This is a genomic window from Phenylobacterium sp., assembly GCF_004799515.1.
Lineage (GTDB): Bacteria > Pseudomonadota > Alphaproteobacteria > Caulobacterales > Caulobacteraceae > Phenylobacterium.
Window position 1 is genome coordinate 54,894 of the sequence record NZ_SSMX01000003.1, and the last position, 55,423, is coordinate 110,316.

Genomic DNA, 55,423 nt, shown 5'->3' on the forward strand with positions numbered 1-55,423 from the left:
CGATCACCACGATGTCGAGGCCGCGGGCATAGAGGATGCGGGCTAGCTCGCCGTACTTCTCCACCGGCCAGCGTTTCTCCGGGCGGTGCGCCGAGCCGCCGGGCACGAACAGGGCGTAGGGCTTGCCGGTCGTGCCCCCAGGCAGCGGCCGGCCGCTGGCGGCGTCCTTCAGCACCCAGGAAAGGTCCGGCGGCGGGGCGGTCCCGGCTTCGGTCGGGGCGTCCGGCCAGATCCCGGCGTACATCAGCTGATCGGCCTGGCGCTCCAGGGTGTGCATCTGGTTGCGGAGCGCGTTCTTGTGCGGCAGCGAACAGCCGAAGGCGATCCCCGACCAGGCCGGCGGATGCGGCCGGAGCACCTGGAAGATGCGCCCTGAATGGCTGGAGGTCTGCAGGTCGTAGACCCGCGAATAGCCGGCCGCGCGCAGACGGCGGCGCAGCGCCATCCACTGGGCGAAGCCCTCGGGCCGCCCGTCGGTGTCGACGGCATTGAAATAGGGCGAGGCCTTGGCCAGGGCCTCGAACGGCGGGGTGGTCAGAAGGGTGATGTGCGCCTTGGGGTGCGCCTGGCGGATCTTTTTCATCGCCGCCAGCGCCAGGACGAAGTCACCCAGCGCCGAGAGCTTGATCACCAGGATCTTCTCGATGGCGCGCGGCATCAGGCGCGCTCCGCGGCCGCCGCGGCCCGGGCGGCCAACACGCGCTCGTAGGCGGCCAGCGTCGCGGCGCACATGACGTCGACCCGGTAGAGCTGACGGGTGCGGTTCATGCCGGCCAGGCCCATCTCGCCGCGCTTGCCGGGACCTAGGTCCATGGCCCGCAGCATGGCCTGCGCCCAGGCCGCGGGCGCGGCCGGCGGGACCAGCCAGCCGGTCAGGCCCTCGGACACCGTCTCGGTGGTGCCGCCGTGGTTGGAAGCGATCACCGGGCGGCCCATGGCCTGCGGCTCGACGGCGGCGCGGCCGAAGCTTTCGGGCACGGTGGTGGGCAGGATGGCGGCATCGGCCAGCAGGTAGGCGGCCGGCATATCGTCGCAGTGGCCGACGATGCGGACCTGCTCGCCGAGACCCGCCGCGGCGATCGCCGCCGCCAGCTCGGCGCTGTACTCCGTGCGGCCCTGATCGTCGCCGGCGAACAGCATCAGGAAATCGGCGCGGCCCTGGGCCTTCATCTGCTTGGCCGACTCGATCACCGTCAGGTGGCCCTTGATCCGCGTCAGCCGCCCGGCCAGCAGGAAGCGGGTGCGCCGGTCGCCTTCGGCTATGCCCCAGGCCTGGCGCAGGGCCTCGACCCGGTCGGCGGTCACCCAGGCGGGGTTGAAGCGGTCGAGGTCGATGCCGCGCGGGATCGACACCACCTTGGCCGGATCGACCTCGTGCTCGGCCAGGACGTGGTCGCGGGTGTAGTCGGAGTTGGCGATCACCAGGTCGCCGCGGGTCATCACGGCGTTGTACCAACGCTTCAGCGCGCTCTGGGCCTTGTAGACCCCGTGATAGGTGGCGACGAAGGGTGTGCGCGTGGTGCGCGCGGCCCAGAGCGCGGCGAAGGCCGGGGCGCGGCTGCGGGCGTGGACCAGGCTGACGTCCTCGCTGCGGATCAGGTCCACCAGCCGCGCGGCGTTGCCCAGCATGACCAGCGGGTTCTTCGACTGCACCGGCATCTGGGCCAGGCGCGCGCCGTCGGACTCCAGCCGCGCGGTCATCCGTCCGCCGCGGGTGGCCACGAGCGCCCGCCCGCCGGCCGCGATCACCGCGCGCGCCACGTCCAGCGTCGTCTGCTCGGCGCCGCCGGTCTCCAGCTCGGGGACGACCTGCAACAGGGTGAAATCAGCGGGTAGGGCCACGACGCCTCTCTACGCCGAAACGCCATTGCGTAAAGGGCGGCCCGCGCTATCCGTCGGAGGATGAGCGAACAGACCGGAAAACTCGACCGCGGCGACGGCGAACACCTGGCCTGGCGCAAGGTGGAGGGCCGCGGCCCGGCGGTGGTCTGGCTGGGCGGTTTCCGCTCCGACATGACGGGGACGAAGGCCGAGGCTCTGGCCGACTGGGCGGCGGCGTCGGGCCGTTCTTACGTCCGCTTCGACTACCTGGGTCACGGCGCATCGAGCGGCGACTTCCAGGCCAAGGGGACCATCACCCGCTGGCGGGAGGACGCCCTGGCGGTGCTGGACGCGCTGACCGAGGGGGCGGCGGTGCTGGTGGGTTCCTCCATGGGCGGCTGGATCGCCTGCCTGGTCGCCATGGCGCGGCCGCGGCAGGTGAAGGCGCTGGCCCTGATCGCGCCGGCGCCCGACTTCACCGAAAAGCTGATGGCGCCGGAGATCCCGCCGGAGGGCCACGAGGCCCTGGCCCGCGACGGCGTCTGGCTGCGCCCCTCGCTCTACGGCGAGCCCTATCCGATCACCCGGACCCTGCTGGAGGACGGCGCGCGCTGGTCGATCCTGGGCTCGCAGCCCGTGCCGATCGAGGTCCCGGTGCGCATCCTGCAGGGCGGCGCCGACCCCGACGTGCCCTGGCGCCACGCGCTGGAACTCGCTCAGCAGATCAAGGGCGAGGACGTGGTCTTCAGCCTGATCAAGGACGGCGACCACCGCCTGTCCCGGCCACAGGACATCGCGCGGTTGGTCGCGATGGTGGAAGAGTTCTAGCCCTCAAAATCTCGTCATCCTCCGGTCGCCCGAAGAGGCGATCCGGGGGACCCAAGCGGCCTCGCCATCTCGTGCACTTCAGCTTGGGTCCCCCGGATCAGCCTAGGGCTGACCGGAGGATGACGGTTGGATGGGTGAATGCTCCCCCGCCAGGATCGCGGTCAGGCCTTCGCGGTAACTCGGATAGGCCGGGCGCCAGCCGAGTTCGGCCTTGGCGCGGGCGTTGGAGACGCGCTTGCTCTCCGCGTAGAAGCGCATCCCCTGAGGCGAAAGATTGGCCTCGGCGAGCGGGACCTCCGGCGGGATCGGCAGGCCCAGCAGCCCCGCCGCATAGGCGATGACCTCGCCGCTCGGGCAGGGCTCGTCGTCGCAGAGGTTGTAGATCCCGCCCGCCCTCGGCCGGGCGACGGAGGCTTCCAAACCCGCGGCCGCGTCGTCTACGTGGAGGCGCGAGAACACCTGGCCGGGGCTGGCGATGCGCCGGGCCTCGCCGGCGCGCAGGCGGTCGAGCGCCGAGCGGCCGGGGCCGTAGAGGCCGGGCAGGCGGAACACCGTCACGGTCAGCCCCATGCCGTGGCCGACCTCAAGCCAGTCGCGCTCGGCGCCGACGCGGCGCGCGCCCTCCAGCGACTGGGCGGCCAGCCGGCTCTGCTCGGTGACCCAGCCGCCGCGGCGGTCGCCATAGACGCCGGTGGTCGAGAGATAGCCGATCCAGTCGGGGAAGGCGCCGGCGCGGGCCAGGGCCGGGACCAGGGCGCGCAGGCCCGGACAGCCCTCGGCGTCCGGCGCGGCGGTGACCAGGATCGCCTGGGTGTCCTTCAGCGCCGCGGTCAGGGCGTGGGAGTCGGTGAGGGCCACAGGCTCGACGCCGGCCGCGCGCAACCGTTCGGCGTCCTCGGGCCTTCGGGCGCTGGCGGCCACCGCCCAGCCCTTCGCCTGCAACCGCCTAGCGAAGGCTCGGCCGACGTAGCCCAGGCCGAAGACGAACAGCCGCAACCGCTACTCCGCGGCCTGCAGGGCGCCGCCGGCCGGGCCGAGCGGCGCCTGGGCCGTGGCCGCCGCGCGCTCGGCGTTCCAGCAGGAGACGCACGGGATCTTCGTGAGGTCCGCGCGGTGCGCGTAGCGCCGGGCGATCTCGGCGATCTCCAGCAACAGGCCGTCCTCCAGGGTGATCGGGTCGAGGCCCAGCGCCAGCAGGCGGCGGTTCTCCACCTCCAGCTCGTTCTCGTCGGCTTCCTGGCGCGGGTTGGGCAGGTGGGCGATCTCCGCGCCAGTCAGGCGGGCGACCATCGCGGCCAGGTCGCGCACCCGCCAGCACTCGGTCATCTGGTTCATCACCTTCACCCGCTCGCCACGCTGCGGCGGGTTCTCCAGCGCGAGTTCGACGCAGCGCACGGTGTCCTGGATATTGATGAAGGCCCGGGTCTGGCCGCCGGAGCCGTGCACGCTCAGAGGATAACCGACGGCGGCCTGCATCAGGAAGCGGTTCAGGACGGTGCCGTAGTCGCCGTCGTAGTCGAAACGGTTGATCAGCCGGGGGTCCAACCGGGTCTCGGCGGTCTGCGCGCCCCAGACGATGCCCTGGTGCAGGTCGGTGATCCGTACACGGTCGTTGCGCGCGTAGAACTGGAAGGCGAGCGCGTCCTGGGTCTTGGTCAGGTGGTAGATCGAGCCCGGGCTCGCCGGATACAGGATTTCGCGCGAGGCCCAGCCGTCCGACGTCTCGACCTTGACGGTGAGATAGCCCTCCGGGATCGCCGCGCCCGCCGCGCCATAGCCGTAGACGCCCATGGTGCCCAGGTGCGCCAGGTGGATGTCGAGGCCGCTCTCGACGATGGCCGCCAGGATGTCGTGGGTCGCCCCGACGTTGCCGGAGACGGTGTAGCGTTTGTGCGCCGCCGACTTCATGGAATAGGGCGCGGCGCGCTGTTCGGCGAAATGGACGACGGCGTCCGGCCGCCAGGTCTCCAGCAGCGCCAGCAGGGCCTCGAAGTCGCGGCCGACGGTCAGGTCGTGAACCGCGATCTGGCGGCCGGAGACCTCGCGCCAGGCGGCGACCCGGGCTTCCAGGGTCTCGATGGGGGTCAGCGAACCCGCGCCCAGCTCGCGGTCGATGCGCCGGCGCGAGCCATTGTCGACGATAGCCACGTCGTGGCCGCGCGCGGAGAGGTGCAGCGTGGTGGGCCAGCCGCAGAAGCCGTCGCCGCCGAGGATCAGAACGCGCATGGCCGCTCCGTTCGAATTCCCCCGCGTCCAAGGGCTAGCGCAGGGAACGCCGGTCCGCCAATCGAATCTGTGTCAGCCGACCGCAGCCCTTGGGCTAGGCGCCCTTTGCGACAGTCGGGTGAAGGTCGGTCCGCGGACGGCGGCTAGAGCAGGGCCCGGATCGCCGCTCGGGCGTCGTCGGCGAGGTCGGGCCGGGCGAGGGCGAAGGCCACGTTGGCGCGCAGCAGCCCGATCTTGTCGCCGCAGTCGTAGGTGATCCCCTCGTACTCCAGGGCGTGGAAATCCTGGGCCTTCATCAGGTTGAACATGCCGTCGGTGAGCTGGATCTCGCCGCCCGCGCCGCGCGGCTGGGTCTCCAGGATCTGGAAGATCTCCGGCTGCAGGATGTAGCGGCCCGAGATGAACAGGTTCGAGGGCTCGGTCCCGAGCGGCGGCTTCTCCACCATGCCGGTCATGCGGTTCAGCCGGCCCTCGCGCCCATCGAGCGCCACGATGCCATACTTGTTCGTCTCGCCTTGCGGCGCGGGCTCCACCACCACGATATTGCCGCCGACCTGCTCATAGGCGGCGACCGCCTGGGCCAGGGCGGCGGGGGCGGCGGCCATCAGCATGTCGGGCAACATCACCGCGAAGGGCTCGTCGCCGATCACGTCGCGGGCGCACCAGACGGCGTGGCCGAGGCCCAGCGGGGCCATCTGGCGGATGAAGCTCATCTGGCCGGGCTGCGGCAGGTCGCGGCGCACGTCGGCCAGGATGTCGGTCTTGCCCTTGGCCTCCAGGGCGGCCTCGATCTCCGGCGAGGAGTCGAAATAGTCCTCGATGGCGCCCTGGCCGCGCCCGACGATGAAGACGATATGCTCGATGCCGGCGGCGCGGGCCTCCTCGACCACATAGGACAGGATCGGCCGGTCGACGACGTTCAGGAGGTTCTTGGGCGTGGTCTTGGCCCCGGGCAGCACCCGGGTCCCGAGCCCCGCCACCGGCAGCACCGCCTTGCGCACGCGCTTGTTCATCGTCCTTCAGCCCCTTCGCCCATGGCCGTCCCGACCAGCCTCCGCCGACCCCGGCGCAGGAACGCCGGGCCGGCGCGGAGGCTCCCGCCGACGCGCAGGTCGGACTAGATGAGGTAGGGCTTGAAATCCACCGCGAGTGCGACGAAAAAGCACGGCGGGCGCACGATCACGATTTCGGGAATTCACGAAGCCGTGTATGAGTCGTCCTTTGTCGGGGGATAGTCCTCCAGGGGAGCAATCCATGAAACTGCGTATCATCACTACGGTCGCTGCCACCGCGGCCCTGGCCCTGAGCCTGTCCGCCTGCCAAAAGAAGGCTGACGACGCGGCCACCACCACCACGACCACCGCGACCGACTCGGCCGCGGCTCCGGCCGCCGCGGCGACCCCGCCGGCCGCCGACGCCTCGGCGACCGCTCCGGCCGCTGCTCCGGCTGCTGACGCTTCGGCCGCTCCGGCCGCCGGCGCTGCTCCGGCCGCCACGCCGCCGGCCACCGGCGCGATGACGTCGACCACGACCACGACCAAGAAGTAAGTTTACGACCCTCTGGGTCTGGACTAGGCGCGGCCGCCCCTCACGGGGCGGCCGTTGTCGTTTGGGGGCTCGCTTTTTTGGGCGTCGTCCGCGGCCCTATTCCACCGTCACCGACTTGGCGAGGTTGCGTGGCTGGTCGACGTCGGCGCCCTTCTGGACGGCGACATAGTAGGCCAGGAGCTGGATCGGCGCGGCCATCACCAGGGGCGCGATCAGCGGATCGCTCTTCGGCGCGGTCACCACCACCCGCGCGCCCTTCGGCGCATGCCGCTCGCCCTCGGGGTCGGTGATGAACACGACCTGGCCGCCGCGCGCCATGACCTCGCTCATGTTCGAGGCCGACTTCTCGAAATAGCTGTCGAATGGCGCCAGGATGACGATGGGCGTCTGCTCGTCGACGAGGGCGATCGGCCCGTGCTTCAGCTCGCCGGCGGCGTAGCCCTCGGCGTGGATGTAGCTGATCTCCTTCAGCTTCAGCGCGCCTTCGAGCGCCAGCGGGTACATCGGCCCCCGGCCCAGGAACAGGACGTCGCGGGCCTTGGCGATCTCCTGGGCGATGGCCTTCACCGCGTCTTCCAGGTTGATCGACTCGGCGATCAGCCGAGGCGCGCCCAGCAGCACGCGCACCAGCCGCTGTTCTTCGGCCTCATCGATCTTTCCGCGCGCCCGGGCCGCGGCCACGGCCAGCGCCGTCAGCACGCTGATCTGGGCGGTGAAGGCCTTGGTGGAGGCGACCCCGATCTCCGGTCCGCAGTGGATCGGCCAGACCACCTCGGCCTCGCGGGCCATGGTGGATTCCTGGGCGTTGACCACGGCGGCGATCTGCAGCCCCTTGGCCTGGCAATAGCGCAGGGCCGCCAGCGTGTCGGCGGTCTCGCCCGACTGCGACATGGCGATGGCCAGCGCGCCGGGCCGGAGCGCCGGCTCGCGGTAGCGGAACTCCGAGGCGATCTCGACGTCCACCGGCAGGTCGGCGAGCTGTTCGATCAGGTACTTGCCCAAGAGGCCCGCGATATAGGACGTGCCGCAGGCGACGATCTGGATGCGCTCCAGGGCTGCGAAATCGATGCCGCCGGGCATGGCGGTGCGGTCGGTGAGCGTGTCCACATAGGCCGCGATGGTCCGTTGGCAGCCCTCCGGCTGGTCGTGGATTTCCTTCTCCATGAAGTGCCGGTAGTTGCCCTTTTCCACCAGGGCGGCCGACGCGGCGACGGTGCGCACCTCGCGGGTCACGGCCTGGCCACGGGCGTCGAAGATCCTCGCCTTGTCGTGGTCGATGGCCACGTAGTCGCCCTCGTCGAGGTAGGCGATGCGGTTGGTGAAGGGCCCGACCGCCAGCGCATCGGAGCCTAAGAACATCTCGCCGTCGCCATAGCCCACCACCAGCGGGCTGCCCTTGCGCGCGCCCATGATCAGGGCGTCCTCGCCGTCGATCAGCACGCCGATGGCGTAGGCGCCGTGCAGTTGGTCCAGCGCCGCCTTCAGGGCGTCGAGCGGCGTCTTGCCCGACGACAGCTCCGAATCGATCAGGGCGGCGATCACCTCGGTGTCGGTGTCGCTCTCGAACCTCACGCCCCTGGCCTTCAGGGCCTCCTTCAGCTCGGCGTAGTTCTCGATGATGCCGTTGTGCACCAGGGTGACGCGGCCCGACTGCTGCGGGTGGGCGTTCTTGGTGGTGGGGCCGCCGTGGGTGGCCCAGCGGGTGTGGCCGATGCCGACGGTGGCGTTCAGCGGATCGGCGGCCAGCACCTCCTCCAGCGCCTTGATCTTGCCGGCGGCCCGGCGGCGCTCGACGTGTCCGTCGACCACGCCCGCGATCCCGGCGGAGTCGTAGCCGCGGTATTCCAGGCGCTTGAGGCTGTCGATCAGTCGTTCCTGTACGGAACGTCGCCCGACGATGCCGATGATGCCGCACATGGGGTAAGGCGTCCTTTTGTGGTAGTGCGTCGCAGGTTGGACCGCGCGGGTGCGGCTTTACCATCCGCCATGCGCACGTCGACTAAATCTGGGTTTCGGATCGTTTCGCGGGAATTCGATGAGCAAACGCGCCTACTTCGGCACTGACGGCATTCGCGGCCAGGCCAACCGCTTTCCGATGACCGCCGAGGTCGCCCTGCGGGTCGGCATGGCGGCGGGCAAGCTGTTCATGTCCAAGGACGACCGCCGGCATCTGGTGGTGATCGGCAAGGACACCCGGCTTTCCGGCTACATGATCGAGGCGGCCCTGGTGGCGGGCTTCGCCAGTGTCGGCATGGACGTGCGCCTGTTCGGCCCGCTGCCGACCCCGGGCGTGGCCATGATGACCCGCTCGCTGCGCGCCGACCTGGGCGTGATGATCTCGGCCTCGCACAACGCCTTCTCCGACAACGGCATCAAGCTGTTCGGCGCCGACGGCTTCAAGCTCTCCGACGAACAGGAGATCGAGATCGAGGCCCTGATGGAGCAGGGGCTGCAGGAGAACCTCGCCGCGCCCACGGCGCTGGGCCGGGTGCAGCGTATCGACGACTGCCAGGCGCGCTACGTGGAGATCGCCAAGGCGACCTTCCCGCGCCGCCTCAGCCTGTCTGGTATGCGCATCGTCATCGATTGCGCCAACGGCGCCTCCTACAAGGTCGCCCCCGAGGCGCTCTACGAACTGGGCGCCGAGGTGATCCGCATCGGCGTCGCCCCCGACGGCTTCAACATCAACGACGAGGTCGGCTCAACCGCGCCGGCGGCCATGCAGAAGGCGGTGAAGGACTACCGCGCCGACATAGGCATCGCGCTCGACGGCGACGCCGACCGGCTGGTTATCTGCGACGAGAAGGGCCAGGTCGTCGACGGCGACCAGATCATGGCCCTGATCGCCGCCGACTGGGCCAAGCGCGGCAAGCTGCGCGGCGGCGGGGTGGTGGCGACAGTGATGTCCAACCTCGGCCTCGAGCGGTTCCTGAAGGAGCGCAAACTCAACCTGGAGCGCACGCCGGTGGGCGACCGCTCGGTGATGATGCGGATGCGCGAGGGCGGCTTCAACCTGGGCGGCGAGCAGTCCGGCCACATCATCCTGTCGGACTTCTCCACCACCGGCGACGGCCTGCTGGCCGCCCTGCAGGTGCTGGCGGTGCTGAAGGAGGGCGACGCCCCGATGAGCGCACTGGCCCGCCAGTTCGAGCCCGTGCCGCAGAAGCTGGAGAACGTCCGCTTCGCCGGCGGAAAGCCGCTGGAGAGCGACGAGGTCAAGGCGGCCATGGCCAGCGCCGAACAGCGCCTGAACGGCTCCGGCCGCATCCTGGTGCGCGCCTCGGGCACCGAGCCGCTCATCCGCATCATGGCCGAGGGCGACGACGAGAAGCTGGTGAGCCAGGTGGTGAAGGACATCGCCGGCGCCGTGAAGAAGGCCGCCGTCCCGGCCTAACGGCCCCGTTAACCGATCCTCACAGAACCCTACCCAAGCCGTAAGCTTTATGACAAATTGTCCATGTTGCGCCGCTCGACCGGTGTGACGTGAAAGAAGAGCTTGGGAGAAAACATGGCACGACACCTCGCTATCGGGGGTGCGTCGCGCGGGATGGGACGGGGCGTCAGCTCCGTGGCCTGCCTCGCCTTCGTCGCTCTGCTCGCCGTCGCCTTCTGGGCCGGAGCCGTCTGGATCGGCCAGGCCATGCTGAGCTGGGGCGCCCCGGGGTTATAGGGCTAACCCGTCGACGCCCGTCAGACCGTCGCGCGGCCCACGCTCGCATAGGCGAAGCCCATCGCCCGCATGTCGGCGGGTTTGTAGATGTTGCGCAGGTCCACCAGCACCGGCGCATTCATCAGGAGCTTGATCCGGTCGAGGTCGAGCGCCCGGAACTGATCCCATTCCGTGACGATCACCAGCACGTCGGCGCCCATGGCGACGTCGTAGGGGTCGTCCTTGAAATCCACATCGTGCAGCAGCTGGCGCGCCTCGTGGCCGCCCTCGGGGTCGAAGGCCTGCACCTTGGCGCCCCGGTCCTGCAGGGCCGGGATGATCGCCAGCGAGGGCGCGTCGCGCATGTCGTCGGTGTTGGGCTTGAAGGTCAGGCCCAGGATGCCGACGGTCTTGCCCTTCGGCTCGCCGCCCATGGCCTTGATGACCTTGCGCGCCATGGCCCGCTTGCGCTCGTCGTTGACCTTCACCGTGGTCTCGACCAGCTCCACCGGCGCGCCGGCGTCGCGGGCCGTGCGGACGAGCGCGATGGTGTCCTTCGGGAAGCAGGAGCCGCCGTAGCCGGGGCCGGCGTTCAGGAACTTGCCGCCGATTCGCCCATCCAGGCCGATGCCGCGGGCCACCTGCTGCACGTCGGCGCCGACGGCTTCGCAGAGGTCGGCCATCTCGTTGATGTAGGTGATCTTCAACGCCAGGAAGGCGTTGGCGGCGTACTTGATCAGCTCGCTGGTGCGCCGGCTGGTGAACAGGATCGGCGTCTCGTTGAGGTAGAGCGGCCGGTAGAGCTCGCGCATCACCGCCTGGGCGCGCGGGTCCTCGGTCCCCACCACCACCCGGTCGGGCCGCTTGAAGTCCTCGATGGCCGCGCCCTCGCGCAGGAACTCCGGGTTGGAGACCACCGCGTATTCGGCGTCGGGACGCACCCGGCGCAGGATGGCCTCGATCTCGTCGCCGGTGCCCACCGGCACGGTGGACTTGGTGACCACCACGGTGAAGCCGTCGATCAGGCCGGCGATCTCCTCGGCGGCGGCGTAGACGTAGGAGAGGTCCGCATAGCCGTCGCCGCGCCGCGACGGCGTGCCCACGCCGATGAACACCGCGTCCGCCCCGCGCACCGCCTCGGTGGCGTCGGTGGAAAAGAACAGGCGGCCGGCCTTGACGTTCTGGGCCACCAGCACGTCCAGGCCGGGCTCATAGATCGGGATGCCGCCGGCCTGCAGGCGCTCGATCTTGCCGGCGTCCTTGTCGATGCAGGTCACCGTGTGCCCGAAGTCGGCGAAACAGGCGCCGCTGACGAGGCCCACATAGCCCGTCCCGATCATCGCCACATGCATGGAAGAGGTCCCTCGGTCCGCTCGCGGGCGCTTTCAGCATGGGCGCGCGCGATCCGCTAGCCGTCCTAGGCCGCAAAGGTGAATTTTGTCCGCGCCGGGCGCTTCGCCCCTGCCGGAGGGGCAAGCTATGCCGCAATCTTGCCGGGAGTCTGACACCCCCTCGTCCAACGTCGGTCATCGATCCGCGCCCAGTAGGGCGTAAAAGGGGTGTTGTGAGGCCCGTCGGGGCCTCGGAAAAGGTCAACCCACGAGATGCAAACGAACAGATCGTTCCTGAAATTCGGCGTGGCCGCGGCCGCGCTCAGCCTGTCGGCCGCCGGCGGCTACGCTGTCCACGCCGCCGCCGGCCCTGGCGGGGCGGTGAACGCCCAGCCCGTCGCCCCGGTGACCGGCGCGGCGCCCGCCTCCTTCGCCGACATCGTCCAGCGCGTGGCGCCGGCGGTGGTCTCCATCGAGGTCGAGGGCAAGGCTGGCCCGCACCGGATCGTCGAGGGCCTGGGTGGCGGCGACGGCGACGACGACGACGCCCCGCAAGGCCTGCCGCCGGAACTGCGGCGCTTCTTCCAGCAGGGCCCGAGCGGCGGCCAGGCCCCGGCCCAGCCTATGCGCGCGGCCGGCTCCGGCTTCTTCATCGCCGCCGACGGCTACCTGGTGACCAACAACCACGTGGTCGAGAACGCCGACAAGATCACCGTCCACACCTCCGACGACCGAACCTTCAAGGCCCGCATCGTCGGCCGCGATCCGGCCACGGACCTGGCGGTGTTGAAGGTCGAGGGGACGAACCTGCCCTTCGTCAGCTTCGAGGACCGCGCCAAGCCGCGGGTCGGCGACTGGGTGGTGGCGGTCGGCAACCCCTTCAACCTGGGCGGCACGGCCACGGCCGGCATCGTCTCGGCCCTGGGCCGCAAGAACCTCTCGGAGTCCAGCTACGTCGACTACATGCAGATCGACGCGCCGATCAACCGCGGCAACTCCGGTGGGCCGACCTTCGACCTGTCCGGCCGGGTGGTGGGCGTCAACACCATGATCTTCTCGCCCACGGGCGGGTCGGTGGGCATCGGCTTCGACATCCCCGCCGACGTGGTGGCCCAGGTCTCCAAGCAGCTGATCTCCACGGGCAAGGTCTCCCGCGGCTTCATAGGCGCCTCGGTGCAGGACGTCACCTCCGACATCGCCGAGAGCCTGGGCGTCAAAGACAAGGGCGCCTTGGTGGCCGAGGTCACGCCGGACGGCCCGTCGGCCATGGCCGGCCTCAAGCCCGGCGACATGATCCTGAAGGTCAACGGCCAGCCGATCGCCAGCGCCTCGGACCTGACCCGCGCCGTGGGCATGGCCAAAGCCGGCGACACCATCCACCTGGAGGTGCGCCGCGACGGCCAGGTGCGCGATATCGCCGTCCGCTCGGGTCTGCGCCCCTCGGAAGAGGCGATCGCCCTCAACGGCCGCGGCGCGGGCCCCGGCGGCGGGGATGCGGAAGCCGACGGGCGCACCCTGGGCGCGCTCGGCCTGCAGATCGCTCCCGATCTGCAGCAGGGCGGCGGCGTGCGGGTGGCCGGCGTCGACGGCGGCTCGGACGCGGCCCAGAAGGGCCTGAAGCGCGGCGACCTGATCCTGCGGGTCGGTGACCGGGCGACCAACACGCCCGCCGACCTGAAGGCCGCCGTGGCCGACGCCAAGAAGTCCGGCAAGAAGTCGGTGCTGCTGTTCGTCGCCCGTGGCGGCGTGCACACCTTCATCCCGGTGGAGATCGGCGAAGGCTGAACGCCGGCTCAAGGTTGACCGAAGAAGCCCGCCCGGCGCCAGCCGCGGCGGGCTTTTTTCGCGCCGCCCTCCGAGCGGCCGTCAGCCCTCGATGCGCATGGCGTGGCGCACGCAGGTGACGCCGTCGACGCCGGCGGCGGTCTCCAGGGCCTCGACGGCCTCGCTTTCGGAGAACACCCGGCCTTCCAGCCGCACCGCGCCGGCTTCGACGCTGACGGCGATGTCGCAGGGGGCTCGGCCGTGGGCCTTGAAGAGCCGGTCCTGCACCTCCACGCGGATCCGCAGGTCGGCGATCGGATAGGTGTTGAGGTCGTGCATCGCCTCGTCCCCTAATCTTTGAGTTTGGCGAACCTTGGCTAGGCCCCAGAAGGATACACCTGCCGGCCGCCGGCCGCAGCCGGGGCGGCGATCAAATCTCCTGGTTGTAGGCGCCCACCTGCGGGCGTTTCGCCAGCCTGGGCTTCACCTCTTCGCGGAACAGGGCGCGCATGTCGTCCTCGCTGCGGGTGCTCTCCACCACCACCACGATCTCCGGCTTGTTGGAGGAGGCGCGCACCAGGACCCAGGAGCCGTCCTCCAGCGCCACGCGGACGCCGTTGACGGTGATCAGGTCGGCGATCTTGCGCCCCAGGATGGTCCCGCCAGCGTCGCGCAGGGCGGTGTATTCGGCGACCACGTCGTCGACCAGGCCGTACTTCACCTCGTCGGCCACGTGCGGGCTCATGGTCAGCGAGGTCCAGGCCACCGGCAGGCCCTTCTTCAGGTCGGAGAGCTTCTGGCCGGGGTTGCGGTCCAGCATGGAAAGCACGGCGGCGGCGGCCACGATGCCGTCGTCATAGCCGCGCCCGATCGGCGGATTGAAGAAGAAGTGGCCGGACTTCTCGAAGCCCGCCAGCGCGCCCAGCTCGGCGGTCTTGCGCTTGATGTAGGAGTGGCCGGTCTTCCAATAGACGGTCTTGGCGCCATTGGCCTTCAGCACCTCGTCGGTGGCGAACAGGCCGGTGGACTTCACGTCGACCACGAAGGTCGCGTTCTTGTGCAGGCCGGACAGGTCGCGGGCCAGCATCAGGCCGATCTTGTCGGCGAAGATCTCCTCGCCCTCGTCGTCCACCACGCCGCAGCGGTCGCCGTCGCCGTCGAAGCCCAGCGCCAGGTCCGCGCCGTGGGCGCGCACCTGCTCGGCCATGGCGTGCAGCATGACGTGGTCTTCCGGGTTCGGATTGTACTTCGGGAAGGTCCAGTCGAGCTCGCAGTCCATCTCGATGACCTCGGCCACGCCCATGCGGCGCAGGGCTTCAGGCGCGAAGGCGCCGGCCGTGCCGTTGCCGCAGGCGCAGACCACCCGCAGCTTGCGCGTCAGGCTGGCGCGGCTGGCGGCGTCGGCGATGTAGCGCTCGGCCACCTCGCCCACATGCGCCAGGCTGCCCTCCGGCCGCTGCTTCCAGGTCCCGGAGAGCACGATCTCCTTCAGCCGGCCCATCTCGTCGGGGCCGAAGGTCAGCGGGCGTTGCGCGCCCATCTTCACGCCGGTCCAGCCGTTCTCGTTGTGGCTGGCGGTGACCATGGCCACGCAGGGGGCGTCGAGGTCGAACTGGGCGAAATAGGCCATGGGCGACGTCGCCAGGCCGATGTCGATCACCTCGCATCCGGCGGCCACCAGGCCGATGGTTAGCGCCTGCTTGATGCTGAGCGAATAGGAGCGGAAGTCGTGGCCGACCACGATCCGCTTCTGGCCCAGTTCGTGGATATAGGTGCCGAGGCCCAGGCCCAGCGCCTGGACGCCCAACAGGTTGATCTCCGGCCCGAACAGCCAGCGCGCGTCGTATTCGCGGAAGCCCGTGGCCTTCACCAGCGGCTGGTTCTCGAAGTCGAAGGTATTGGCGACAAGGTCGGCGCGGGGGGCTGGCAGCATTTGGGCTCCGAAGGAATGCGGGGCGTCGGACGGGCGACAGGCTTAGCGCCCGTATCCTTCGCCTTTGTGTACGTCTGTCTTCCCTGTACGGCGCGCGCCGGGTTTTGGCTCTACATCACCCCGGCGCGCAACAGGTCGTGGATGTGCAGTATGCCCACCGGCCGCGCGTCTTCGACCACGAAGAGGACGGTGACCGCGGGCGGCGGGTCGCTCATCAGGGCCAGGGCCTCCGAGGCCAGCATGCCGGGCGGCACGGTCTTCTTCGGCCCCGGCGTCATCACCTCGCCGGCGGTATGGTCCATCAGGCCGGTGATGTGGCGGCGCAGGTCGCCATCGGTGATCGCCCCGGTCAGGCCGCCGTCCGGACCGGTCACGCCGACAATCCCCCAACGCTTTTCGGTCATCACCAGCAGGGCTTCGTGCATCGGCGTCTCGGCGCCGACCAGTGGCAATTCGCCGAAACCGTGCATCAGATCGCCGACCGTGCGCAGCATTGCGCCGAGTTTGCCGCCGGGATGGAAGACCCGGAAGTCCTGCGGCTTGAACCCCCGCCGCTCCAGCAACGCCACGGCGAGCGCATCGCCCAGGGCCAGCTGCAGGGTGGTGGAGGTGGTCGGCGCATTCAGCTCGTCGGCGGCCTCGGGGGCGTCGGGGATGGCCAGCACAATGTCGGCGGCGCGGCCCAGCGCGCTCTGCGGCTGGGCGGTGATGGCGATCAGCGGGATGGCGAAGCGCTTGGCGTAGGCGATAACGTCGGCCAGCTCGCGGGTCTCGCCGGTCTTGGAAAGCGCCAGGATCACATCGTCGGCGCCGATCATGCCGAGGTCGCCGTGGCTGGCCTCGGTGGCGTGGACGAACATGGCCACCGAGCCGGTGGAGGCGAGGGTGGCGGCGATCTTGCGGGCGATGTGGCCGGACTTGCCGATGCCGGTGGCGACGATCCGGCCCTTCGCGGCGAACAGGGTCTCCACGGCCTGGACGAAGGCTTCGTCGAGGGCGGCGGCCAGTTGCTGCAGCCCCTCGGCTTCGGCGGCCAGCACCCGGCGGCCGACGGCGATGGCGTCGAAGCCGGTCACCGCCGGATCGCGCCGCGCCGGATCACTGGCCTGGGCCAAGCGCCTGGACCTGCATGTCGCGCATGGCGCCGCGCTGCTGGTTGATGCGCCGCTGGTTGGCGGCGGCCTCGCGCGCCATGGCCGCCTGCATCTCCGGCGTCCGCTGGATCGGCGTGTGGCCAAAGGGCTTGTGCGAGCGGTCGCCCCAGCCCTGCGGCCAGTCGTTGGCGAGGGCGATGGCCGCGGCGGCCAGCAGGACGAGCGCCGGCAGGTAGAAACGATCCAACATGGCATTGGTCTATAGCCGCAACGCGGTGGCCGGACCAAGGCGTTGCGTCGCGGGACCCAAGGTCTAGAAAGCGCCAGCCCGCCATTCTCAAGGAGTCTCCCGCCTTGCCGACCCTGATCCTGCTGCGCCACGGCCAGAGCCAGTGGAACCTCGAGGACCGCTTCACCGGCTGGGTGGATGTCGACCTGACGCCGGAAGGCGAGGCCCAGGCGAAGAAGGGCGGCGAACTGATCGCACAGGCCGGCATCGCCATCGACCGCTGCTTCACCTCGGTGCTGACCCGGGCGATCCGGACGTCCTGGCTGGCGCTGGCGGCGGCGAAGCAGGCCTTCGTGCCAGAGGTGAAGCACTGGCGGCTGAACGAGCGCCACTACGGCGGCCTGACCGGGCTCAACAAGACCGAGACCGCCGCGGAGCACGGCGAGGCGCAGGTCAGGATCTGGCGCCGCTCGTACGACATCCCGCCGCCGCCGCTGGCGCCCGGCGGCGAATACGACTTCAGCCGGGACCGCCGCTATCACGGCGCCCACCTGCCCGATACCGAGAGCCTGGCCACCACCCTGGAGCGGGTGCAGCCCTACTGGGCGTCGAACATCGTGCCCTGCCTGAAGGCCGGTGAGACCCTGCTGGTCGCCGCGCACGGCAACTCCCTGCGCGCCATCGTCAAGCTGCTCTTCGATGTCTCCGGCGAGGCCATCGTCGGCGTCGAGATCCCCACCGGCAACCCCCTGCTGATCGAGCTCGACGAGGCGCTGAAGCCGACCAGCGCCCGTTACCTCGACGAGGCGCGCGCCCAGCCGCTGCCGGCGCTCTAGGCCGGCGATGGCCGAACCCGGCGACCAGGCATGGATGCGCCGCGCCATCGCCCTGGCGCAGGTCCATCTCGGCCGGACCGGCGATAACCCCTCGGTGGGCTGCGTGATCGTGGCGGACGGCGTCGCGGTCGGCGAGGGCGCCACCGGCGTCGGCGGCCGTCCGCACGCCGAGGAGGTCGCGCTGGACCAGGCCGGCGCCGCGGCCAAGGGCGCCACCGCCTACGTGACCCTGGAGCCCTGCGCTGAACGCTCCTCCGGAGCGGCCTCGTGCAGCGAACTCTTGGCGCGGGCCGGCGTGGCGCGGGTGGTCGTCGCCTGCAAGGACGCCTCGGTCCTGGCCGCCGGTCGCGGGACCGAACGCCTGCGCGCCGCCGGCGTCACGGTCGAGCTTGGTGTGGCCGCCCAGGAGGCCGCTCAGCTTTACGGCGCCTATAAACCAAAGGCCTGACGCCCAAGCCCCTGGAAATGGGCCGTTAATCACCGGGGTCTAGGATTCGGGTAACCATCCTGCCCGCCCTCCGGGAAACCATGTCCGAAGCCAACCACATCACCCGCCGGATCACCCAGGCCGAGGCCGACCAGATCTGTGCGCGGCACGACCGGCTGTGGAGCTCGAAACCGGGCGGCGCGCGGGCCGTCTTCGCCTGGGCGGACCTCTCGGGGCTGGACCTGACCGGGCGCAACCTCTGCGACGCAGACTTCTCCGGCGCGGTGCTGGCCGGCTGCAAGCTGCAGGGCGCGCGGCTCGACCACGCGATCATGTTCGGCGCCGACCTGCAGGACGCCGACATGCGCGCCGCCTCCCTGCGCCGGGCCGACCTGCGCGGCGCCTGCCTGCGCAACGCCGACCTGACCGGCGCCGACATGTTCGAGGCCGACCTGCGCGAGGGCGTGCTGGCCGCGGCCGACCCCAAGGTGGGCTTCCGCCGCATCGAGGCCGGCGGCTCGGCCCGGGTCGGTGACGCCCAGGGCGCGAAGCTCGTCGGCGCCAACCTCGAACGCTCCAAGCTCTCCGGCGTCATCGCCGTGAAGGCCGACTTCACCGACGCCATCCTCAAGGAAGCCCGCCTGGTGCGCGCCAACCTGAAGCAGGCGACCATGAAGGGCGCGAACCTCTCCGGCGCCGATCTCTCGGGCGCGGACCTGGCCGGCGCGGACCTGCGCGACGCGGTCCTGGTGGGCGCCAAGACCCTGCAGTGGAACGTCTCCAACGCCAACCTGACGGGGGCGCTCACCGACAAGCCGGCGGGGATCGCCGCCTCCAGCCTGCCCTACAAGACCATGATCCAAGACCACGCCCGCTGGTGCGAGACCGGCGGCCTGCACGGCGCGCCCTCGGTGTTCGACAACGCCGACCTGCGCGCGCTGGAGACCATCCGCGGCTACAACCTGACAGCCCTCTCGGCCAAGGGGGCGGTGTTCTACGGCCTCGATATGGAAGGCGTGCAGCTGCAGGGCGCGCATCTGGAGGGCACGGATCTGCGCAACTGCAACCTGCGACGCGCGGACCTGCGGGGCGCGAAGCTCGCCGGCGCCAAGCTCTCCGGTTCCGACCTGCGCGAGGCCCAGATGGGCCCCCTCTTGCTGGGCGCCGACCGGGTGCTGGCCTGCGACCTGCGCCACGCCGAGCTCAAGGGCGCCGACCTCTCCGGCGCCGACGTGCGCCAGGCGATCTTCATCGACGCCGACCTCAGCCGCGCAAACTTCAACGGCGCGCTCCTGCGCCAGGCCAACTTCACCGGCGTCGTGCGCCATGGCGCCCGCGGCCTGGACGACACCCTCTAGCGCCCACGAAAAAGGCGGCGCAGTCGCCCGCGCCGCCTTCTCGCTATGCCGTGCTCCCCTTCCGGGGAGCAGCTTCGGTTAAGCCGCCTTTTCGGCGTCGATCAGCGCGGGCTGGCCGAGGCTGATCTCGACGCGGCGGGGCTTCAGCGCCTCCGGCAGTTCGCGCTTCAGCGCGATGGACAGCAGGCCGTCGGCGAGGTTCGCCTCGGTGACGATCACATAGTCGGCGAGCTGGAACTTGCGCTCGAAGTTCCGCTCGGCGAGGCCGCGGTGCAGGAAGCGGCGCGGCTCATCGTTGGCGGCCTTGCGGCCGGTCACGGTGAGGAGGTTTTCCTTCACTTCGATGGAGAGTTCTTCCGGACGAAAGCCGGCCACGGCGATCTCGACGCGGTAGGCGTTCTCGTCAGTGCGCTCGATGTTGTAGGGCGGATAGCCGCCGGCGGCGCTGTCGGCCGCGGCGTTGTCCAGCAGGTCGGCCAGACGGTCGAAGCCCACGACGGAGCGGTAAAGGGGGGAGAAATCGATCGTACGCATGCGGTCTTGATCCTTCTTCAAAAGCAAGGTCGGTTCGGAGCATCGGCCGCGAGCCGATCAGGCCTCGCATGACACCCCGGAAGGCCCGGACATCCAGCGCCTTCGGGCCATGAGTTAGGCGCGGGTTTGCGGCGTTCAAGACCTTGCGGCGCCAGCTCCTTTGACCCACGGAGCCTGCCGGGCTAGGTCTTCGGCGAAGCTTTCGCTGGGGGGCGACGGCGAGGTCGGATGTCGGACATCTTCATTTCCAGGCGCGGCGCGGTGCTGTCCGGCCTGGCGGCGGCGGGCGCGCTCGCCGCCTGCGCGCCCGGCCGGCCGAAGGGCGCGGCGCCGCCAAAGACCCTCGAGGCCGCAGTTGCCGGAAGCTGGCGCGCGCCGGCCGACAAGGCCCGCGACGTCTATCGCCATCCGCTGCAGTCGCTTCAGTTCTGGGGGCTGAAGCCGGGCCAGACGGTGGTTGAGTTCTGGCCCGGCGCCGGCTGGTATACCGACATCGTCGCGCCCTACCTGGCGGCCACCGGCGGCAAGTTCTACGCCGCGGACCTGCAGGCGCCCGACGCCGAGGGCCGCACCCTCGACGAGGCCTATCGCCACAAGCTGGCGGCCAGTCCCGGCCTCTACGGCAAGGTCAACCTAACCGCCTTCGGGGCGACCAGCGGCCCGGTGGCGCCGGCGGGAACGGCGGACCTCGTCCTTTTCCTGCGCAACCTGCACAACTGGATGGCGGCGGGCCTGGCGGAAAAGGCCTTCCGCGACGCCTTCGCCGCGCTCAAGCCCGGCGGCGTGCTGGGCGTCGAGGAGCACCGCGCCGACCCGGCCGCGGTCCCCGACGTGCTGGCCCAGTCTGGCTATGTGGCGCAGGCCTATGTGGTGAAGCTGGGCCAGGAGGCGGGCTTCCAATTGGCCGCGGCCAGCGAGATCAACGCCAATCCCAAGGACGACCATAATCATCCCTTCGGCGTCTGGACCTTGCCGCCAGTGCGCCGATCGTCCGCCCCCGGACAGCCGCCGGATCCCGGTTTTGACCGCGCCAAGTACGACGCCGTCGGCGAGAGCGACCGGATGACGCTGAAGTTCGTCAAGCCGGGCTCGCAGAACGGGTGACGGTTTACTTCGCACACGTCTGAAGCGAAGCTCCTCGCCGGGGCTTGGGAGTCGTTGAATCGATGGCGACGCTGGAGGAGCTGACCGACCGGATTCGCCGCGCTGCGGCGGCTGAGGCCGCGGCGTCCGGGGCGGGCCTCGGCTCGACCATCAAGCTCGACCTGAAGGGCGAGGGCGTCATCCACATCGACGGCGCGGCGGTGACCAACGACGACCTGCCGGCCGACCTGGTGGTCACCGTGGGCCTGCGGGACCTGGCGGCGCTGGGCAAGGGCGAGCTCGATCCTACGCGGGCGATGATGACCGGCCGATTGCGGCTCTCCGACATGGCGCTCGCCATGCGATTGCAGCCGAAGATTCAGTCCTTGTTCTCCAAGGCCGCCTAGGCTCCAGGCCATGACCGAGCCCGCGCCCCTGATCGAGACGCCCGAGGCCAAGGCTCCGCCGATCGCCGAGGCGTCCTGGTTCACCGGCGCTGGCGGGGCGAGGTTGCGCGCGGCCCTGTTCATTCCGCCGGCCGTGGCCAAGGGCCGGCCGGCCCGCGGCTCCATCGTGCTCTCCGGCGGGCGCACCGAGGCCATCGAGAAGTACTACGAGTTCATCGGCGACTGCCTGGACCGCGGCTTGGTCGTCCTGGCCCACGACTGGCGCGGCCAGGGGCTGTCGCAGCGCGATCTCGCCGACCCCCTGAAGGGTCACGCCCATGGCTACAACGCCTATATCGACGACTTCCGGGCCCTGCTCGGCGCCTATGCCGCGCAGCTGCCCAAGCCCTGGATCGCGGTGGCGCATTCCATGGGCGGGTGCCTCACGCTCTTGGCGCTGACGCATGGCGAGGACCGCTTCGCCGGCGCGATCCTCTCAGCGCCCATGCTGGGGATCCGCACCCCGTTCCCGCTGGCGCTGTCGCGCCTGATCACCGGGATCAACATCGCCACGGGCGGGGGCGGACGCTATTCGCTGGGCGGCCCAGGCAAGCCCTTCGACAGCACCTTCGCAGGCAATGTCCTGACCCACGACCCGGTGCGCTACGCCCGCGCCTGGAGCCTGATCGCCGCCGAGCCGAAGCTCGCCCTGGGCGGACCCACCTGGGGATGGATCGACTTCGGCCTGCGCGCCACCGCCTACCTCGCCCGCCCCGACGTCCTGCGCGACGTCACCATTCCGGTGGTGATCGTCTCGGCGGAGAACGACCAGCTTGTCGACAACGCGGCCCAGGCCGCCGCCGCTCGCCACCTGCCGCAGGGAAAGGTCATCACCGTCCCCGGCGCCTACCACGAAATCCTGATGGAGACCGACGAGATGCGTAATCCCTTTATGCGGGCGCTCGACGCCCTGCTCGGCCGCACCGCGCCGACGCCGGCCGAGCCTCCCAAAGCGGCCCCGGCTGTCGCGCCAGCGCCGGCGCCCACACCGGCCCCCGCGCCAGCTCCGGCCGCCGCCGCGCCCAAGCCGTCGCCTGCTCCGGCGCCCGCCGCCGCTCCGGTGACGGCCGCCGCCGCGCCGAAACCCGCTGCATCCGCCAAGCCGGGGGCTAAGGCGCCCGCCAAGAAACCGGCGGCGGCGAAGAAACCGGCCGCTAAGGCGCCCGCCGCGGCCTCGGCTGCGAAGCCCGCGGCCGCCAAGGCTCCGGCCAAGCCCGCAGCCGCGAAGGCCGCCGCCAAACCGGCCGGGGCCAAGGCTCCCGCCAAACCTGCGGCGAAAGCAGCGGCGAAGCCTGCTCTGAAGCCGGCGGCCAAGCCCGCCGCCGCCAAGGCGCCAACCGCCGCAAAGCCAGCCTCGGCGAAAGCTCCGGCGGCGGCCAAGCCGGCTGCGAAGCCCGCGGCCAAGGCCAAGGCGCCCGCGGCGAAGGCCCCGGCCGCCAAGGCGCCTGCGAAGCCTGCCGCCGCCAAGCCCGCGGCGGTGAAGAAACCTGCGGCGGTGAAGAAGCCCGCAGTGGCGAAGCCGGCGGCGGCCAAGGCTCCGGCGGTGAAGGCGCCCGCGGCCAAGAAGCCCGCGGCTAAACCCGCCGCCGCAAAGAAGCCGGCGCCGAAGAAGGCCTAGCCGTCGACGGCGGCCAGCAGAGCCAGGGTCTCGTCCAGGCAGGCGCGGTCGCCGGCGATGGCGATCCGCCCGCCGTGGACGCCCACCGGCGCGCCGCGCCAGTCGGTGACCCGGCCGCCGGCCCCGGCGAGTACCGGGATCGCCGCGTCGATGTCCCAGGCCTTCAGGCCGGTCTCGAGGACCAGGTCGATCATGCCGGCCGCCACCATGGCGTAGGCGTAGGCGTCGCAGCCCAGCCGGGCCAGGCGCGCGGCGGCGCGGACCTGGTCCCAGGCCTCGCGCTCGGCGCCCCTGAAGAGGATGGGGTCGGTGGTGGCGATCAGCGCGCCGGCCAGGCCGGGGCAGGCCCGCACCTTCAAGGGCCGGCTCTCGCCACGGCGCAGTAGCCGCGCCTCGCCCGCATGGCCGATATAGATCTCATCCAGGAATGGCTGGCCGATGGAGCCCAGCACGGGTGTCCCGTTGTGGCGCAGGCCGATCAGGGTGGTCCAGACGGGCAGGCCGGCGATGAAGGCGCGGGTGCCGTCCACCGGGTCCAGCACCCAGACGAACTCGGCGGCCGCCCGGTCCTCGCCATATTCCTCGCCGATCACCCCGTGGTCGGGATACCGCTGGGCGATCAGGGCGCGGATGGCGCGCTCGGCGCCCTTGTCGGCCTCGGTGACGGGGTCGAAGCCCCGCGCTCCGCCCTTGTCCACAAGGCCGTGGTCGGCGCGGAACAGCGGCAGGATCGCGCCGGCCGCCGCCGCATTGAGCTCGAGGAGGAAGCCCTCGAGTTCAGCGATCTGGGATGACGAAAGAGAGCTGGGGGCGGAAGCGGTCATTCGACCGCTTTACCCCCAGCTGGATCGTCATTGGAAGCGGGTTCGTCGGAGAAGGTCGGGTCTTCAGGGAAAGGCGTGACCTACAACGTCCGAGTCGGTCTCGTTGAGCGACTTGGCCAGGTCCAGCAGGCGTTGACGCGGCCGTTCGGACAGGCTGTAGAAGGCCTGGATAAGATCCTTCGTCTCCTTGCCTTGATACGGCTCCGGCGGCTCCGGCTCTTTGTCGGCGTTGGAGTCCTGGCCGAGGCCTTCGTAGAAATAGGAGACCGGCACTTCGAGAACTTCGGCGAGCTGCCACAAACGCGCCGCAGACATGCGGTTAGCTGCGCACTCGTACTTCTGGATCTGCTGGAAACGCACGCCGCAAGCTCCGGCGAGCTGTTGCTGGGTCAGACCCAGGATCCGGCGGCGTCGGCGCAGCCGACGACCCAGATGAATATCGATCAGATCCATCATGATGCGACGCCCATCCTCCTCAAACCCTCTTGTCCCAGACCGGGACGTACACAGGGTTCGCCGCAAGCCTCGCGCCAAATCCGCGCGTTGCTAAGGTTACGAAGCCAGCCTTAGTAAAGATGCATGACAGAATCTCGGTCTCCCAAACGACAGGCTTGGCTGTGGCAAATCGAAGCTTCGCTATATGATTTTGCTCATTTTTTGGCCCGGCTGTTTCCAATCGATGCGGTTTCGGACTTCGGCGGATGGCTGTTCCGGACGATCGGCCCGTTAACCAGTAAGCAACGCGTGGCGGAAACCAATCTGCGGATTGTGTTTCCAAACGCCACAGAGTCCGAGGTCGCCGCTCTGCTGCGCGCCCAGTGGGAGGAGCTCGGTCGTTGGATCGCCGAGTTCCCCATGGCCGACCGGATCGCCGCCGATCCGGACCGCGTCGAGGTGGTCGGAATGGAGCGCCTGACGCGGCTGGCTGAGGCGCATCAGCCGGCCGTATTGATCAGCGGCCACTTCTCCAACTTCGACATGATGGCGGTGGCGATCATGCGCTCGGGCCTGCCGAGCCAAATCACCTACCGGGCGCTGAACAACCCCTACATGGACCGGCGGATCGTCGAGAAACGCCGCCAGTATGGCGTCAAGCTCTTCGCGCCCAAGGGCACCGCCGGCGCGCGGGAGCTGTTCCGGGCGATCGGCCGCGGCGAGTCCATCGCGCTCCTCAATGACCAGAAGTTCAACGGCGGGATCGCCGCGCCCTTCTTCGGCCGGATGGCCCGCACCGCGCCGGGCCCCTCGACCTACGCCCTGCATTTCGGCATCCCGATCCAGCCGATCAGCGTGCAGCGCACGCACAAGGCCCGCTTCCGGGTGGTGATGCACGAGCCGATCGAGCTCACCGACACCGGCGACCGCGACGCCGACATCGAGACCGCCGTGCGCCGCATCAACGCCTTCATGGAACAGCGCGTCCTGGAACGGCCGGCGGAGTGGTTCTGGGTGCATCGGCGCTGGCCGAACGAGACCTACCGCAAGCCGATGAAGGCCGCCGCCTAGCCTGGGTGGCGTTCGCGCCAGCGCTGCAGGGCCTCGGCGGGGCCGGCATAGGCCTCCTGCAGCTCGGCGCTCCAGTAGCGCAGCTGCTCCAGGGGGACCTTCTTGCCGCTCACTGCGCAGACCACGTAGCGGCCCGGCTTCAGCACGGCGAAATCGCCGTCGCCATAGTGCAGGCGGGCAAGGTCGGCGCCGGTGAAGTCGCGGTCTTGAGCGTTCATGGCCATCTATTTAGCGCGCCGGCCGCGATCCTGACAGGGGCCTCCAGAGAAGGGGAGCGCTCAGAAGAGATCGCCCTGGGCGGAGGGCGCGGCCTTCGGCCTGGGCTTGGCGGGCTTTGGCGCGACGGCGTGCGGGGCGGGCGTTTCCGCCGCCGCGCCCTCGATCACCGCCTGGCGGGTCACCTGGTCGCCGAACTTGATCGCCACGGCCTCGCCGCTGGCGAGCGCCGCGCCCGCGTGGACGATGGATCCGTCGGCCCGGGTCACCCGGGCGAAGCCGCGCTGCAAAGGCCGGTCGGGATCGACGGAGGCGTAGAGCTTGGCGAGCGCGCCCAGCCGCTCCGTCGCCCGCTCCAGGCCCCGCCGCACGCCGGGCTCCAGCCGCGCGGCGACACCCTCCAGCCGTTGGCGCTGCACCGCCTGCGGCCGTTGCAGCAGGAGCGGGGAAAGCCGGGCCGAAGCCCGCACCAGGTCGCGTTCATGGACGGCGGCGTTCCTGGCCAGGCCCGCGGCCAGGCGGCCGGAGACGATGTCGAAGCGCTGCTCGGCCAGGCGCACCAGGTCGGGCACGCGCTTCAGCGCCCGCTCGGCCGCCGCCACCCGTCCGCGCCGGTCCTCCACGGCGCGCCCGCCGCAGCGGTGCATCCGCGCCGAAAGATCGCCGACCAGGGCCTTCAGCTCCGCCAGCACCGGCGTCGCCATCTCGCCGGCGGCGGTGGGCGTGGGCGCGCGGCGGTCGGAGACGAAGTCGATCAAGGTGGTGTCGGTCTCGTGGCCCACGGCGCTGATCAGCGGGATCGTGCACGCCGCCACGGTGCGGGCCAGCGCCTCGTCGTTGAACGCCCAGAGGTCCTCCACCGAGCCGCCGCCGCGCGCCACGATCAGGACGTCGGGCCGCGGGATCGCGCCCGTCCCGTCGAGGGCGTCGAAGCCCCGGATCGCCGCGCAGACCTGGGCGGCGGCGGCCTCGCCCTGCACCACCACCGGCCAGACGATCACCCGGCAGGGCCAGCGGTCGCGGATGCGGTGCAGGATGTCGCGGATCACCGCCCCGGTCGGGCTGGTGATCACCCCGACGACGGCCGGCATGGCGGGCAGGGGCTGTTTGCGTTCAGCGGCGAACAGGCCCTCGCCGGCCAGCCGCGCCTTCAGCCGTTCCAGCTGGGCCAGCAGGGCCCCGACGCCCGCGGCCTCCATGGTCTCAATGACGATCTGGTAGCGCGACCCGGCCGGATAGGCGGTGATCTTGCCGGTGACGATCACCTCCAGCCCCTGCTCGGGCCGGGTGCCAAGGCCGCGCACCTGGCCTTTCCAGACCACCCCGTCGATAGCCGCGCGCTCGTCCTTCAGCGTCAGGTAGACGTGGCCGTTGGAGTGATGGGTGACCTTGGAGATCTCGCCGCGCAGGCGCACGAACCCGTAGGCGTCCTCCAGCGTGCGTTTCAGCGCAAACGCCAGCTCCGACACCGAATAGGGCTTGGCGTTGCCGTCTTCCTGGGGGGCCGAAGTCTCCGGCGGGACGTCACTCATGCGCGGAAGGTAGCGAGCGCCGCGTTCAAACCCAACGGCTGCGTGAGGGCGCCGCTAAAGGAAAAGGACGCGCCCGGCCCTGCTGGCGGAAAAACCGCCGCGGGCCGAGCGCGTCCCCATCCCCAACGGATTGGTGAGCCGCCTCCCTTGGCGGATTCTGATGAACTAAATGTAGCGGCGCAGGCTCCTGGCGAGCTCGGCGGCGCCGGAGCGCTTCTTGGCCTGGGCTGGCTGGTAGGCGACCTGGCTGTGCTCCTCGCAATAGGGGCCCTCGCCGGCGCGCCGGCCGCAGAAGGTGAAGTTGTCCAGAGACGGGTCGCCGATCGGCCACTTGCACATATGCGCGCCGAGGGTGAGCACGGTCGCCGTGCCGGGCGCCTCCTCGACGTAGCGGACCGGCGCCGGGTGCGGCGTGTGGGCCACCGGCTCGGCGATCCGGCGCGGCGCCGAAGGCGAGGCCGAGACCGGCCGCGCCGGCCGGGGCGCCTTGAAGACCGTGCGCGCGGGCTTCGACGGCGCCGCGCGGCCCGACAGGCCCAGCCGGTGCACCTTGCCGATCACCGCGTTGCGGGTCACCCCACCCAGCTGCTTGGCGATCTGGCTGGCCGAAAGGCCGTCCTGCCAGAGCTTCTTGAGGAGTTCGACGCGTTCGTCCGTCCAGCCCATGTTCGCCTCCCGCCAATGGTCCGGGGCGCCCCCTGCGCGCTCCCGATTCAATATCTTGTGGCGCCCAGCAGTTCCGCTGCTCACCAACCACCACCAGTAGTAAACAAGTCCTTAAGGGCCACAATAGGCGCCACGCTCTTCATCCACAGGAACTAGATGTTGCGTCAGCCGGACGCAGTTTGGCCGCGGTTCCGGGCGGGGCGACGCGCGCTCTTGAAGCCAGGGCCGAGGCGGCGCACATGAGGGGCATGAACGATGTGGCGACCGGCCTCGCGGCTTCCGTGATCTCGCATAGGGACGAGGCCGTCCTGCCGCCGCAGCCGCGCGACTATCCGGGTGTCAACTGGGAGGGGCTGAAGACCCTCTACGTCCGCGAGGTGCGCCGCTTCATCAAGGTGGGCACCCAGACCCTGGCCGCCCCTGTGGTCACGGCCCTGCTCTACATGCTGGTGTTCGTGGTCGCGGTGGGCGGCGGGCGCAGCGTCAACGGCGTGGCCTACGGCGCCTTCGTGGCGCCGGGCCTGATCCTGATGCAGGTCCTGTCGAACGCCTTCGCCAACTCGTCATCGTCCCTGCTGCAGGCCAAGTTCAATGGCCTGATGGGAGACTTCATCACCCCGCCGCTGTCGCCCTTCGAGCTGCTGGCCGGCTTCGGCGCCGGAGCGGCGACCCGCGGGCTGTTCGTCGGCGCCGTCAGTCTGGTGGCGATCGTGCCCTTCGCCCATCTGTCCGTGGCCCAGCCCTGGGCGATCCTCTACTTCGGCCTGGGCGCGGCCCTGATCATGGGCTTCATCGGCATCATGGCGGGCCTGTGGGCGGAGAAGTTCGACCACATGGCCGCGGTGACCAACTTCGTCATCATGCCGATGACCTTCCTGTCGGGCACCTTCTACCTGATCGAGCGGTTGCCCGAGCCGTTCCGCACCTTCTCCAAGTTCAACCCGTTCTTCTATCTGATCGACGGCTTCCGTTACGGCTTCATCGGTCGGGCCGAGGGCTCGCTGGCGGTGGGCGTGGCCATGACCGCGGTCCTGACGATCGGCCTCGGCCTGGGCTGCCTGCGGATGTTCCAGGTCGGCTACAAGATCAAGACCTAGGCTCAGCGTCACAGGCTTGTCGTTGACTTCCAGGGCCTGGAAGACGAGAACGCCAAGCCTTCCCGTCCCCGTCGCAACGCGGCGGGGATGCTTCTGTTTTGGAGGGCTCCTCCGGTGACCGAGACGACCGCCGCCCCCGTTCCCAGCGACCACATCATGGCGGTCTACAGCCGCGCGCCGCTGGCGTTCGAGCGAGGCGAGGGCGCGCGTCTCTACACCACCGAGGGCGAGGCCTATCTCGACTGCATGGCCGGCATCGCGGTCAATGCGCTCGGCCACGCCAACCCCAAGCTGGTGGGCGTCCTGAAGGCCCAGGCCGAGAAGCTCTGGCACACCTCCAACATCTTCACGATCCCGAACCAGGAGAAGCTCGCCAAGGCGCTGACCGACGCGACCTTCGCCGACGAGGTGTTCTTCGGCAATTCCGGGACCGAGGCCATCGAGTGCGCCATCAAGACCGCGCGCAAGTATCACTGGGCCACGGGCCAGCCGGAGCGGGTCGACATCATCGGCTTCGACGGCTCCTTCCACGGCCGCAGCATCGCGGCGGTGAACGCCTCGGGCAATGAGCACTACCTGGAGGGCTTCGGCCCGCCGCTGCCCGGTTTCGTCCACCTGCCGTTCGGCGACATCGACGCGATCAAGGCGGCCATCGGCCCGACCACCGCGGCGGTGCTGCTGGAGCCGGTGCAGGGCGAGGGCGGCGCGCGAGCCTGGACCGACGCCCAGCTCACCGCCATCCGCAAGCTCTGCGACGAGACCGGGATCCTCCTGATCTACGACGAGATCCAGTGCGGCCTCGGGCGCACCGGCAAGCTCTTCGCCTACGAGTGGGCCACGGACGCCGCGCCCGACATCATGGCGGTGGCCAAGGCCCTGGGCGGCGGCTTCCCGGTGGGCGCGTGCCTGGCGACGGCCGAGGCCGGCCGCGGCATGACCGTGGGCTCGCACGGCTCGACCTACGGCGGCAACCCGCTGGCCATGGCCGTCGGCCTGGCCTCGGTGGAGGAGCTTGTGAAGCCGGAACTCCAGGCCCATGTGCGCGAGATCGCCGGCTACTTCACCCAGCAGCTCGAGGGATTGAAGGAACGCTTCCCCGACGTGGTGGTCGACATCCGCGGTCGGGGCCTCTTGATCGGCGTCAAGCTCGCCACGCCCAACCGCGAGTTCATGCAGCACGCCCGCGACGAACGCCTATTGATCGCCGGCGGCGGCGACAACTGCGTGCGCCTGCTGCCGCCCCTGGTGCTGACCGTCGAGGAGGCCAGCGAGGCCATGGCCAAGCTGGAGCGCGCCTGCGAGCGGGCCCGGGCGAAGGCCCAGTCTCCAGCCGGAACGAACGCCGCGTGAGCGCGCCGGTGCGTCACTTCCTCGACCTCTGGAAGCTGGACGGGTCGGACCTGCGCGCCATCCTGGAGGACGCCAAGCGCCGCAAGGCCGCGCGCCTGGGCTGGCCCAAGGGCCGCCCGGACGCCGACGCGGTCGCCGAGGGCCGGGTGCTGGCGATGATCTTCGAGAAGAACTCCACGCGCACCCGCTTCTCCTTCGACGCGGCCATGCGCCAGCTGGGCGGCGACGTGATCATCTCAAACGCCGTCGACATGCAGCTCGGCCGCGGCGAGCCGATCGAGGACACGGCGCGGGTGCTGTCGCGCATGGTCGATGCGGTGATGATCCGCGCCAACAACCACCAGGACGTCGAGCGCCTGGCGCTCTCGTCCACCATCCCGGTGATCAACGGCCTGTCGGACAGGAGCCATCCCTGCCAGATCCTGGCCGACCTCCTGACCATCGAGGAGCACCGCGGCCCCGTGGCGGGCAAGACCCTGGCCTACGTCGGCGACGGCAACAACGTCTGCGCCAGCTTCATCCATGCCGCGCCGAAGCTGGGCTTCCGCCTGAACATCGCTTCGCCGGCCATCTACCACCCCGACCTGCACGACCTGGCCCGTGCGGCGCAGGAGCAGGGCATGGTGCACGCTGGCGACGACCCGCGCGAGGCGGTGCAGGGCGCCGACGTGGTGATCACCGATACCTGGGTCTCCATGGGCGACACCGACCATGACGAGCGGCTGGACGCGCTGGAGCCCTATCAGGTGGACGAGCAGCTCATGGACCTGGCCAAGGGCGACGCGGTCTTCCTGCACTGCCTGCCCGCCCACCGCGGCGAGGAGGTCACCGACGAAGTGATCGATGGGCCGAAGAGCCTGATCTGGGACGAGGCCGAGAACCGCCTGCACGCCCAGAAGTCGATCCTCGCCTGGTGCTTCGGGGCGATCTGAGAATTCCTCTCCTTCGGGGGAGGTGGCGCGAAGCGCCGGAGGGGGTCGCCCGCGATCGTTGAGGACCCCCTCAGTCAGCTTCGCTGACAGCTCCCCCAGCGGGGAGCAACTTGCTGCGCTCGCAAACCTCGGAGTCATTCCTATATGGCCGCGATGCCCTCCTCCGCTCCCATCCCCGATGACGCCGTCACCGCCTTCCAGATCGAGGGCGAGCCGGTGCGTGGGCGCCTGGCGCGCCTGGGCCCGGCGATCGATGAGATCCTGCGCCAGCACGACTATCCCGAGGCCGTCGCCAACCTGCTGGGCGAAGCCTGCGCGCTGGCCGCCCTGGTGGGCTCCAACCTGAAGTTCGACGGCCGGCTGATCGTCGAGGCGCGCGGCGACGGGCCGGTGCGCTTCGTGGTCGCCGACTACGACACCTCCGGCGGCCTGCGCGGTTACTGCGGCTTCGACGCCGAAGCGGTGGCGCAGGCGGCGAAGGGGTTCCTGCGGCCGGGCGCCAGGTCGCTTCTGGGCCAGGGCCATTTCATGATGACCGTCGACCAGGGCCCGGACATGGACCGCTATCAGGGCGTCACAGCCATCGAGGGCGAGACCCTGGCGCTCTGCGCGGAGCAGTACTTCGCCCAATCCGAGCAGACGCCCACCCGCGTGCGCCTGGCGGTCGCCCAGGCCGACAAGCGCGACGGCGGCCTGTGGCGGGCCGGCGGCATGCTGATCCAGTCAGTGGCCGAGGACGACGTGCGCGGCTCGACCACCGAGGCCTGGATCCGCACCCAGGCCTTCTTCGAGACGGTGGGCGAGGATGAGCTGACCGATCCGGAGCTGTCGTCGCAGCACCTGCTGTTCCGCCTGTTCCACGAGGACGGCGTGCGCGTGTTCGGCTCCCAGCCGCTGCGGGCCTTCTGCCGCTGCTCGCAGGAGCGGATCGAGACCGTGCTGCGCTCGTTCGACGCCGCCGAGCGGGCGGATATGGTCGAGCCGGACGGCCAGATCCGCGTCACCTGCGAGTACTGCTCGAAGACCTACGCCGTGGCCCCGGAAGCCCTGGAAACAGCGCCGGCCTAGCCCGAAAGCTAGGGCAGGGCGCGCAGCAGGTAATAGCCCCCAGCCACGGCCCGGCCGGCCTCGCGGCGCAGCATGTCGGTGGCCCGGGTGACGATCTCGAAGCGCCCCGCAGCGAGCGCGGCCACATAGTCCGGTCCGTGCGCGAAGCGGCCGTTGCCGCGCAGCACATAGCCGTCGCCCTCGGCATCTTCGGTGGAGAAGGCGAACCAGCCGCCTGGCTTCAACGCCGCCGCCACGCCGGCGAAGGCGGGAGCCAGGTCGCCCAGATACGGGAAGGTGTCGAAGGCCACGATCAGGTCCCAGCGCCCAGTGTCGCCGGCCAGGGCCTCTGTCAGGTCGGCCTGTTCGAGAGCGTCGTAGCGGCCGCGCTCGCGCGCCTTGGCCAGCATGCCGCCGGAGAGGTCGACGCCCACGAGGCTCCGCGCATAGGGCCGCAGGACGCCCGAGCAGAGGCCGGTGCCGCAGCCGAGGTCCAGCACGTCCCGCCCGCCGTCCGCCGCGCCGCACGCCGCCAACAGGGCCCCCAGCCGCGCCGGGCCGTCATAGCCCAGCCGCTCGGTCAGGTGCTCGTCGAAGGTCTCGGCCAGGGTGTCGAAGCTCCTGGCCACCAGCTCAGGCGGCTGACGGTCGAGGGGCCGGGCCAGCAGGGCGTCGCGCAGGTGCCGCGCCTCCATGTCGTCGGGGCGAAGCTCCGCCCAATGCCCGGCGACCCGGGCGGCCACGGCGCGCTCACCCGCCGCGTCGAGCAGCAGGATGGCGGTCTTGAAGAGGCTGTCGGGCCCGTCACCCTCCACCGTTCCGGCGCGGGCGGCCAGGATCAGGTCGGCGAGCCGTTTGGCCTCGGCGATCGGCGCCGAGCCGGGCTCCAGATCGAGGGCCGACGCCAGGGCCACGGCGGCCTCCCCGAACCGCCCGCACTTGAGCAGCGAGACCCCCAGGTTGGCGCAGAGGCCGGCGCTTGGCCCCTCGATAGCGATCGCCTCGGCGAAGGCGTTGGCGGCGGCGATAAAGTCGTTGGCGGCGGTGCGCGCCATGGCGATCACCTGCCAGGCGCTGCTGCGGCGACTGTCGAGCGCCAGCACCGCGCGGGCGGCGGCCTCGGCCTCCGCGTGGCGGGCCAGGGGCATCAGGATGCTGGCCAGGCTTTCCCAGGCCTCGGCCTGGGCGGGGTCGATCTCCAGCGATCGGCTGAGCGCCTCGGCGGCCTCCTCGCGCCGCTCCAGCGCGATCAGCGCCAGGGCGTGGTGGTTCCAGGACAGCGCTCGGCCCGGCGAGGCGCCGACCAGGGCGGTGAAGATCCGCGAGGCTTGGGCGTAGTCGCCGGCTTGGAAGCGCTTCAGGCCATGGCGGGTGAGATCGGTGACCTCGGCGGTCTCCTGCGGGTCGCGGGCGGCCGCTTCGGCCTCTAGGGCCAGCGCATGGACGAAGCCCTGGCCAGGTTCGGCCGTCCGGAGACGCGATGATGAGCGCACGTGGGTCCTCCCAGGCGCCGCACCTCACGCGCACGCCACGGGAGTACAGTTCGTGACGGTCAAGGTATGGTTACCGTTGCGGAAACTTTTTTCGGGCGCGACGGTCTTTAAGAGACCTTGCCGCCCTTCAGGGGTTTGCCTTCCAGCCGCTTGCCGGTGCGGATCGCCTGGCACACCGCGTCCAGGGTGTCGTTCTCCGACGCCACGGGCGCTTGGAAGAGCCGGCGGTCGCCCTGGCGGCTGTTCACGATCGGCCCGCTCAGGTTGTTGTGCGCATAGGCGACACTGGACAGCACCGCGAACTGCCGCTTGTCGCAATCCACCGCCCAGTGGGCCAGGCCCGAGCGGGCCACGCCGGTCTGCAGGGTGATCGGGGTGAACAGCTCGTGGCGGATGTCGGTCTCCACCAGGCCGTCGGACATCAGGGCCACGCCTTCCGGGGTCGCCAACCGCACGCCCTCGGCGTCGTAGTTGACCAGCACCCAGCCCTCGCCCTTCAGGTTCTGGCCGACCCAGGCGGCCACCGACTTGTCGTCGATCATCGCCGGCGGCGCGGGGTCCTTGACCGCCTTGGGCGCCGGCGCCGCCAGGGCGTTCACGGCCATCAGGGCGCTTGCGGCGATCAGGCCCAACAGGGCGGTGCGGAGCGTGCTCATGGCCGCCATGATGGCACAGGGCAGGGCGGCGAATAAGGCCTAGGTGGCGTGCTCGGCGCGGATCACCTTGCCCTGGGCGTCGAGGAATTCGATGGACGCCTCGCCCGCCGCGGTCACCCGCATCCGCAGCCGTACTCGGCCGTCGGCGTCGCGCAGGGCCAGAAGGGCGTCGCGGTCGGACGACTTGCCGAAGAAGGCCCGAGGCTGGCCTCCGGCGCCGGAGCTGCGCATCGCCCCCAGCGCCGCCTCGCGCGCCTGCGGCGTCATCTTCGACAGCTTCACCGGCAGGTCCGGGTCGAGCGGCGTCGCCGGATAGTCATTGACCGACAGGCCGCCGTAGCGCCGCCCGGCCTCCTCGCCCTGTTCCAGATTGACCACCTGATCCTGTTCGTACTGGTCGAAGCTCAGGTGGCCGAAGTTTGTGATTTTCCCGCCTTCGGACTTCCCGCCGAAGATCAGGCCGCCGTTCTCCGTGCCCTCGTCATTTAGGAAGATGAAGCCCGCCGCGTCGTTGCGGTCCGGCCGCCTGTGCTCCTGGCCATGCCAGAGGATGCCCGGGAAGTGGTCACGCGAGGCCAGCACCATCCGCACCGTCCCGTCGTTTTCCGTCAGGTTCAGGCGATGGACGGTGAGGGTGTCGAAGGCGCCGTCGCCCTTGCCGGCGCCGGTCAGCAGGATCCAGGCGAAGGCGGCGGTCAGCACGCCCGAATAGACGATGAGCGCGCGGGTGGCGTCGAAGCGCATGAGCTACTCCCTTCAATATCGGGCGGTCGTCACCAGGCGACGGCCTGGCCGTCCTTGCGGTGGTCGGAGCCGGCCCGGTAGACGCGGGTCGGCGGTCCGCCGGCTTTGAGCGGCGGACCGGGCTGCACGAGGATCGCCTGGAAGCCGCCGACCCCGCCGCTCGACGGCGGCGTCAGATGGTGGCCCATCGCCGCCAGCCGCGCCCCAACGGCGTCGAACAAGGTCGGCTCTAGGGTGAGCGTGTTGGGCACCTGGCTGTGGCGGAAGCGGGCCATGTCGGTGGCCATCTGCACATTGGCCCCCAGGTCGAAGAGGTTCACCAGCGCTTGGGCGTGGCCCTGGGCCTGCATGTCGCCGCCCATCAGGAGCAGGCTCATCAGCGGCTGGTCGCCGTCCATGACGAAGCCGGCGGCCAGCGTGTTGTAGGGCCGCTTGTGCGGGGCGATGACGTTGGGCGATTTGCGGTCGAGGCTGAACAGGCCGCCGCGGTTGTGCAGCACGAAGCCGTAGCCCGGAACGGTCAGGCCCGAGCCGAAGCCGGAGAAGTTGGAGTTCACCCAGGCCACCATGTTGCCCTGCGCGTCGGCGGTGGAGAGCACGATGGTGTCGCCGGCGCCGTCGACGTCCGCCACGGGACCGGGCGAGGACGCGCGCCGCGGATCGACCTTGCCGCACAGCTCTTTGGCGTGGGTCTTGGAGAGCAGCCGGTCCATCGGGATCTTCACGAAGTCCGGGTCGGCGTTGAAGGCGATGAGGTCGGCATAGGCCAGCTTCTTGGCCTCCACCATGAGGTGCCAGTAGAGCGGGTTGCGCGGGCCCAGGCTGGCCAGCGTCTGGCCAGGCGCCCAGACGGGCATGCACTGCTCCAGCACATTGACCATCTCCAGCGCCGCCCAGTCCTGCGACGGCGGCGGCAGCTCATAGACCTCGTGGCCGTGATAGGTCGTGCGCACCGGCTCGACCCATTCGCCCTTGTAGGCGGCCAGGTCCTCCAGCGTCATGGTCCCGCCCGCCGCGTTGGACTTGGCCACCACCGCCTTGGCGATCTCGCCCCTGTAGAAGGCGTCCGCGCCCTTGGCCTGCAGCAGGCGCAGGGTCTTGGCGAGGTCGGGGTTCCTGAACACCTGGCCCGGGACGGGCGGCTTGCCGGCCGGGTACCAGGTCGCCACCGAGTCCGGGTCGAGGTCGCGGCAGCATTTCACCGTCGGCAGGGCGGGCGGCAGGCGCCAGTCCGCCGCGATCCGCTCGCTGACCGGGAAGCCTTCCTCCGCGTACATCGCCGCCGGCTCCAGCAGATCCTTGAAGCCCTTGGTGCCGAACCGCTTCAGGATCGCGTCCCAGCCCCAGACGGTTCCCGGCACGGTGACCGGCAGGATGCCGCCCTGCGGCATGCCCGAGCCCGTGCCCCAGTTCTTCGGGTCGGCGTGGTAGCCGAGCTCGGCGAAATGCTCCGGCGTCGCGCCGGTGGGCGCCATGCCGCTGGCGTTCAGGGCGTAGAGCTTGTGCTCTTTGGCCACGTAGACGATGGCGAAGAGGTCGCCGCCGACGCCGACGTTCATCGGCTCGACCACGCTCAGCACCGCGGCGGTGGCGACGGCGGCGTCCACCGCGTTGCCGCCGGCCTTCAGCACCTGCAGGCCGGCTTGCGCCGCCAGCGGCTGGCTGGTGGTCACCATGCCGTGCTGGCCCATCACCTCAGCGCGGCTCTGGGCGCCCCAGCCGGTGGCCCGGTCGCCGCGGATGGCGTCGCACGCGGGCGCCTTGACCTTGCCCTCACAGACGCTGAGCAGAGGCGGCTCGGCCCGTGCTGGGGCAAAAGCCATCGCGCCCAGCGCCGTCGAAACGGCCAGGGCCAGCACCGTCGCCTTCATGATCGTCCTGTCCCCGAACCCGCTGCTCAGGAGTCAGGGAACACCAGGGCTCAGGCCGCGTCCAGCGCCCGGCTGATGTCGCGCGACAGGTCGCCCGGGCCCTCCAGCCCGACGCTCATCCGCACCCAGCCTTCGGTCAGGCCGATCTCCAGCCGCTCGGCCTCCGGCATGGAGCGGTGGGTGGTCGTGCACGGGTGCGTGGCCATGGACTTGGCGTCGCCCAGGTTGTTGGAGATGTCGACGATCTGCAGGGCGTTCAGGAAGCGGAACGCCGCCTCGCGGGAGCCCAGGTCGAAGGCCACCACATTGCCGCCGCCGGTCATCTGGTTGGCGATGATCGCGGCCTGCGGATGGTCCGGCCGGCCGCAATAGATGGTCCGCCGGGTCTTGGCGTGGGCGGCGATGACGTCGGCGGCCTTGGCGGCGTTCTCGCTCTGCCGCCGCACCCGCAGATCCAGGGTCTCCAGCCCTTTCAGCAACACCCAGGCGTTGAACGGTGAAAGGGCCGGGCCGGTGTGGCGCAGGATGTCCTTATAGGCCTCCGTCATCAGGGGTTCGGCCCCCAGGATCGCCCCGCCCAGCACCCGGCCCTGGCCGTCGATGTGCTTGGTGGCCGAATAGACGACCAGGTCGGCGCCCAGGGCCAGGGGCTTCTGGAAGATCGGGGTGGCGAAGACGTTGTCGACCACCAGCTTGGCGCCGGCCGCATGGGCGATCTCGGCCACGGCGCCGATGGCGGTGACCTCCAGCAACGGGTTGGCCGGGCTCTCCACCAGGAAGGCCTTGGTGTTGGGCCGCACGGCCGCCTTCCAGGCCTCCAGGTCGGTGGCGTCGACGTAGGTGGTCTCGACCCCGAAACGCGGCAGCCACTCCGAGACGATCCAGCGGCAGGAGCCGAAGAGCGCGCGGCCCGCCACCAGGTGATCGCCGGCGCGCAGCAGTCCGGTCAGCGCCACGTGGATCGCCGCCATGCCGGACGCGGTCGCCCGACAGGTCGCCGCGCCCTCCAGCAAGGCCAGGCGGTCCTCGAACATCTGCGTCGTGGGGTTGCCGAAGCGCTGGTAGATGAAGCCCGGCTCGTCGCCCGCGAACCGGGCGTTGGCCGCCTCGGCGCTGTCGTAGGCGAAGCTCTGGGTCAGGAACAGCGCCTCGGAGATCTCGCCGTAGGGCGAGCGCGCCATGCCGCCGCGCACCAGACGGGTCTCGGTTTCCCAATCGTGCGGATCTTCGGCCATGGCGCGGCTCCTTCTCGAACAGAGGGCGCAAGAACGGCAGCCGAGGCGCCCCGTCAAGGCGCGCTTTCCTGCAAGCCGGGCCAGTCTATCTTGCAGCCAAGCCTGAACCCGGCGAGACCTTCGGCATGCGCCACGCCGTCCTGAATCGTCGCCACCTGCTCGCCGCCCTTGGGGCGATGGCCGCCACGCCCGCGGTGGGCCGGGCCGGGCCGGACGGCCTGTTCGAGGTCCAGTGGCATGTGGAGCTCACCGGCGCGGAGCGCGCCGCCCTCGGGGCCTGGCTGGGCCGGCTGCAGGCGGCGGCCGCCGGCTGGTGGCCCCGGATCACCGCGGCCCTGGCCTCGCCCGGTTTCACGCCCACCGACCGGATCATCCTCGACCTCAACAGCATCACGCCGAAGACCATCCCCGCCGCCACCCGCGGGGACCGCATCATCGTCGACGCCGCCTACGTCCTGTCGATGGTGGGCAACCCTGACCGGCTGGGCATGGTGGCGCACGAGATGGTCCACGTGGCCCAGGCCTATCCGCCGTTCGCGCCCAGCTTCCTGACCGAAGGGATCGCCGACTACCTGCGCTACTACGTCCTGCTGCCGCAGGATCCGGGGCGGGGCTATGACGGCGCCCGCTCCGGTCCCTGGGACGGCTATCAGGTGACCGGCGGCCTGCTGGACTTCATCGAGCGCGCCCATCCCGGGACCGTGCAGGCGGTGAACGCCGACCTGCGGGCCGGCGGCGACGGGATCGGGCCGCTGCACAAGGCGGCGGGGCCGCTGACCCACGCCTGGCGCGACTATCTGGAAACCCATCCCGCGGCCGGGACGTCCGAGGCGCTGGCCGCGCGCGTCCGCGCGTTGACGCCCTAGCGGCTTGCAACCGCTGCCGTCTCCGTTAAGTCTCAGCCGCCCATGAGCGAGACCCAACGCCCGGGCATCCTGCCCTCGCAAGCCATCGACGCCCTGATCGCCCAGGGTGCGATCTCCGCGACGACGCCGTTCGACGCCGACCAGGTGCAGCCGGCGAGCCTCGACCTGCGCCTGGCCGACCGCGCCTGGCGGGTGCGCGCCTCCTTCCTGCCCGGCCGCCACACGGTGCGCGAGCGGATCGCCGAGGTCGCCATGCACGAGGTCGACCTGACCCGCGGGGCGGTGCTGGAGCGCGGCTGCGTCTACATCGCCGAACTGCAGGAGCGGCTGAAGCTGCCGGCGGGCCTGTCGGCGCGGGCCAATCCGAAGAGCTCCACCGGCCGGGTCGACGTCTTCGTGCGCCTGCTCACCGACCGTGGGAACGCCTTCGACGACGTGGACGAGCACTACGACGGGCCGCTCTATCTGGAGATCGCGCCGCAGACCTTCTCCGTCCTGGTGCGCCCCGGCACGCGGCTGAACCAGCTGCGCCTGAAGTCCGGCCAGCCGCCGCGCCTGCGGATCGAAAGCGTCGGCGTCGACCTGACCGGCGAGATCGCCGGCTTCCGTGGCCGCCGCCACGCCGGCGTCGTCGACCTCGACAAGGAGGACGGCCACGACCCGCGCGATTTCTGGGAGCCCTTACGCCCCCGCAACGGCCAGCTGCTGCTCGACCCCGGCGAGTTCTACATCCTGGCCTCCAAGGGCGCGGTGGAGATCCCGGTGATGGAGGCCGCCGAGATGACCCCCATCGACCCCTCGGTGGGCGAGTTCCGCGTGCACTACGCCGGCTTCTTCGATCCCGGCTTCGGCACGGACGAGGCGCACGGCAAGGGCTCGCGCGGGGTGCTGGAGGTCCGCAGCCACGAGACGCCGTTCATCCTGGAGGACGGCCAGACCGTGGCGCGGCTGGTCTATGAGCCCCTGACCGAGCGGCCCGCGCGGCTCTACGGCGACCTCGGGTCGCACTACCAGCGCCAGGGCCTGAAGCTATCGAAGCACTTCCGGATCTGGGGCGATTAGGGACGGCTCTCTCGGCGTGTAGCAAAGGAGGATCGACTTTTTGTCGTGTATCCTTGACACATCCTCTGTGTCATGTTTCCTTGTCATTCAGACAAGGAGGCTTGCATGACCAGTATGCGTTCGCGGCTCACGCCGCTACTCGGGCTCAGTGCGCTGGCCGGCGTGTTGATCCTCTTTTCTCTCACGGTGCGCTTCACCGACTACAGGCCGCCGGTGCTGGTCTGGCCCGTGATTGGAGTGGGCTGGATCGCGGCCGTCACTTGGGCGCTTCTGCTTTATTGGCGGCGGCTCGACGAGGCGGCGCAGGAAGCCCAGAAGAGCGCCTGGCTCTGGGGCGGCTCCTTCGGCATGGCGGCCGGTTGGCTGGCCGACGCGGCGATGAGCCTGCCGGGGGTCTATCCCTCGGTGCGCCACGTCGTTCTCAGCCTGGGCGGCGCCCTGATCGTCGGCGGCGGCCTGGTGGCCGTCGGCGCGGCGGCGGGCTTCCTGATCGCCTGGGCCATCTGGTGGGGGGCTCGGCGATGAGTTCGGACATGTCCCCCGCCACACCCGCCCGCCGCCGCGGCGCCCAGTGGTCGCCCGCCATGAAGCGCCACCAGCAACGCGTCTGGCCCACGCTTGTGGTCTACGCCGCGACCCTGTCCGCCGTGATGTGGCTCTTCCAGACCCACCCGCCGACCGGGCCTGTGAAGTACCTCGCCGCGCTCGCCCCGGCCGCGCCGCTGATCGTGGTGGTCTGGCTGTTCGGCCGCTACGTCTACGAGGAAACCGACGAGTTCCGCCGCTGGCAGGCGATCCTGACGCTGCTGATCGCGCTCGGCCTGGTGCTGTCGGCCTGCATCGTCTGGGGCTTCCTGGAGGCCTTCGCGGGCGCGCCGCACGTGCCGCTCTACCATGTGGCCACCATGTTCGTGGTCGCCCAGACCCTGGCTTCCATCGCCGTCGCCCTGAGGTACCGGTGATGAAGAACCGGCTGAAGGTGCTGCGCGCCGAACGCGACTGGAGCCAGGCCGACCTCGCCGACCGCCTTGACGTCTCGCGCCAGAGCGTCAACGCCATCGAGACCGGCAAGTACGATCCCTCGCTGCCGCTGGCGTTCAAGATCGCCAAGCTGTTCGAGATGCCGATCGAGGCGATCTTCGAGGGGTAATTCCTCGCCCTTTGGGGAGGTGGCCTGAGAGGCCGGAGGGGGTCCGCTCCATTCGCGGAGGACCCCCTCAGTCCGCTCCCCGAAAGGGAGCAACTAAGGCCTCAATCCCGCTTGTAGATCGACTGCTTGGGCGCGGCGGTCACCCGCCGGATCATCGGCTCGAAGGCCTCCAGCGGCATGGACTCATAGGCCGGGTCGAAGCTGTTCTGATCGTAGAGATGGCAGAACTGGGCGCAGTACTCGAAGTGCGGATGGCCTCGGAACTGCTCGCGCAGGTCGCGGTCGAGGCCGATGTAGTGGAAGAAGTAGTAACCCTGGAAAACCCCGTGCTTCTCCAGCATCCAGTGGTTGGCGTCGGAGACGTAGGGCTTGAGGATCGCCGCGCCCAGCTCGGCGTGGCTGGCCGGCAGCAGGATATCGCCTACGTCGTGCAGCAGGGCGCAGACCACATATTCCTCGTCGCGGCCGTCCTTGAAGGCGCGCGTGGCGGTCTGCAGCGAATGCTCCAACCGGTCGACCGCGAAGCCGCCGTGATCGTTGTCCAGCAGCTTCAGGTGGGCGAGCAGCCGGTTGGTCAGCTCGCCCCGGTGCGGCGCCGCGGCGCGTCCGATGGCGGCCCAATCCTCGGCCGTGCCCTCGGTCATCGAATGGAACTTCGCGCGGTCCTGCAGCATCTCGCCGTCGGCCATGGGAGCCTCCTTGAAATTGGGCCCAGCGTGCGGCCCCACAGGTCTCGCGTCAACGCTCGACCCGAAAACCTCCCCCGCTTGCGGGCGGAGGGGGACCACGAAGTGGTGGAGGGGGCGCTGCCGGCGCACAGAGGTCGGCGCACGGCCCCAACGCCCCCTCCGTCACCTTTGGCGACACCTCTCCCGCAGGCGGGGGAGGTTCTTCAGGCCCCTACGCCGGCTCGGCCTCGCGTTCCTCGACGAAGCCCTTCCAGGTCTGCATGTACTTGACGAAGGTCGGGCCCAGGCCCTCGGCGCGCAGGTAGTCTGGACTCACCGGGACCTTCACCGGGGTGAAGGCGGGATCGGCGGCCAGCTTGGCCGGATAGTCATGGTGCAGGATCGCCGCGCGGCCCAGCAGCACATAGTCCATGCCCTGGTCCAGGCAGGCCTGGGCGTCCGCCGCGGTCATCACCTTGCCCGCGCAGCCGACGCGCACGTCCCCGCGCGGCAGCTCGGCGAAATAGCTCATCAGGCTGCGGCCCTGGAATTCCTCCTCGACCGGTTGCTTGGCGTAGTCCCACAGCGACAGGTCGAGGTAGTCGATCTTGCCGTCGGCCAGGACGCCCTTCGCCACCTCGACGATCTCGGCCAGCTTCAGGCCGAACCGTTCCGGCGACAGGCGCAGGCCCAGGCTGAAGTCGGACGCGGTCCCGGCGCGCACGCCGTCGATGATCTCGTGGACGATCCGCGCACGGTTCTCCAGGCTGCCGCCATAGCGGTCGGCGCGCAGGTTGATCTCAGGCGAGAGGAACTGCGCCAGGATGTAGCCGTGCGCCCCGTGCAGCTCGACGCCCTCGAACCCGGCCTTGGCGCAGCGCACCGCCGCGGCGATGAAGTCGTCCCGCAGTTGCTCGACCTCCGATAGCGAAAGCCCGCGCGCGCCGGTCTCTTCGTTGTCAGAGGGGCAGACCGGCGCCTCGCCGATGTGCTCCTTGGGACTGCGCATACCGGCATGATGCAGCTGCGCCACCGCGAGGCTGCCGTACGCGCGGATCTGGCCCGCAAGCCGGGTAAGGCCCGGAAGCTGGTGGTCGCTCCAGACGCCAAGCTGGCCGGGGAAGCCCTGGCCGATCCGCTGCACATTGGCCGCGCAGGTCATGGTCAGCGCGAAGCCGCCCCTGGCCCGCATGGTCAGCCAGTGGAACTCGTCGTCCGACAGGGTCCCGTCGGCGTGGCTCTGCAGGTTGGTGAGCGGCGCCAGGACGAAGCGGTTCTTCAGCGCCGGCCCGTGCGCCAGGCTGAGCGGCTCGAAAAGCGGCGCATGCGATTGGGACAAGGGGCGATCCTTCAAACGGTTGTTCGAAGTTCGAGTCTTAGCGGACCCGTGCGCGATGCCGCAATCCAGCAGGGCTGACAGCGCCCCCAGCCGGCTTGAGGGCCGCGCGCGGACGCGCCATCATTCGAACCGTCACGGCGCGGAGGGCGCGAGTTGGGCCGGCAGCAGCTTATGGGCGTGGTCGTCCTCGTCGTCCTGGCGGCCTTCGTGATCGTCACCGCCGCGACGCGGATGCGCGACGGCCGCTGCCACGGTCGCGGGCGCTATGTGGATTGCTCCTATCCGGCCGCGGCCGGCGGCCCGGTCAGCCGCTGACGCCTGCGCGGCCGGCTTGAGAGCGGACGGCAGACCGGCTAAGGAAGCCGCCTCTTTGAGACGCGGCCGTAGTTCAGAGGTAGAACGTCAGCTTCCCAAGCTGAATGTCGGGGGTTCGATTCCCCCCGGCCGCTCCAAGAGTTTCGATGCCCGACCCTTCGCGGCGAACGCTTCTACGGATGACGCTGGCCGCCGCGGCCGCCGGCCCCGCCGCTGCGGCCGAGCCCGCGCCGGTCGTCACCCTGTTCGGGGATTCCATCGCCGCCGGCTACGGTCTGGCCCCCGCCGACGGGCTCGCGAGCCAGTTGCAGGCGGAGCTGGCCCGGCTTGGCGTCGCCGCGGTCGTGCGCAACGCCGGCGTGCCGGGGGACACCTCGGCCGGCGGGCGGGGGCGGATGAACGGGGCGGTGCGCAAGGACACCGCCGTCTGCGTGGTGGAGTTCGGGGGCAACGACCGGCGGCTGGGGTTCCCGGCCAACCTGACCCGCGAGAACCTCGACGCCATCGTGGGCCAGCTGAAGGCCCGTGGGGTCACTGTCGTGCTTGCGGGCCTGGGCGCGGCCGAGCGGGGCGAACCGCAGCGCGGGGTGGCGGAGGCCAATCAGCTCGCCTTCTATCCGGACCTCTTCGCCGGCGTCGGCCCGGACCTGCGCCAGCCGGACGGCGTGCATCCTAATGCGGCCGGCGAGGCGATCATCGCCAGGGGGCTCGCGCCCATCGTCGCCGAGGCGCTGCGCGCACGCCAGCGGCCGCAAGGCTTGCCAGTCCCGTAGGTCCCCCTAAGCTCCGCCGCGAGTCTCGGGGGATCAACGATGTTCAAGACCTTGGCGGCCACGGCCGCGCTGCTGGCGGGCCTCGCGGGCCCGGCCCTGACCCAGGCTCAGCCCCAGGCCCCGCGGCCGGACCAGGCCGAGTTCCGGGCGCTCTACAAGGAGCTGGTGGAGACCAACACCACGCTCTCGGCCGGCAGCTGCACGCTCGCCGCCGAGCGCATGGCCGCGCGCCTGAAGGCCGCCGGCATCCCCGACGCCGACATCCACCCCTTCGCCGCGCCGGACCATCCGAAGGAGGGCGGCCTGGTGGTGGTCTATCCGGGCAAGGATCCGAAGGCCAAGGCGGTGCTGATGCTGGCCCACCTCGACGTGGTCGAGGCCAAGCGCGAGGACTGGACGCGCGACCCGTTCACCCTCGTCGAGGAGAACGGCAACTTCTACGCCCGCGGCGCGGCGGACGACAAAGCCATGGCCGCCATCTGGGTCGACACCCTGTCGCGGTTCAAGCGTGAGGGCTACCAACCGCGCCGCACGCTGAAGATGGCGCTGACCTGCGGCGAGGAGACCAACGGCGCGTTCAACGGCGCCCAGTACCTGGCGACCAATAAGCGCGACCTGATCGACGCGGCCTTCGCGGTCAACGAGGGCGGCGGCGGCCTCCTGGACGCCAACGGCAAGCCGGTGTTCCAGGGCATCCAGGTCGGCGAGAAGCTGTCGCAGAACTACACGCTGGAGGTGACCAACCCCGGCGGCCACTCCTCGCGGCCGGTGCCGGACAACGCGATTTATCACCTGGCCAACGCGCTGGTGCGGATCGAAGGCTACCGCTTCCCGGTGATGTTCACCGACACCACCCGCGACTTCTACACCCGCATGGCGCCGACCCGTCCGGCCGACGAGCGCGCCGCCATCGCCGCCCTCCTGAAGGATCCCAAGGACGAGACGGCCCGCACGCTGCTGGAACGCGACCCGGACAACAACGCCATCCTGCACACCAACTGCGTGGCGACCATGCTGGACGCCGGCCACGCCACCAACGCCCTGCCGCAGCGGGCCCGAGCCAACGTCAACTGCCGGATCTTCCCCGGGACCAGCGCCGCGCAGGTGCAGGCGACCCTGGAGCAGGTGATTGGCGATCCGAAGGTCAAGGTCTCGATCCGCGAGACCCGCAACCTGCCGTCCCCGCCGCCGCCGCTCGATCCCAAGGTGCTGGGCCCAGCCGAGAAGCTGGCCGCCGAGATGTGGCCGGGCGTGCCGCAGGTGCGCGAGATGTCGGCCGGCGCCACGGACGGCGCCTTCCTGACGCCGGTGGGCATCCCGACCTATGGCATCAGCGGCGACTTCGGCGATCCGGACGGCGACGGCGTCCACGGCCTGAACGAGCGCATCCGGGTCAAGGTGCTCTACGACAGCCGCGACTACCTCTATCGGCTGATGAAGATCTACGGCGACCAGGCGGACTGACACCCGCGCGGCGCGCAAAAAGCTGCGACCTCCGGGTGATCGGGAGCGGCGTTTGCGCGTTATGAGCTGTCGAAAGTTAGGCGAAGGGGCGACCGTTATGGGGGCGACCGTTATGGCGCAGGCGGCCAGGATCGAATGGGTCGGCGGCGGCGGCGCGGGCGCAGGGTTGGCCGACTATCTGGAATGGCAGGGCTACGCCGTCGAGCGGCGGGACGCGGCGGCGCGGCCCATCGACCTGGCCCCCGTTGACCTGGTCATCGTCCAGACGCCTCGGCTCACACCCCAGACCCTCGATCTCTGCCAGCGGTCGGTTGGCGCCGGGGCCGCGCCGTGCGTCCTCGTCGTCTCCAGCGCCTCGGACCCCGAGGAGCGCATTCAGGCCCTCGAGGCCGGCGCCGCGGACTGTCTGGCGGCGCCCTTCAGCCCGCGCGAATTGCTGGCCCGGGTGCGGGCGGTGCTGCGGCTCAGGCCGCAACCCGCGCTGGCGGCGCGGCCGGGCTGGGCGTTCGGCGGCTGGCGGCTCGACCCGGCCCGCCGCGAGCTCAGCGCCCCGGACGGCGAGCCCATCGTCCTGCCGCCCGGCGAATTCGCCCTGCTGCGTGGCTTCCTCGCCCAGCCGCAGCATGTGCTGAGCCGCGAGACGCTGGAGAGCCTGTGGTCGTCCTCCGACCGCGCGCATGACCCTCGCGTGCTGGACGTGCGTATCGCGCGCCTGCGCGCCCGCTTCACCCGCGCCGGCGGCCGCGACTTCATCGAGACTGTGCGCGGCGAAGGCTACCGTTTCGCAAGCCCCGTCCAGGCGCCGGAATAGGGCGAGACCGGAAGAGCCCCGCCGACCGCGGCGGGGCGCCCCCCGATCGCCGGCACGGGCGCTGGACCACGCCCGTGCGGCGGAGGATCGAAGGCTTTAGGACACCAGGGAAAGACGGCGGCGCGCCCGCAGGCTCGCCCCAAGACCCATGACGCCGGTCAGCATCAAGGCCCAGCTCGCAGGCTCCGGGACGCCGGCCGGAGCGGCGGCGCCGTCGCTGCCCACGACGCGGAAGTCCAGGTCGCAGCCTGTGCCGCAGCCGCTGAGGTTGTTGATCGTGGTCCCTCCATCGTAACCGTCCGCCCCGTAGACGACGGCGACCTTGAAGCTCGTGGTGGTGAGGGCCGCGATATAGACGTCGCCCACGGTCAGGCTCACGCCGCTGAAGTCGGTGTCGATGAACGCCGGCGGCGCGCCGACGCCGGGCAGCACCGCGGGCAGGGTGAAGGTGCGTGAGGCGATCAGGGTCCCTTCGACGCCGCCCGGGCCGAGGCCTGCCCCGCCGGCGTAGAGGCTGAGCGTGATCGGGTCGTTAGACAGGTCCGGATTGATGTCGCTGTAAGCGAAACCGATCGAGATCAGGTTCGGGTCGACGGCGATAAACGTCTGGCCGAGCGGTTCGAAAGCCTCGATCGAGGCGTCGAACACGCCGAGGTCGCTGCCGATCGTATCGGCCTGAGCGGCGCCTGCGGTGCAGGCGATCGCAGCGGCGCTCGCCGCCGCCAAAAGGATTCTACTCATGACGTCACCCCAATGCCCGCCGGCGGGAGGTCAAGCCCGCCGGCTCAAACCGGGCGGCCCAACGCCGCGCAGCCCACCGACCTAGGCGCCGGCTTGGCCAGGCGTCCTCACGCCGATCTCAAGGAGTTCTAAAGCCCGGCCGCGAGGGGCCGGAAAGCGCCCTACGAGGCGAGTTTTTCCCGCAGGAGGCGATAGGCGCGCACCTGGTAGGCCTCGGCGGTCGGCTTGGAGAAGGCCGGCGCCGCGGCGTCCAGCGCCTGGCGGGCGGCGGCCTTGTCCCCACGGGCGACGGCGATCTGGGCGTTGGCCAGGTCGAGGTTCGCGCCCCAATCCGGATCGCCGGTGAGCTGGGCCACGCCCTTGCGGTCGATGCCCGCCAGACGGGCGGCGCCCGCCTCGACCTGGCCGTCGTCGATCAGGCAGGCGCCCCAGGCGAAGGCGAGGGCGTCCTGCAGCGCCGAGCCGGGGAAGGCGATGTGGGCTTGGCGCCAGGCTGCGGCGAGGTCGTTCAGCGCCTCGGCGCGGCGCCCCGAGCGGCATTTGGCGGTCCCGCCGTCCGCCGCCGAGGCGATCGCAAAGAACGAACCCTCGCCCTGCTTGCGCACCGCCATCTGATGGACAAGGCCGGTGTCGGCGATGGCCGCATCCCAGCGCTCCAGCGCGCCTTCGGACTGCCCGCGCGTGGAGAGCAACTGCAAGGTCATCTCATGGTCCGGCCCCAGGGCGGCCAGCAGCTTTGGATAGAGGCGGTTCGCCTCGTCCACCGCCTCGGCGTGCCGCGCCTGGATCATCAGCGCCTGGACGAGGTTCATGCGCACCATCAGCACGTCGGGACCATCGGGGCCCTCAAGCCGGCCATAGCCCGCGGCCAGGCGCCCGAACATCGCCGCCGCGCCGGCGCCGTCCCCCAGCCGGATGTGGGCGAAGGCCACCCGCTGCAGGAACGTCAGGCGCTCGCCGAGGTCGAAGAGCTCCGGGTGCGCGTCGGCGACCGTCGAGGCGCGGCCGAACTGCTCGGCCGCGGTCTTGGCGTCGTCCGCGACCAGGGCCGTCATACCGCGCGCCGAGGCCAGCCAGACGACCAGCGCCGGGGGCGCGGGCGTCATCGCCCCGATGGCGGGGGCCTGTTCGGCGAGGATCGCCCTGGCGCGCGGCAGGCTGCCGGCCTCGTAGGACCGCGCCTCCATCATGGCAGACTGCAGGCGCACGATGCGGGTCGCCGTCGCGTTCGGCCCGGCGGCGGCCGTCCACAGCTCGCCGGCCCGCCGGTATTCCGTGCGGGCGTCGGGCCAGTCGCTGCGCCGGTCCAGCGCCCGGGCTATGGTCTGGTGCAGCTGGGCCGCCACCGCCGGCTCATGGGCGAAGCGGCGGTCGATCGCCGGGGCGGCGTCCTTGACCGCGGCGACCAGGCTTTCGTCGGCCTTGCCGCTCTTGAACGGGCTCGACCGCGCCAGCAGGTCGTTGGCCAGGAAGCCGCTGACCTGCTGGGCCACGTCGCGGTCGCGGCGCGCCTCCAGATAGAGGAGGCTGCTCACCGCGGCGCCGGCGGCCATGGCGACGACGGCCAGCGCCACCCAGGGCCGCCGCGCCCGGGTCTTCATCACCTCGGCCGCGAGCGCCGCCTGTTCCGCGGCCTCCGCCTCGCGCAGCGCCCGCGCCTGCCGCCGGGCCTCCAGGCTGCGCAGCCGCGCCGACAGTTCGGCGGCGCTGGCGATCCGGTGCTCGGGGCTGCTGGCGGCGGCCGCGGCGATGTCCTCGCGCAGCAGCGGGTCTTCGATCTCGCGCTCCCATCCCGCCGCCAGCGGGCGCGAGAAGTCGCCGACCACCAGCTGGTAGAGCAGGACCCCGAGCGCGAAGATATCGCTGGCGATGCTGGCGGGGGCGCCGGCGTGGCGCTCCGGCGCCAGGTAGAGGGCCGTGCCGCCGAGGCTGTCGCCCTGCGTCTCGGCCTCGCCGAACCCGGCGTTGGTGATGGCGAACGATGCGAGCCGTTCGGGGTCCAGAAGCTCGGCGCTGCCGAAATCCACCACCGCCGCGCGCCAACCGTCGCCGGCCCGCGCCAGCACGACATTGCCCGGCTTCAGGTCGCGGTGCAGCACCCCCAGGCCGTGGGCGGCGGCCATGGTCTCGGCCACCTGGGCCGCGATATCCAGGCGGACGGCGAGCGGCGTGTGGGCGAGCCCGCCCTGCGCGGCGCTCCAGGCCAGCAGGTCCTCGCCGCGGTAGGCGGCCTCGAGGAAGAAGGGCGGGTTCTCGAAGTTCCACTCGAGCACCGGCGCGAGGTCAGGCCGATCTCCTAGCGTCGCGGCCAGCAGGCGCGAGAGCGCCGCCTCGCGCTTCAACCCCCGAAGGAAGGCCGGTTCGGCGGCGAACTTGAAGACTCGCAGCTCACCGGTCTTGGGATGCTCACCGAGCCACACCTCCGCTGCCTGGGAGGTCCCAAGCCGCCGCGCCAGCCGCCACTGCGGCCGGCCGGGAACGGCCTGTCCGGCCTCGAAGTCGAGGGTGCGGCGCGGGCCGGCGGTCTCCATCGCGGTGACTGTGCAGTTCAAGCGATAGCCGATCCGGGCGACGGTCGCGATCAGGTCGCCGCCGTCCGGACCCAGCGCCTTGCGCAGCTTGAAGATCGCCGTGGTCAGCGAGCCCTCGACGACCGTGGTCTCCGGCCAGACCGCCTCGAGCAACTCGTCCTTGGTGAGCACTTCCCCGGGGCGCCTCAGAAACTCCAGCAGGAGCTCCAGCGGCTTGATCTCCAGGTCGACCGGCCGGTCGTCGACCGTCAGGCGCCAGCGGCCCTCGTCGAACACACAGTTGGCGAAGCGCCAGGCGCGCCGCTGCTGCACCGCGGACGGTTGACGGCTTCCGCTCAAGACCGCGCCACCCCAGACATGGGCGTAACCACCGGTTGGCGGCCCCGCGCCCCGGGGGCGATACTGCATGCTGAAGCTTCGGCTGTCGACGGCCCCGCCTCAGTAGCGCCGGCGACGGTCCCGGGCGGTCAGCCCTTCGGCAGGTCCGTCGCCGTCCAGCCGCCGCCGAGGTTCTCGACCAGCAGCACGCTGGCGTTCAGGCGGTTCTCGATGGCGGTCAGCACGTTCAGCGAGGCGGCCTCCAGGGCGGCCTCGGCGGCGATGACGGTGGTGTAGTCGACAGTGCCCTCGCGGTACTCGTCGAGGTCGAGCTTCAGGGTCTGCTGGGCGGCCTGTTCGGTCATCACCAGGACCTCCTGCTCCTGCTGGTAGATGCGCAGCGCCGCCAGCTCGTCCTCGACGCCCTGGAAGGCGGTGAGCACAGTCTGGCGGTAGACGGCGATGTCCTCGTCGTAGGCGGCCTTGGCCTGGCGGACCTGGGCGCGGCGCAGGCCGAAGTCCAGCAGGGTCTCGGTGGCGTCGGCGCCGAACGACCAGAGGGTGGTGGACGCGCTGAAGAGGCGGCCGACGCTGCTGGAGGCCGCGCCGTAGTCGCCCGTCAGCGTCACGTCCGGGAAGTAGGACGAGACGGCCACCCCGATCAGCGCGTTGCCTGACGCCATCCGCCGCTCCGCGGCCGCCACGTCCGGGCGCCGCTCCAGGAGGGTGGACGGCACGGTAAGCGGCGGCGTGGGGATGTCGCGGTCGAAGGGCTTGGGCGCGATGGTCAGCTCGGAGGGCGGCACGCCGACCAGGATGGCGATGGCGTGCTCCATCTGGGCGCGCATCACGCCTACCTGGATCAGCGAGGCCTGGGCGCCGTAGAGCTGGGTCTGGGCGGTCAGCACGGCCGACTGCGGCTGGGTGCCTTCGCGGACCTGATCCTGGGCCAGCTTCACCAGCCGCTGGTACTCCCCCACCGTGCCGGTGAAGAGCCGCTGCTCCTCGTCCAGCACCCGCAGCTGGTAATAGTCCTCGGCGAGCGACGCCTGGGCGGCCAGCTTGGCGTTGGCCAGGTCGGCGGCGCTGGCTTGGGCGAGCGCCTTGTCGCTCTCCACGGTGCGGCGGACCTTGCCCCAGAGGTCAGGGACCCAGCTGGCTTCCAGCACCGCCTCGAAGCTGTTGACCGGGCGCGTCGTCGCGCCGGTCGGCGTCGTCGTGACGCCGGTCGCGCCTGTGGTCCCTGTGATCGTCCCGGTCGTGCCCGTGCTGCCGGCCGGGCCTTTGGAGCGGTTGCCGGTGGCGGCCGCGCTGACCGTCGGGAAGAAGGCGGACTTGGCCTCGGAGACGATGTCGTGGGCCTGGCGGTACTCAGCCTCGAACTGCTTGACCGTCTGGTTGGAGACCGCGACCCGCTGCTCCAAGGCGTTGAGGTCCGGGTCGTTGAACATCGACCACCAGGCGCCCTTGTCGATGGCGTCGACCGGATGGCTGGGGGTCCAGCCGGCGGCCTCCTTGAAGGCCGGCGGGGTCGGCGCGGACGGCCGATGATAGTCGGGGCCCACCGCGCAGCCGGCCAGCCCGAGGGCCAGCGCCGAGACGGCGCCCGCAAGACGCATCGGCCGGCTCACGCGGGGCTCCCCTCGGGCTCGGCCCCGTTCGGCGTCTCGGAGTCCGGCTTCTCCGCGGTCTCGGGCTTCTTGTGGCCGCCGCTGCCCCAGCTCCGCAGCCTGTCGAGGTAGATGTAGATCACCGGGGTCGTGAAAAGGGTCAGGATCTGGGAGACCAGGAGGCCGCCCACGATGGCGAAGCCCAGCGGGCGGCGGAATTCCGAGCCCGTGCCGTTCATCAGGATCATCGGCACGCCGCTCAGCATCGCGCAGGCGGTGGTCATCAGGATCGGCCGGAACCGCTGGTGCGAGGCTTCGCGCGAGGCCTCCTCTGGCGAGAGGCCGTGATCGCGTTCGAGCCGCAGGGCCACGTCGACGATCATGATGCCGTTCTTCTTCACGATGCCGATCAGGAGGATGATGGCGATGATGCCGATCACGTTCAGGTCCTGGCCGGCCAGCTTCAGCGCCAGCAGGGCGCCCAGGCCCGCCGAGGGCAGGGTCGACAGGATGGTCAGCGGGTGGATGAAGCTCTCGTAGAGCACGCCCAGGATCACATAGACCGCGATCAGGGCGGCCAGGATCAGCACCGGTTCGCTGGACAGCGACTGCTGGAACGCCTGGGCCGTGCCCTGGAAGGCGCCGTTCAGGGTCTCCGGCGCGCCCAGGTTGTCGCGGGCCTTCTCGATGGCCGCGGTCGCCTGGCTCAGGGAGACGCCGGGCGAGAGGTTGAAGCTGAGGGTCGCGGCGGGGAACTCGCTCTGGTGGTTCACCGTCAGGCTGGCCGTTCCCAGCGGATCGACCTTCACGAACTGCGACAGCGGCACTGTCTTGCCGGTCGTCGAGGACAGCACATAGACCGAGTTGAAGATGTCGGGCGTGGCCTGCAGGTCGGGCGGGCCCTCCACCACCACGTGGTAGCTGTTCTGCTGGGTGAAGTACTGGGTGATCTCGTCCTGGCCGATCAGCTCGTAGACCGCGGTGTCCACGTCAGTGGGGGACAGGCCGAAGCGGGCGGCCTGCTGGCGGTCGATGGTCAGGTTGACGGCGCGGCCGTTCGACTGCTGGTCGGAGCTGACGTCCTTCAGCTCCGGAAGGGTCTTCATCAGGGCCAGCAGCTTGGGCGCCCAGGAGTTCAGCTCGTCCAGGTTGGAGTCCGACAGGGTGTATTGGTACTGCGCCTGGCCGGCGCGGCCGCCGATGTTGATGTCCTGCGTCGCCTGCAGGAAGGCCTGGGCGCCGATCAGGTTGCCGAGCTTGGGCCGCAGGCGGGTGATCACCTCGTCTGCCGTTTCCTTGCGGCCGGAATCCTTCGGCTTGAGGGCGACGAACATGTTGGCCTGGTTGGCGCCGCCGTTGCCGACGAACATGCCGACGCCCGTCACCGCCGGATCCGCCGCGATGGTGTCGCCCACCGCCTGGATCTTGCCCTTGGCCTTGGTGAAGGAGGCGTCCTGCGAGGTCAGCATGATCCCGCTCAGGAAGCCGGTGTCCTGCTGCGGGAAGAAGCCGGTCTTGGCGGTGGCGTAGAAGTAGCCGGCCAGGGCGGCGGTGCCGATGAAGACCAGAAGCGTGAGCAGCTTGTGGTCCAGCACCTTGTCCAGGCCGACGACATAGCGCTCCTCCAGCCATTTGAACCCATTGTCGAGGCCGCGCAGGACGCGGTTGCTCGGCGGTTTCGGCGGCTTGAGGAACAGGCTGCACAGCATCGGCGTGAAGGTCAGCGTCAGGATCATCGAGATGACCACCGCGGCGCTGAGGGTGATGGCGAACTCTCGCATCAGGAGGCCCACCACGCCGCCCATGAACATCAGCGGCGTGAACACCGCGACCAGCGAGATGGAGATCGAGAGGATGGTGAAGCTGACTTCGCTGGAGCCCTTCAGCGCCGCCTCGAACGGCTTGTCGCCCTTCTCCAGCTGCTGCCAGATCACCTCCACCATGACGATGGCGTCGTCGACCACGAAGCCGACGGCGATGGACAGCGCCATCAGCGACAGGTTGTCGAGGCTGAACTTGGCCGGCAGCATGAAGGCCGCGGCCCCCAGCAGGGCCAGCGGGATCACCGCGCTGGGGATCAGGGTGGCGCGGACATTCAGCAGGAAGAGGTAGATCACCACCACCACTAGGGCGACGGTGATCAAGAGCGTGATCTCCACGTCCTGGACCGCCGCGCGGATCGTCTGGGTGCTGTCCCGCAGGATGTGGATCTTGATGCCCGGCGGGATGTTCGCTTCCAGCTTCGGGAGTTGCGTGCGGATGTCGTTCACCGTCTGGATGACGTTGGCGCCCGGCGACTTGTAGATCACCAGGATGATGCCCTGGCCTTTGGCGGTGAAGGTTTTGTCGGTGTTGGCCTTGCCAGGATAGATGAAGGCGCCGACCTGGTTGTTCTCCACGTCCTGGCTGACGGTGGCGACGTCCTTGAGCTGCACCGGCGCGCCGTTCGAATAGCCGACGATGATGTCGCCCCAGGGGCCGGCGTCGAGGATCTGGTCGTTGGCGTAGACCGTCAGGTTCTGCGCCGAGCCGGTGATCGCGCCCTTCGGCGCGTTGGTCGTCGAGGCGGCGATCTTGGCTCGGACGGCGTCGAGCTGCAGGCCGCGGGCGGCGACCTTGCGCGGGTCGAGCTGGATGCGCACCGCCGGCTTCTGCTGGCCGCCGATATTGACCAGGCCCACGCCGGTGATGGTCGAGATCTGCTGCGACAGGATCACGTCGGCGAAGTTGTCGACCTGGTCGATCGGCAGGGTGTCTGAGGTCAGCGCCAGGAGCATGATCGGCGCGTCGGCGGGGTTCACCTGGCGGATCGTGGGCTGCGCGGGCAGGTTGCTGGGCAGCTGGGCGCTGGCGGCGTTGATCGCGGCCTGCACCTGCTGGAACTCCTCGGTCTTGCTTTGTCCCAGCTTGAACTGGATGGTGACGTTGGTGGCGCCCAGCGAACTCGAGGATGTCATCTGGCTGATCCCCGGGATCAGCGAGAACTGCCGCTCCAGGGGCGTGGCGACGTTGGACGCCATGGTCTCCGGGCTGGCGCCGGGCAGGGCCGCGCTCACCTGAACCGTGGGGAAGTCCACGTTCGGCAGGGCCGAGACCGGTAGGACGAAGAACGCCACCAGACCGACCAGCAGCACCGCCACGGCCATCAGGCTGGTTGCGACCGGCCGCTTGATGAAGGGCTGGGAGAGGTTCAAGACGTGGGCTTTCCGGCCGCCGCCTTGCCGTTCGCCGGCGCTTCCTTCGCCGCCTCAGCCCCAGGCGGAGCCGCCGCCCCGCCCGGCTGGACGAGCCGCACCAGGGAGCCGTTGTTCAGCACCATCTGGCCGTCGGTGACGATCAGGTCGCCGGCGTTGACGCCGGACTTGATCACCGCCTGCTGGCCCTGGACGCTCAGGACGGCGATCGGGCGCATGGACACCTTGTGGTTCGCGCCGACCACGAAGACGTACTGCCCCTTGGGCCCGCGGTTCACCGCCGCCAGCGGCAGGATGATGGTATTGTGCAGGTCCTGCACGCCAAGGCTGACGTTGATGAACTGGCCGGGCCACAGCTTCTTGCCCGCGTTGGTGAACTTGGCCTTCAGCTCGACGGTGCCGGTGGCCTGGTCGACGCGGTTGTCGGCGATGGCCAGCGCGCCAGTGTCCAACACCTCGCCCGTCTCCTGGCTGAGCGCGCGCACCGGTAGGGCGCGGCGGAAGCCGTCGGAGGCCTGCACCAGCCGTTGGAACTCGCCCTGCGGCACCGAGAAGGTGACGGCGATCGGCTGCACCTGGTTGATCACAACGATGCCCGAGCCGCCGGCCGAGCCTGAGTTGGAGCTCGGGCCGGCCGAGCTGGAGGAGCTCGATCCGCCGGACGTCGGGGCGGCCGACGAGCTCGCC

General features: G+C 70.4%; 54 protein-coding genes and 1 tRNA gene (2 of these 55 only partly in view). 26 read left to right on the plus strand and 29 right to left on the minus strand.

Annotated elements, in window-relative coordinates; genetic code table 11:
* Together E8A49_RS01015 and E8A49_RS01020 are read right to left on the minus strand one after the other, a co-directional pair.
* Window positions 1-658, minus strand: partial view of a glycosyltransferase family 9 protein gene (locus E8A49_RS01015; RefSeq protein ID WP_293375426.1) — the 5' portion only. The gene continues 329 nt to the left of window position 1, outside the view; only the first 658 of its 987 coding nucleotides appear in the window; it begins with the start codon at window positions 656-658; its stop codon lies beyond the left edge, outside the window.
* On the minus strand, window positions 658-1,842 hold the full coding sequence (locus E8A49_RS01020; protein WP_293375428.1) for a glycosyltransferase family 4 protein: 1,185 nt from the start codon (window positions 1,840-1,842) through the stop codon (window positions 658-660). The genes E8A49_RS01015 and E8A49_RS01020 overlap by 1 nt, the downstream gene beginning before the upstream one ends.
* 60 nt (window positions 1,843-1,902) lie before the next feature.
* Between E8A49_RS01020 and E8A49_RS01025 the strand changes: the two genes are divergently transcribed.
* Entirely contained in the window at window positions 1,903-2,649 is a 747-nt protein-coding gene (locus E8A49_RS01025) for an alpha/beta hydrolase (protein ID WP_293375430.1), read from the plus strand.
* A gap of 102 nt (window positions 2,650-2,751) precedes the next feature.
* Here the strand turns inward: E8A49_RS01025 and E8A49_RS01030 are convergent, their stop codons facing one another.
* The 3 genes from E8A49_RS01030 to E8A49_RS01040 form a co-directional block, all read right to left on the minus strand.
* Window positions 2,752-3,645, minus strand: coding sequence for an SDR family oxidoreductase (locus E8A49_RS01030; protein WP_293375432.1), 894 nt, complete (start codon window positions 3,643-3,645; stop codon window positions 2,752-2,754).
* A gap of 3 nt (window positions 3,646-3,648) precedes the next feature.
* A complete protein-coding gene (locus E8A49_RS01035) occupies window positions 3,649-4,875 on the minus strand; it encodes an NAD-dependent epimerase/dehydratase family protein (RefSeq protein WP_293375434.1) in 1,227 nt (408 codons plus the stop codon).
* A 143-nt stretch (window positions 4,876-5,018) separates the two neighbouring features.
* A complete protein-coding gene (locus tag E8A49_RS01040) occupies window positions 5,019-5,888 on the minus strand; it encodes a UTP--glucose-1-phosphate uridylyltransferase (RefSeq protein WP_293375436.1) in 870 nt (289 codons plus the stop codon).
* Between the two features lie 241 nt (window positions 5,889-6,129).
* Here E8A49_RS01040 and E8A49_RS01045 point away from each other — a divergent pair, with 241 nt between their 5' ends.
* Complete coding sequence (locus E8A49_RS01045; protein WP_293375438.1) at window positions 6,130-6,423, plus strand: hypothetical protein; 294 nt, start codon at window positions 6,130-6,132, stop codon at window positions 6,421-6,423.
* A 96-nt stretch (window positions 6,424-6,519) separates the two neighbouring features.
* On the opposite strand, the gene glmS is transcribed toward E8A49_RS01045, so the two are convergent.
* Complete coding sequence (gene glmS / locus E8A49_RS01050) at window positions 6,520-8,340, minus strand: glutamine--fructose-6-phosphate transaminase (isomerizing) (protein WP_293375441.1); 1,821 nt, start codon at window positions 8,338-8,340, stop codon at window positions 6,520-6,522.
* 118 nt (window positions 8,341-8,458) lie between these two features.
* Between glmS and glmM the strand changes: the two genes are divergently transcribed.
* Window positions 8,459-9,817, plus strand: coding sequence for a phosphoglucosamine mutase (glmM, locus tag E8A49_RS01055; RefSeq protein WP_293375443.1), 1,359 nt, complete (start codon window positions 8,459-8,461; stop codon window positions 9,815-9,817).
* A gap of 114 nt (window positions 9,818-9,931) precedes the next feature.
* The gene (locus E8A49_RS01060) at window positions 9,932-10,093 is read left to right on the plus strand and encodes a hypothetical protein (protein ID WP_293375445.1); all 162 of its coding nucleotides are present in this window, start codon (window positions 9,932-9,934) and stop codon (window positions 10,091-10,093) included.
* A 20-nt stretch (window positions 10,094-10,113) separates the two neighbouring features.
* On the opposite strand, the gene E8A49_RS01065 is transcribed toward E8A49_RS01060, so the two are convergent.
* A complete protein-coding gene (locus E8A49_RS01065) occupies window positions 10,114-11,424 on the minus strand; it encodes a UDP-glucose/GDP-mannose dehydrogenase family protein (protein ID WP_293375447.1) in 1,311 nt (436 codons plus the stop codon).
* A 252-nt stretch (window positions 11,425-11,676) separates the two neighbouring features.
* Between E8A49_RS01065 and E8A49_RS01070 the strand changes: the two genes are divergently transcribed.
* Window positions 11,677-13,188: a Do family serine endopeptidase gene (locus E8A49_RS01070; RefSeq protein WP_293375449.1), complete on the plus strand. Its 1,512-nt coding sequence runs from the start codon at window positions 11,677-11,679 to the stop codon at window positions 13,186-13,188.
* 81 nt (window positions 13,189-13,269) lie between these two features.
* Here the strand turns inward: E8A49_RS01070 and E8A49_RS01075 are convergent, their stop codons facing one another.
* The 4 genes from E8A49_RS01075 to E8A49_RS01090 form a co-directional block, all read right to left on the minus strand.
* Entirely contained in the window at window positions 13,270-13,506 is a 237-nt protein-coding gene (locus E8A49_RS01075) for a BON domain-containing protein (protein WP_293375451.1), read from the minus strand.
* A gap of 91 nt (window positions 13,507-13,597) precedes the next feature.
* Window positions 13,598-15,100, minus strand: coding sequence for a phosphomannomutase/phosphoglucomutase (locus tag E8A49_RS01080; RefSeq protein WP_293375453.1), 1,503 nt, complete (start codon window positions 15,098-15,100; stop codon window positions 13,598-13,600).
* A 110-nt stretch (window positions 15,101-15,210) separates the two neighbouring features.
* Entirely contained in the window at window positions 15,211-16,176 is a 966-nt protein-coding gene (locus E8A49_RS01085) for a KpsF/GutQ family sugar-phosphate isomerase (protein ID WP_293375789.1), read from the minus strand.
* 22 nt (window positions 16,177-16,198) lie between these two features.
* Window positions 16,199-16,444, minus strand: coding sequence for a hypothetical protein (locus E8A49_RS01090; RefSeq protein WP_293375455.1), 246 nt, complete (start codon window positions 16,442-16,444; stop codon window positions 16,199-16,201).
* A gap of 104 nt (window positions 16,445-16,548) precedes the next feature.
* Between E8A49_RS01090 and gpmA the strand changes: the two genes are divergently transcribed.
* The 3 genes from gpmA (at window position 16,549) to E8A49_RS01105 (ending at window position 19,044) form a co-directional block, all read left to right on the plus strand.
* Entirely contained in the window at window positions 16,549-17,259 is a 711-nt protein-coding gene (gene gpmA / locus E8A49_RS01095; protein ID WP_293375457.1) for a 2,3-diphosphoglycerate-dependent phosphoglycerate mutase, read from the plus strand.
* 7 nt (window positions 17,260-17,266) lie between these two features.
* Entirely contained in the window at window positions 17,267-17,707 is a 441-nt protein-coding gene (locus E8A49_RS01100; RefSeq protein ID WP_293375459.1) for a bifunctional diaminohydroxyphosphoribosylaminopyrimidine deaminase/5-amino-6-(5-phosphoribosylamino)uracil reductase RibD, read from the plus strand.
* A gap of 80 nt (window positions 17,708-17,787) precedes the next feature.
* Entirely contained in the window at window positions 17,788-19,044 is a 1,257-nt protein-coding gene (locus E8A49_RS01105; protein WP_293375461.1) for a pentapeptide repeat-containing protein, read from the plus strand.
* Between the two features lie 78 nt (window positions 19,045-19,122).
* On the opposite strand, the gene E8A49_RS01110 is transcribed toward E8A49_RS01105, so the two are convergent.
* Window positions 19,123-19,578, minus strand: a complete 456-nt coding sequence (locus tag E8A49_RS01110; protein ID WP_293375463.1) for an Hsp20 family protein — start codon at window positions 19,576-19,578, stop codon at window positions 19,123-19,125.
* A gap of 228 nt (window positions 19,579-19,806) precedes the next feature.
* Between E8A49_RS01110 and E8A49_RS01115 the strand changes: the two genes are divergently transcribed.
* The 3 genes from E8A49_RS01115 (at window position 19,807) to E8A49_RS01125 (ending at window position 22,725) form a co-directional block, all read left to right on the plus strand.
* The gene (locus tag E8A49_RS01115) at window positions 19,807-20,682 is read left to right on the plus strand and encodes a methyltransferase (RefSeq protein WP_293375465.1); all 876 of its coding nucleotides are present in this window, start codon (window positions 19,807-19,809) and stop codon (window positions 20,680-20,682) included.
* Window positions 20,683-20,744: 62 nt separating this feature from the next.
* A complete protein-coding gene (locus tag E8A49_RS01120) occupies window positions 20,745-21,068 on the plus strand; it encodes an SCP2 sterol-binding domain-containing protein (RefSeq protein ID WP_293375467.1) in 324 nt (107 codons plus the stop codon).
* 10 nt (window positions 21,069-21,078) lie between these two features.
* Complete coding sequence (locus E8A49_RS01125) at window positions 21,079-22,725, plus strand: alpha/beta hydrolase (RefSeq protein ID WP_293375469.1); 1,647 nt, start codon at window positions 21,079-21,081, stop codon at window positions 22,723-22,725.
* On the opposite strand, the gene hisN is transcribed toward E8A49_RS01125, so the two are convergent.
* Both hisN and E8A49_RS01135 read right to left on the minus strand, forming a co-directional pair.
* Window positions 22,722-23,549 (minus strand): histidinol-phosphatase, encoded by an 828-nt coding sequence (gene hisN / locus E8A49_RS01130; RefSeq protein ID WP_293375471.1) that lies wholly within the window; start codon window positions 23,547-23,549, stop codon window positions 22,722-22,724. The two genes, E8A49_RS01125 and hisN, sit on opposite strands and share 4 nt — an antisense overlap.
* Window positions 23,550-23,612: 63 nt before the next feature.
* Window positions 23,613-24,005 carry a helix-turn-helix domain-containing protein gene (locus E8A49_RS01135; protein WP_293375473.1) on the minus strand — a complete coding sequence of 131 codons (393 nt, stop codon included), beginning with the start codon at window positions 24,003-24,005 and terminating at the stop codon, window positions 23,613-23,615.
* A 123-nt stretch (window positions 24,006-24,128) separates the two neighbouring features.
* On the opposite strand from E8A49_RS01135, the gene E8A49_RS01140 reads away from it, so the two are divergent.
* Window positions 24,129-25,055 (plus strand): lysophospholipid acyltransferase family protein, encoded by a 927-nt coding sequence (locus E8A49_RS01140; RefSeq protein ID WP_293375475.1) that lies wholly within the window; start codon window positions 24,129-24,131, stop codon window positions 25,053-25,055.
* Here the strand turns inward: E8A49_RS01140 and E8A49_RS01145 are convergent.
* The 3 genes from E8A49_RS01145 to E8A49_RS01155 form a co-directional block, all read right to left on the minus strand.
* Window positions 25,052-25,273 (minus strand): DUF2093 domain-containing protein, encoded by a 222-nt coding sequence (locus E8A49_RS01145; protein ID WP_293375477.1) that lies wholly within the window; start codon window positions 25,271-25,273, stop codon window positions 25,052-25,054. The genes E8A49_RS01140 and E8A49_RS01145 overlap by 4 nt on opposite strands.
* A gap of 60 nt (window positions 25,274-25,333) precedes the next feature.
* Window positions 25,334-26,803 carry an exodeoxyribonuclease VII large subunit gene (gene xseA / locus E8A49_RS01150; protein WP_293375479.1) on the minus strand — a complete coding sequence of 490 codons (1,470 nt, stop codon included), beginning with the start codon at window positions 26,801-26,803 and terminating at the stop codon, window positions 25,334-25,336.
* Window positions 26,804-26,968: 165 nt separating this feature from the next.
* A complete protein-coding gene (locus E8A49_RS01155; RefSeq protein ID WP_293375481.1) occupies window positions 26,969-27,469 on the minus strand; it encodes a GcrA family cell cycle regulator in 501 nt (166 codons plus the stop codon).
* Window positions 27,470-27,717: 248 nt separating this feature from the next.
* On the opposite strand from E8A49_RS01155, the gene E8A49_RS01160 reads away from it, so the two are divergent.
* From E8A49_RS01160 to E8A49_RS01175, 4 genes are all read left to right on the plus strand, one after another.
* Entirely contained in the window at window positions 27,718-28,566 is an 849-nt protein-coding gene (locus E8A49_RS01160; RefSeq protein WP_293375791.1) for an ABC transporter permease, read from the plus strand.
* Between the two features lie 156 nt (window positions 28,567-28,722).
* Window positions 28,723-29,916: an aspartate aminotransferase family protein gene (locus E8A49_RS01165; protein WP_293375793.1), complete on the plus strand. Its 1,194-nt coding sequence runs from the start codon at window positions 28,723-28,725 to the stop codon at window positions 29,914-29,916.
* Window positions 29,913-30,848 carry an ornithine carbamoyltransferase gene (gene argF, locus E8A49_RS01170; protein ID WP_293375483.1) on the plus strand — a complete coding sequence of 312 codons (936 nt, stop codon included), beginning with the start codon at window positions 29,913-29,915 and terminating at the stop codon, window positions 30,846-30,848. Before E8A49_RS01165 ends, argF begins: the two co-directional genes overlap by 4 nt.
* A 144-nt stretch (window positions 30,849-30,992) precedes the next feature.
* Entirely contained in the window at window positions 30,993-31,916 is a 924-nt protein-coding gene (locus E8A49_RS01175) for an Hsp33 family molecular chaperone (protein WP_293375485.1), read from the plus strand.
* An 8-nt stretch (window positions 31,917-31,924) separates the two neighbouring features.
* Here the strand turns inward: E8A49_RS01175 and E8A49_RS01180 are convergent, their stop codons facing one another.
* The 5 genes from E8A49_RS01180 to metZ form a co-directional block, all read right to left on the minus strand.
* Window positions 31,925-33,388, minus strand: a complete 1,464-nt coding sequence (locus E8A49_RS01180) for a methyltransferase domain-containing protein (protein WP_293375486.1) — start codon at window positions 33,386-33,388, stop codon at window positions 31,925-31,927.
* A gap of 107 nt (window positions 33,389-33,495) precedes the next feature.
* Complete coding sequence (locus E8A49_RS01185; protein ID WP_293375487.1) at window positions 33,496-34,044, minus strand: surface-adhesin E family protein; 549 nt, start codon at window positions 34,042-34,044, stop codon at window positions 33,496-33,498.
* A gap of 39 nt (window positions 34,045-34,083) precedes the next feature.
* Window positions 34,084-34,788, minus strand: a complete 705-nt coding sequence (locus E8A49_RS01190) for a hypothetical protein (protein ID WP_293375488.1) — start codon at window positions 34,786-34,788, stop codon at window positions 34,084-34,086.
* Window positions 34,789-34,817: 29 nt separating this feature from the next.
* Window positions 34,818-36,659 (minus strand): gamma-glutamyltransferase family protein, encoded by a 1,842-nt coding sequence (locus E8A49_RS01195; protein ID WP_293375490.1) that lies wholly within the window; start codon window positions 36,657-36,659, stop codon window positions 34,818-34,820.
* Between the two features lie 50 nt (window positions 36,660-36,709).
* Window positions 36,710-37,894 carry an O-succinylhomoserine sulfhydrylase gene (metZ, locus tag E8A49_RS01200; RefSeq protein WP_293375491.1) on the minus strand — a complete coding sequence of 395 codons (1,185 nt, stop codon included), beginning with the start codon at window positions 37,892-37,894 and terminating at the stop codon, window positions 36,710-36,712.
* A gap of 125 nt (window positions 37,895-38,019) precedes the next feature.
* Here metZ and E8A49_RS01205 point away from each other — a divergent pair, with 125 nt between their 5' ends.
* From E8A49_RS01205 to E8A49_RS01225, 5 genes are all read left to right on the plus strand, one after another.
* Complete coding sequence (locus E8A49_RS01205) at window positions 38,020-38,760, plus strand: basic secretory protein-like protein (protein WP_293375493.1); 741 nt, start codon at window positions 38,020-38,022, stop codon at window positions 38,758-38,760.
* A 42-nt stretch (window positions 38,761-38,802) separates the two neighbouring features.
* Window positions 38,803-39,822 (plus strand): 2'-deoxycytidine 5'-triphosphate deaminase, encoded by a 1,020-nt coding sequence (locus E8A49_RS01210; RefSeq protein ID WP_293375495.1) that lies wholly within the window; start codon window positions 38,803-38,805, stop codon window positions 39,820-39,822.
* Window positions 39,823-39,927: 105 nt separating this feature from the next.
* A complete protein-coding gene (locus E8A49_RS01215) occupies window positions 39,928-40,347 on the plus strand; it encodes a hypothetical protein (RefSeq protein WP_293375497.1) in 420 nt (139 codons plus the stop codon).
* Between the two features lie 8 nt (window positions 40,348-40,355).
* Window positions 40,356-40,784, plus strand: a complete 429-nt coding sequence (locus tag E8A49_RS01220) for a hypothetical protein (protein WP_293375499.1) — start codon at window positions 40,356-40,358, stop codon at window positions 40,782-40,784.
* On the plus strand, window positions 40,784-40,972 hold the full coding sequence (locus E8A49_RS01225; RefSeq protein ID WP_293375501.1) for a helix-turn-helix transcriptional regulator: 189 nt from the start codon (window positions 40,784-40,786) through the stop codon (window positions 40,970-40,972). Before E8A49_RS01220 ends, E8A49_RS01225 begins: the two co-directional genes overlap by 1 nt.
* A 101-nt stretch (window positions 40,973-41,073) precedes the next feature.
* Here E8A49_RS01225 and E8A49_RS01230 read toward each other — a convergent pair whose 3' ends face one another.
* Window positions 41,074-41,661 (minus strand): HD domain-containing protein, encoded by a 588-nt coding sequence (locus E8A49_RS01230; RefSeq protein ID WP_293375503.1) that lies wholly within the window; start codon window positions 41,659-41,661, stop codon window positions 41,074-41,076.
* Window positions 41,662-41,872: 211 nt separating this feature from the next.
* Window positions 41,873-42,979 (minus strand): NADH:flavin oxidoreductase, encoded by a 1,107-nt coding sequence (locus tag E8A49_RS01235; protein WP_293375505.1) that lies wholly within the window; start codon window positions 42,977-42,979, stop codon window positions 41,873-41,875.
* A 153-nt stretch (window positions 42,980-43,132) separates the two neighbouring features.
* On the opposite strand from E8A49_RS01235, the gene E8A49_RS01240 reads away from it, so the two are divergent.
* The 5 genes from E8A49_RS01240 (at window position 43,133) to E8A49_RS01260 (ending at window position 46,342) form a co-directional block, all read left to right on the plus strand.
* Window positions 43,133-43,294, plus strand: a complete 162-nt coding sequence (locus tag E8A49_RS01240; RefSeq protein ID WP_293375507.1) for a hypothetical protein — start codon at window positions 43,133-43,135, stop codon at window positions 43,292-43,294.
* Window positions 43,295-43,356: 62 nt separating this feature from the next.
* Window positions 43,357-43,431 (plus strand) — tRNA-Gly (locus tag E8A49_RS01245).
* 42 nt (window positions 43,432-43,473) lie between these two features.
* Entirely contained in the window at window positions 43,474-44,067 is a 594-nt protein-coding gene (locus E8A49_RS01250) for a GDSL-type esterase/lipase family protein (protein ID WP_293375509.1), read from the plus strand.
* Between the two features lie 39 nt (window positions 44,068-44,106).
* Window positions 44,107-45,531: a M20/M25/M40 family metallo-hydrolase gene (locus E8A49_RS01255; RefSeq protein ID WP_293375511.1), complete on the plus strand. Its 1,425-nt coding sequence runs from the start codon at window positions 44,107-44,109 to the stop codon at window positions 45,529-45,531.
* A gap of 97 nt (window positions 45,532-45,628) precedes the next feature.
* Entirely contained in the window at window positions 45,629-46,342 is a 714-nt protein-coding gene (locus E8A49_RS01260) for a response regulator transcription factor (RefSeq protein WP_293375513.1), read from the plus strand.
* 96 nt (window positions 46,343-46,438) lie between these two features.
* Here the strand turns inward: E8A49_RS01260 and E8A49_RS01265 are convergent, their stop codons facing one another.
* From E8A49_RS01265 to E8A49_RS01285, 5 genes are all read right to left on the minus strand, one after another.
* Window positions 46,439-47,083: a PEP-CTERM sorting domain-containing protein gene (locus E8A49_RS01265; RefSeq protein ID WP_293375515.1), complete on the minus strand. Its 645-nt coding sequence runs from the start codon at window positions 47,081-47,083 to the stop codon at window positions 46,439-46,441.
* A gap of 161 nt (window positions 47,084-47,244) precedes the next feature.
* Entirely contained in the window at window positions 47,245-49,953 is a 2,709-nt protein-coding gene (locus tag E8A49_RS01270; protein ID WP_293375517.1) for a winged helix-turn-helix domain-containing protein, read from the minus strand.
* A 128-nt stretch (window positions 49,954-50,081) separates the two neighbouring features.
* Window positions 50,082-51,563 (minus strand): efflux transporter outer membrane subunit, encoded by a 1,482-nt coding sequence (locus E8A49_RS01275; RefSeq protein WP_293375519.1) that lies wholly within the window; start codon window positions 51,561-51,563, stop codon window positions 50,082-50,084.
* Window positions 51,560-54,736 (minus strand): efflux RND transporter permease subunit, encoded by a 3,177-nt coding sequence (locus tag E8A49_RS01280; RefSeq protein WP_293375521.1) that lies wholly within the window; start codon window positions 54,734-54,736, stop codon window positions 51,560-51,562. Before E8A49_RS01280 ends, E8A49_RS01275 begins: the two co-directional genes overlap by 4 nt.
* Window positions 54,733-55,423: the 3' portion of an efflux RND transporter periplasmic adaptor subunit gene (locus E8A49_RS01285; RefSeq protein WP_293375523.1), read on the minus strand. It continues 650 nt past the right edge of the window; 691 of the gene's 1,341 nt are visible here — the last part of the coding sequence; the start codon falls outside the window, past its right edge — the gene reads right to left on this strand; it ends in the stop codon at window positions 54,733-54,735. The genes E8A49_RS01280 and E8A49_RS01285 overlap by 4 nt, the downstream gene beginning before the upstream one ends.

Coding starts and splice junctions, on each gene's coding strand:
- E8A49_RS01190 (WP_293375488.1), bottom strand. CDS start 34,788: ATGCGCTTCGACGCCACCCGCGCGCTCATCGTCTATTCGGGCGTGCTG.
- E8A49_RS01215 (WP_293375497.1), top strand. CDS start 39,928: ATGACCAGTATGCGTTCGCGGCTCACGCCGCTACTCGGGCTCAGTGCG.
- E8A49_RS01255 (WP_293375511.1), top strand. CDS start 44,107: ATGTTCAAGACCTTGGCGGCCACGGCCGCGCTGCTGGCGGGCCTCGCG.
- hisN (WP_293375471.1), bottom strand. CDS start 23,549: ATGACCGCTTCCGCCCCCAGCTCTCTTTCGTCATCCCAGATCGCTGAA.
- E8A49_RS01185 (WP_293375487.1), bottom strand. CDS start 34,044: ATGAGCACGCTCCGCACCGCCCTGTTGGGCCTGATCGCCGCAAGCGCC.
- glmM (WP_293375443.1), top strand. CDS start 8,459: ATGAGCAAACGCGCCTACTTCGGCACTGACGGCATTCGCGGCCAGGCC.
- E8A49_RS01075 (WP_293375451.1), bottom strand. CDS start 13,506: ATGCACGACCTCAACACCTATCCGATCGCCGACCTGCGGATCCGCGTG.
- E8A49_RS01080 (WP_293375453.1), bottom strand. CDS start 15,100: ATGCTGCCAGCCCCCCGCGCCGACCTTGTCGCCAATACCTTCGACTTC.
- E8A49_RS01225 (WP_293375501.1), top strand. CDS start 40,784: ATGAAGAACCGGCTGAAGGTGCTGCGCGCCGAACGCGACTGGAGCCAG.
- E8A49_RS01110 (WP_293375463.1), bottom strand. CDS start 19,578: ATGCGTACGATCGATTTCTCCCCCCTTTACCGCTCCGTCGTGGGCTTC.
- E8A49_RS01045 (WP_293375438.1), top strand. CDS start 6,130: ATGAAACTGCGTATCATCACTACGGTCGCTGCCACCGCGGCCCTGGCC.
- E8A49_RS01035 (WP_293375434.1), bottom strand. CDS start 4,875: ATGCGCGTTCTGATCCTCGGCGGCGACGGCTTCTGCGGCTGGCCCACC.
- E8A49_RS01265 (WP_293375515.1), bottom strand. CDS start 47,083: ATGAGTAGAATCCTTTTGGCGGCGGCGAGCGCCGCTGCGATCGCCTGC.
- E8A49_RS01115 (WP_293375465.1), top strand. CDS start 19,807: ATGTCGGACATCTTCATTTCCAGGCGCGGCGCGGTGCTGTCCGGCCTG.
- glmS (WP_293375441.1), bottom strand. CDS start 8,340: ATGTGCGGCATCATCGGCATCGTCGGGCGACGTTCCGTACAGGAACGA.
- E8A49_RS01260 (WP_293375513.1), top strand. CDS start 45,629: ATGGGGGCGACCGTTATGGCGCAGGCGGCCAGGATCGAATGGGTCGGC.
- E8A49_RS01250 (WP_293375509.1), top strand. CDS start 43,474: ATGACGCTGGCCGCCGCGGCCGCCGGCCCCGCCGCTGCGGCCGAGCCC.
- metZ (WP_293375491.1), bottom strand. CDS start 37,894: ATGGCCGAAGATCCGCACGATTGGGAAACCGAGACCCGTCTGGTGCGC.
- E8A49_RS01210 (WP_293375495.1), top strand. CDS start 38,803: ATGAGCGAGACCCAACGCCCGGGCATCCTGCCCTCGCAAGCCATCGAC.
- E8A49_RS01155 (WP_293375481.1), bottom strand. CDS start 27,469: ATGGGCTGGACGGACGAACGCGTCGAACTCCTCAAGAAGCTCTGGCAG.
- E8A49_RS01140 (WP_293375475.1), top strand. CDS start 24,129: ATGACAGAATCTCGGTCTCCCAAACGACAGGCTTGGCTGTGGCAAATC.
- E8A49_RS01025 (WP_293375430.1), top strand. CDS start 1,903: ATGAGCGAACAGACCGGAAAACTCGACCGCGGCGACGGCGAACACCTG.
- E8A49_RS01195 (WP_293375490.1), bottom strand. CDS start 36,659: ATGAAGGCGACGGTGCTGGCCCTGGCCGTTTCGACGGCGCTGGGCGCG.
- E8A49_RS01105 (WP_293375461.1), top strand. CDS start 17,788: ATGTCCGAAGCCAACCACATCACCCGCCGGATCACCCAGGCCGAGGCC.
- E8A49_RS01040 (WP_293375436.1), bottom strand. CDS start 5,888: ATGAACAAGCGCGTGCGCAAGGCGGTGCTGCCGGTGGCGGGGCTCGGG.
- xseA (WP_293375479.1), bottom strand. CDS start 26,803: ATGAGTGACGTCCCGCCGGAGACTTCGGCCCCCCAGGAAGACGGCAAC.
- E8A49_RS01160 (WP_293375791.1), top strand. CDS start 27,718: ATGAACGATGTGGCGACCGGCCTCGCGGCTTCCGTGATCTCGCATAGG.
- E8A49_RS01135 (WP_293375473.1), bottom strand. CDS start 24,005: ATGATGGATCTGATCGATATTCATCTGGGTCGTCGGCTGCGCCGACGC.
- E8A49_RS01220 (WP_293375499.1), top strand. CDS start 40,356: ATGTCCCCCGCCACACCCGCCCGCCGCCGCGGCGCCCAGTGGTCGCCC.
- E8A49_RS01205 (WP_293375493.1), top strand. CDS start 38,020: ATGCGCCACGCCGTCCTGAATCGTCGCCACCTGCTCGCCGCCCTTGGG.
- E8A49_RS01125 (WP_293375469.1), top strand. CDS start 21,079: ATGACCGAGCCCGCGCCCCTGATCGAGACGCCCGAGGCCAAGGCTCCG.
- E8A49_RS01145 (WP_293375477.1), bottom strand. CDS start 25,273: ATGAACGCTCAAGACCGCGACTTCACCGGCGCCGACCTTGCCCGCCTG.
- E8A49_RS01065 (WP_293375447.1), bottom strand. CDS start 11,424: ATGCATGTGGCGATGATCGGGACGGGCTATGTGGGCCTCGTCAGCGGC.
- E8A49_RS01070 (WP_293375449.1), top strand. CDS start 11,677: ATGCAAACGAACAGATCGTTCCTGAAATTCGGCGTGGCCGCGGCCGCG.
- E8A49_RS01230 (WP_293375503.1), bottom strand. CDS start 41,661: ATGGCCGACGGCGAGATGCTGCAGGACCGCGCGAAGTTCCATTCGATG.
- E8A49_RS01165 (WP_293375793.1), top strand. CDS start 28,723: ATGGCGGTCTACAGCCGCGCGCCGCTGGCGTTCGAGCGAGGCGAGGGC.
- E8A49_RS01120 (WP_293375467.1), top strand. CDS start 20,745: ATGGCGACGCTGGAGGAGCTGACCGACCGGATTCGCCGCGCTGCGGCG.
- E8A49_RS01060 (WP_293375445.1), top strand. CDS start 9,932: ATGGCACGACACCTCGCTATCGGGGGTGCGTCGCGCGGGATGGGACGG.
- E8A49_RS01175 (WP_293375485.1), top strand. CDS start 30,993: ATGGCCGCGATGCCCTCCTCCGCTCCCATCCCCGATGACGCCGTCACC.
- E8A49_RS01100 (WP_293375459.1), top strand. CDS start 17,267: ATGGCCGAACCCGGCGACCAGGCATGGATGCGCCGCGCCATCGCCCTG.
- E8A49_RS01090 (WP_293375455.1), bottom strand. CDS start 16,444: ATGTTGGATCGTTTCTACCTGCCGGCGCTCGTCCTGCTGGCCGCCGCG.